53 protein-coding genes (2 of these 53 only partly in view) are annotated in these 55,967 nt (G+C 71.1%); 22 read left to right on the top strand and 31 right to left on the bottom strand.

The window, feature by feature from the left end:
• From ABD999_RS02995 to ABD999_RS02985, 3 genes are all read left to right on the top strand, one after another.
• Positions 1-49, top strand: partial view of an SDR family oxidoreductase gene (locus tag ABD999_RS02995; RefSeq protein WP_271278174.1) — the 3' end only. 794 nt of this gene lie to the left of the window's left edge; the window shows 49 of its 843 coding nt (coding positions 795-843); its start codon lies beyond the left edge, outside the window; its stop codon occupies positions 47-49.
• An 88-nt stretch (positions 50-137) separates the two neighbouring features.
• Positions 138-713, top strand: coding sequence for a helix-turn-helix domain-containing protein (locus tag ABD999_RS02990; protein ID WP_148030655.1), 576 nt, complete (start codon positions 138-140; stop codon positions 711-713).
• 77 nt (positions 714-790) lie between these two features.
• A complete protein-coding gene (locus tag ABD999_RS02985; protein WP_148030654.1) occupies positions 791-2,206 on the top strand; it encodes an NAD(P)/FAD-dependent oxidoreductase in 1,416 nt (471 codons plus the stop codon).
• On the opposite strand, the gene ligD is transcribed toward ABD999_RS02985, so the two are convergent.
• A complete protein-coding gene (ligD, locus tag ABD999_RS02980) occupies positions 2,203-3,384 on the bottom strand; it encodes a non-homologous end-joining DNA ligase (RefSeq protein WP_271278173.1) in 1,182 nt (393 codons plus the stop codon). The two genes, ABD999_RS02985 and ligD, sit on opposite strands and share 4 nt — an antisense overlap.
• A gap of 131 nt (positions 3,385-3,515) precedes the next feature.
• Entirely contained in the window at positions 3,516-7,004 is a 3,489-nt protein-coding gene (locus ABD999_RS02975; protein ID WP_345482545.1) for an ATP-binding protein, read from the bottom strand.
• Positions 7,005-7,059: 55 nt separating this feature from the next.
• Between ABD999_RS02975 and ABD999_RS02970 the strand changes: the two genes are divergently transcribed.
• Positions 7,060-8,337 carry an FAD-binding oxidoreductase gene (locus ABD999_RS02970; RefSeq protein ID WP_271278091.1) on the top strand — a complete coding sequence of 426 codons (1,278 nt, stop codon included), beginning with the start codon at positions 7,060-7,062 and terminating at the stop codon, positions 8,335-8,337.
• Positions 8,338-8,347: 10 nt separating this feature from the next.
• Here the strand turns inward: ABD999_RS02970 and ABD999_RS02965 are convergent, their stop codons facing one another.
• Positions 8,348-9,097, bottom strand: a complete 750-nt coding sequence (locus ABD999_RS02965) for a crotonase/enoyl-CoA hydratase family protein (protein ID WP_148030650.1) — start codon at positions 9,095-9,097, stop codon at positions 8,348-8,350.
• A 30-nt stretch (positions 9,098-9,127) separates the two neighbouring features.
• Positions 9,128-10,390 carry an amidohydrolase gene (locus ABD999_RS02960; RefSeq protein ID WP_271278090.1) on the bottom strand — a complete coding sequence of 421 codons (1,263 nt, stop codon included), beginning with the start codon at positions 10,388-10,390 and terminating at the stop codon, positions 9,128-9,130.
• Positions 10,391-10,525: 135 nt separating this feature from the next.
• On the opposite strand from ABD999_RS02960, the gene ABD999_RS02955 reads away from it, so the two are divergent.
• From ABD999_RS02955 to ABD999_RS02945, 3 genes are all read left to right on the top strand, one after another.
• On the top strand, positions 10,526-11,185 hold the full coding sequence (locus ABD999_RS02955) for a trimeric intracellular cation channel family protein (protein ID WP_148034449.1): 660 nt from the start codon (positions 10,526-10,528) through the stop codon (positions 11,183-11,185).
• Between the two features lie 84 nt (positions 11,186-11,269).
• A complete protein-coding gene (locus tag ABD999_RS02950) occupies positions 11,270-11,662 on the top strand; it encodes a hypothetical protein (protein WP_271278089.1) in 393 nt (130 codons plus the stop codon).
• 1 nt (position 11,663) lies between these two features.
• Positions 11,664-14,075, top strand: a complete 2,412-nt coding sequence (locus ABD999_RS02945; protein ID WP_271278088.1) for a DUF4132 domain-containing protein — start codon at positions 11,664-11,666, stop codon at positions 14,073-14,075.
• Here the strand turns inward: ABD999_RS02945 and ABD999_RS02940 are convergent.
• The gene (locus ABD999_RS02940) at positions 14,053-14,625 is read right to left on the bottom strand and encodes a DUF1707 SHOCT-like domain-containing protein (protein ID WP_148030646.1); all 573 of its coding nucleotides are present in this window, start codon (positions 14,623-14,625) and stop codon (positions 14,053-14,055) included. The genes ABD999_RS02945 and ABD999_RS02940 overlap by 23 nt on opposite strands.
• A gap of 42 nt (positions 14,626-14,667) precedes the next feature.
• A complete protein-coding gene (locus ABD999_RS02935) occupies positions 14,668-15,300 on the bottom strand; it encodes a TetR/AcrR family transcriptional regulator (protein ID WP_271278087.1) in 633 nt (210 codons plus the stop codon).
• Positions 15,301-15,312: 12 nt separating this feature from the next.
• Between ABD999_RS02935 and ABD999_RS02930 the strand changes: the two genes are divergently transcribed.
• Positions 15,313-15,657 carry a type II toxin-antitoxin system VapC family toxin gene (locus ABD999_RS02930; RefSeq protein WP_271278086.1) on the top strand — a complete coding sequence of 115 codons (345 nt, stop codon included), beginning with the start codon at positions 15,313-15,315 and terminating at the stop codon, positions 15,655-15,657.
• Between the two features lie 57 nt (positions 15,658-15,714).
• Here the strand turns inward: ABD999_RS02930 and ABD999_RS02925 are convergent, their stop codons facing one another.
• A complete protein-coding gene (locus ABD999_RS02925; protein ID WP_271278085.1) occupies positions 15,715-16,059 on the bottom strand; it encodes a hypothetical protein in 345 nt (114 codons plus the stop codon).
• 247 nt (positions 16,060-16,306) lie between these two features.
• Entirely contained in the window at positions 16,307-16,747 is a 441-nt protein-coding gene (locus ABD999_RS02920; protein ID WP_271278084.1) for a winged helix-turn-helix transcriptional regulator, read from the bottom strand.
• A 114-nt stretch (positions 16,748-16,861) separates the two neighbouring features.
• Here ABD999_RS02920 and ABD999_RS02915 point away from each other — a divergent pair, with 114 nt between their 5' ends.
• A complete protein-coding gene (locus tag ABD999_RS02915) occupies positions 16,862-17,785 on the top strand; it encodes an NADP-dependent oxidoreductase (RefSeq protein ID WP_271278083.1) in 924 nt (307 codons plus the stop codon).
• A 155-nt stretch (positions 17,786-17,940) separates the two neighbouring features.
• On the opposite strand, the gene ABD999_RS02910 is transcribed toward ABD999_RS02915, so the two are convergent.
• From ABD999_RS02910 to ABD999_RS43840, 3 genes are all read right to left on the bottom strand, one after another.
• Complete coding sequence (locus ABD999_RS02910) at positions 17,941-19,041, bottom strand: DUF6119 family protein (RefSeq protein ID WP_271278082.1); 1,101 nt, start codon at positions 19,039-19,041, stop codon at positions 17,941-17,943.
• A gap of 136 nt (positions 19,042-19,177) precedes the next feature.
• A complete protein-coding gene (locus tag ABD999_RS02905; protein ID WP_271278081.1) occupies positions 19,178-19,459 on the bottom strand; it encodes a hypothetical protein in 282 nt (93 codons plus the stop codon).
• A gap of 1 nt (position 19,460) precedes the next feature.
• Positions 19,461-20,003: an ATP-binding protein gene (locus ABD999_RS43840; protein WP_378525152.1), complete on the bottom strand. Its 543-nt coding sequence runs from the start codon at positions 20,001-20,003 to the stop codon at positions 19,461-19,463.
• A gap of 243 nt (positions 20,004-20,246) precedes the next feature.
• Here ABD999_RS43840 and ABD999_RS02900 point away from each other — a divergent pair, with 243 nt between their 5' ends.
• Together ABD999_RS02900 and ABD999_RS02895 are read left to right on the top strand one after the other, a co-directional pair.
• On the top strand, positions 20,247-21,068 hold the full coding sequence (locus tag ABD999_RS02900; RefSeq protein ID WP_271278080.1) for a helix-turn-helix domain-containing protein: 822 nt from the start codon (positions 20,247-20,249) through the stop codon (positions 21,066-21,068).
• Complete coding sequence (locus ABD999_RS02895) at positions 21,059-21,280, top strand: DUF397 domain-containing protein (RefSeq protein WP_271278079.1); 222 nt, start codon at positions 21,059-21,061, stop codon at positions 21,278-21,280. Before ABD999_RS02900 ends, ABD999_RS02895 begins: the two co-directional genes overlap by 10 nt.
• Positions 21,281-21,349: 69 nt before the next feature.
• Here ABD999_RS02895 and ABD999_RS02890 read toward each other — a convergent pair whose 3' ends face one another.
• Genes ABD999_RS02890 through ABD999_RS02880 form a run of 3 tightly spaced genes read right to left on the bottom strand, consistent with a single transcriptional unit; the run spans position 21,350 to position 24,295 of the window.
• Positions 21,350-21,652 (bottom strand): hypothetical protein, encoded by a 303-nt coding sequence (locus tag ABD999_RS02890; protein ID WP_271278078.1) that lies wholly within the window; start codon positions 21,650-21,652, stop codon positions 21,350-21,352.
• Positions 21,653-21,656: 4 nt separating this feature from the next.
• Positions 21,657-22,256, bottom strand: a complete 600-nt coding sequence (locus ABD999_RS02885) for a hypothetical protein (protein ID WP_271278077.1) — start codon at positions 22,254-22,256, stop codon at positions 21,657-21,659.
• Positions 22,253-24,295, bottom strand: coding sequence for a hypothetical protein (locus ABD999_RS02880; RefSeq protein ID WP_271278076.1), 2,043 nt, complete (start codon positions 24,293-24,295; stop codon positions 22,253-22,255). Before ABD999_RS02880 ends, ABD999_RS02885 begins: the two co-directional genes overlap by 4 nt.
• A gap of 225 nt (positions 24,296-24,520) precedes the next feature.
• On the opposite strand from ABD999_RS02880, the gene ABD999_RS02875 reads away from it, so the two are divergent.
• Both ABD999_RS02875 and ABD999_RS02870 read left to right on the top strand, forming a co-directional pair.
• Positions 24,521-24,787: a hypothetical protein gene (locus ABD999_RS02875; protein ID WP_271278075.1), complete on the top strand. Its 267-nt coding sequence runs from the start codon at positions 24,521-24,523 to the stop codon at positions 24,785-24,787.
• 76 nt (positions 24,788-24,863) lie between these two features.
• Positions 24,864-25,310 (top strand): hypothetical protein, encoded by a 447-nt coding sequence (locus ABD999_RS02870; protein ID WP_271278074.1) that lies wholly within the window; start codon positions 24,864-24,866, stop codon positions 25,308-25,310.
• Positions 25,311-25,315: 5 nt separating this feature from the next.
• On the opposite strand, the gene ABD999_RS02865 is transcribed toward ABD999_RS02870, so the two are convergent.
• The 8 genes from ABD999_RS02865 to ABD999_RS02830 form a co-directional block, all read right to left on the bottom strand.
• Complete coding sequence (locus ABD999_RS02865; protein ID WP_271278073.1) at positions 25,316-27,658, bottom strand: ATP-binding protein; 2,343 nt, start codon at positions 27,656-27,658, stop codon at positions 25,316-25,318.
• A gap of 84 nt (positions 27,659-27,742) precedes the next feature.
• On the bottom strand, positions 27,743-28,345 hold the full coding sequence (locus ABD999_RS02860) for a DUF6879 family protein (RefSeq protein ID WP_271278072.1): 603 nt from the start codon (positions 28,343-28,345) through the stop codon (positions 27,743-27,745).
• Complete coding sequence (locus tag ABD999_RS02855) at positions 28,342-28,584, bottom strand: hypothetical protein (RefSeq protein WP_271278071.1); 243 nt, start codon at positions 28,582-28,584, stop codon at positions 28,342-28,344. Before ABD999_RS02855 ends, ABD999_RS02860 begins: the two co-directional genes overlap by 4 nt.
• Positions 28,585-29,590: 1,006 nt before the next feature.
• A complete protein-coding gene (locus tag ABD999_RS02850) occupies positions 29,591-30,010 on the bottom strand; it encodes a DUF5980 family protein (RefSeq protein ID WP_271278093.1) in 420 nt (139 codons plus the stop codon).
• Between the two features lie 93 nt (positions 30,011-30,103).
• Positions 30,104-30,346 carry a Rossmann-fold NAD(P)-binding domain-containing protein gene (locus ABD999_RS02845; protein WP_271278069.1) on the bottom strand — a complete coding sequence of 81 codons (243 nt, stop codon included), beginning with the start codon at positions 30,344-30,346 and terminating at the stop codon, positions 30,104-30,106.
• A 268-nt stretch (positions 30,347-30,614) separates the two neighbouring features.
• A complete protein-coding gene (locus tag ABD999_RS02840) occupies positions 30,615-30,908 on the bottom strand; it encodes an antibiotic biosynthesis monooxygenase family protein (RefSeq protein WP_271278068.1) in 294 nt (97 codons plus the stop codon).
• A 258-nt stretch (positions 30,909-31,166) separates the two neighbouring features.
• Complete coding sequence (locus ABD999_RS02835) at positions 31,167-32,222, bottom strand: DUF6183 family protein (RefSeq protein ID WP_271278067.1); 1,056 nt, start codon at positions 32,220-32,222, stop codon at positions 31,167-31,169.
• 80 nt (positions 32,223-32,302) lie between these two features.
• Positions 32,303-32,674, bottom strand: a complete 372-nt coding sequence (locus ABD999_RS02830; protein ID WP_271278066.1) for a DUF5997 family protein — start codon at positions 32,672-32,674, stop codon at positions 32,303-32,305.
• 55 nt (positions 32,675-32,729) lie between these two features.
• On the opposite strand from ABD999_RS02830, the gene ABD999_RS02825 reads away from it, so the two are divergent.
• Positions 32,730-33,458 carry a LysR substrate-binding domain-containing protein gene (locus tag ABD999_RS02825; protein ID WP_271278065.1) on the top strand — a complete coding sequence of 243 codons (729 nt, stop codon included), beginning with the start codon at positions 32,730-32,732 and terminating at the stop codon, positions 33,456-33,458.
• Between the two features lie 51 nt (positions 33,459-33,509).
• Here the strand turns inward: ABD999_RS02825 and ABD999_RS02820 are convergent, their stop codons facing one another.
• Positions 33,510-35,195 carry an acyl-CoA dehydrogenase family protein gene (locus tag ABD999_RS02820; protein WP_271278064.1) on the bottom strand — a complete coding sequence of 562 codons (1,686 nt, stop codon included), beginning with the start codon at positions 35,193-35,195 and terminating at the stop codon, positions 33,510-33,512.
• Positions 35,196-35,226: 31 nt separating this feature from the next.
• On the opposite strand from ABD999_RS02820, the gene ABD999_RS02815 reads away from it, so the two are divergent.
• Complete coding sequence (locus ABD999_RS02815; protein WP_148030627.1) at positions 35,227-35,946, top strand: PaaX family transcriptional regulator C-terminal domain-containing protein; 720 nt, start codon at positions 35,227-35,229, stop codon at positions 35,944-35,946.
• On the opposite strand, the gene ABD999_RS02810 is transcribed toward ABD999_RS02815, so the two are convergent.
• Together ABD999_RS02810 and ABD999_RS02805 are read right to left on the bottom strand one after the other, a co-directional pair.
• Positions 35,936-36,958, bottom strand: coding sequence for a hypothetical protein (locus ABD999_RS02810; protein ID WP_271278063.1), 1,023 nt, complete (start codon positions 36,956-36,958; stop codon positions 35,936-35,938). The two genes, ABD999_RS02815 and ABD999_RS02810, sit on opposite strands and share 11 nt — an antisense overlap.
• 66 nt (positions 36,959-37,024) lie before the next feature.
• Positions 37,025-38,422: a glutamate-cysteine ligase family protein gene (locus ABD999_RS02805; RefSeq protein WP_271278062.1), complete on the bottom strand. Its 1,398-nt coding sequence runs from the start codon at positions 38,420-38,422 to the stop codon at positions 37,025-37,027.
• A gap of 124 nt (positions 38,423-38,546) precedes the next feature.
• Between ABD999_RS02805 and ABD999_RS02800 the strand changes: the two genes are divergently transcribed.
• Positions 38,547-39,584, top strand: a complete 1,038-nt coding sequence (locus ABD999_RS02800; RefSeq protein WP_271278061.1) for a zinc-dependent alcohol dehydrogenase family protein — start codon at positions 38,547-38,549, stop codon at positions 39,582-39,584.
• Between the two features lie 90 nt (positions 39,585-39,674).
• Positions 39,675-40,268 (top strand): response regulator transcription factor, encoded by a 594-nt coding sequence (locus tag ABD999_RS02795; protein WP_372452489.1) that lies wholly within the window; start codon positions 39,675-39,677, stop codon positions 40,266-40,268.
• Here ABD999_RS02795 and ABD999_RS02790 read toward each other — a convergent pair.
• The 6 genes from ABD999_RS02790 to ABD999_RS02765 form a co-directional block, all read right to left on the bottom strand.
• Positions 40,161-42,224, bottom strand: a complete 2,064-nt coding sequence (locus ABD999_RS02790) for a prolyl oligopeptidase family serine peptidase (RefSeq protein ID WP_271278060.1) — start codon at positions 42,222-42,224, stop codon at positions 40,161-40,163. The two genes, ABD999_RS02795 and ABD999_RS02790, sit on opposite strands and share 108 nt — an antisense overlap.
• 17 nt (positions 42,225-42,241) lie before the next feature.
• Positions 42,242-43,888, bottom strand: coding sequence for an ATP-binding cassette domain-containing protein (locus ABD999_RS02785; RefSeq protein WP_345482550.1), 1,647 nt, complete (start codon positions 43,886-43,888; stop codon positions 42,242-42,244).
• Positions 43,889-44,444: 556 nt separating this feature from the next.
• Entirely contained in the window at positions 44,445-46,556 is a 2,112-nt protein-coding gene (locus tag ABD999_RS02780; protein WP_271279585.1) for an ATP-binding cassette domain-containing protein, read from the bottom strand.
• A gap of 97 nt (positions 46,557-46,653) precedes the next feature.
• Complete coding sequence (locus ABD999_RS02775; RefSeq protein WP_148030620.1) at positions 46,654-46,785, bottom strand: SapB/AmfS family lanthipeptide; 132 nt, start codon at positions 46,783-46,785, stop codon at positions 46,654-46,656.
• Between the two features lie 4 nt (positions 46,786-46,789).
• The gene (gene lanKC, locus ABD999_RS02770; RefSeq protein ID WP_271279586.1) at positions 46,790-49,330 is read right to left on the bottom strand and encodes a class III lanthionine synthetase LanKC; all 2,541 of its coding nucleotides are present in this window, start codon (positions 49,328-49,330) and stop codon (positions 46,790-46,792) included.
• 120 nt (positions 49,331-49,450) lie between these two features.
• On the bottom strand, positions 49,451-50,560 hold the full coding sequence (locus tag ABD999_RS02765; protein WP_187281068.1) for a sensor histidine kinase: 1,110 nt from the start codon (positions 50,558-50,560) through the stop codon (positions 49,451-49,453).
• 170 nt (positions 50,561-50,730) lie between these two features.
• Here ABD999_RS02765 and ABD999_RS02760 point away from each other — a divergent pair, with 170 nt between their 5' ends.
• The 5 genes from ABD999_RS02760 to ABD999_RS02740 form a co-directional block, all read left to right on the top strand.
• Positions 50,731-51,699 (top strand): aldo/keto reductase, encoded by a 969-nt coding sequence (locus ABD999_RS02760; protein ID WP_148030617.1) that lies wholly within the window; start codon positions 50,731-50,733, stop codon positions 51,697-51,699.
• A 52-nt stretch (positions 51,700-51,751) separates the two neighbouring features.
• Positions 51,752-52,636, top strand: a complete 885-nt coding sequence (locus ABD999_RS02755; RefSeq protein WP_271279587.1) for a hypothetical protein — start codon at positions 51,752-51,754, stop codon at positions 52,634-52,636.
• A gap of 31 nt (positions 52,637-52,667) precedes the next feature.
• Positions 52,668-54,350 carry a DNA polymerase/3'-5' exonuclease PolX gene (gene polX / locus ABD999_RS02750; protein WP_148030615.1) on the top strand — a complete coding sequence of 561 codons (1,683 nt, stop codon included), beginning with the start codon at positions 52,668-52,670 and terminating at the stop codon, positions 54,348-54,350.
• A 226-nt stretch (positions 54,351-54,576) separates the two neighbouring features.
• Complete coding sequence (locus ABD999_RS02745; RefSeq protein WP_246640623.1) at positions 54,577-55,686, top strand: sulfite oxidase; 1,110 nt, start codon at positions 54,577-54,579, stop codon at positions 55,684-55,686.
• A 144-nt stretch (positions 55,687-55,830) separates the two neighbouring features.
• Positions 55,831-55,967, top strand: partial view of a WS/DGAT/MGAT family O-acyltransferase gene (locus tag ABD999_RS02740; protein WP_271279588.1) — the 5' end (the start) only. Its footprint extends 1,423 nt past the window's final position; 137 of the gene's 1,560 nt are visible here — the first part of the coding sequence; the start codon lies at positions 55,831-55,833; the stop codon falls past the right edge of the window.

Raw genomic sequence — 55,967 nt, 5'->3', positions numbered from 1 at the left:
GCGGGTGTACGGCGGCGACGAGGGTTACCAGCGGCAGACCCGGGCGTAGTATGCCGTTTTGCTGGGGTTTCTCCTAACCTGTACGGTCCCTTCCGTTACACTGAACACCTTGTTCAGTGCCGCCGACCGAGGGTTCGATGACGGAGCCAGAGACCGCCCGCCTGGGTGCGCGCATCCGGACGTACCGGAACATGCGCCGCATGACCGTGCGCGGACTGGCCGTCGAGGCGAAAGCGAGCCCGAGCTTCATCAGCCAGCTTGAGCGCGGCCGGACCAGCGCCAGCATCGGCATGCTCAGGCGGATCGCCACGGCGCTCGGCCTGACCGTGGCCGACCTGTTCAGCGAGGAGGACGAGATCGGGCACCGCGTGGTGCGCCGCCCGTCGCGTCCCGAGTTACGCACCGCCCCCGGCACCCGCAAGTACCTGATCTCCCAGCGCCCCCTCCAGAACGTGGAGGTGTACGCGGGCGAGTTCGACCCCGGTGCCTCCACCGGGGACGAGCCGTACTCCCACGGCGAGTCGCAGGAGATCCTCCTCGTGCTCCACGGCCGGATCACCGTGTGGCTCGGCCCGTCGGGCTCTGCCTCCCCGCACGTGCTCGGGCCGGGTGACAGCGTGGAGTACCGGACCTCGGTGCCGCACCGCGTGGCCAACGAGGGCGACCAGCCGGCCGAGGTCATCTGGGTGATCAGCCCGCCCACCCCGGCCTGAGCACCCGGATCACCGACGGGGCGCCCGGCTCCGTTCCTCTCTTCCCCACTAGCCTGACATGGAAGGCGGTTTCAGACGTGAATGGGATCCCGCTGACGGGGGACTTCGCCAACGGCGGGGTCTCGTTCTGGTACCGGCAGGCCGGACTGCCGGCGCGCCGGGCGCCGCTGCCCGGCCCGCGCGTGTACGACGTGGCGATCGTGGGCGGCGGTTACACCGGCCTGTGGACGGCCTACTACCTGAAGAAGGCCCAGCCTGACCTGCGGATCGCCGTGCTGGAGAAGGAGTTCGCCGGATTCGGCGCGTCCGGCCGCAACGGGGGCTGGCTGTCGGCGGAGTTCGCCGGGTCGCGCAAGCGGCACGCCAGGGCGCGGGGCCGCCAGGCCATGATCGACCTGCAGCACGCCATGTTCCGCGCGGTGGACGAGGTCATCGACGTGGCCCGCGAGGAGGGCATCGACGCCGACGTCCACAAGGGCGGGCTGGTGCACGCCGCCACGAACCCGGCGCAGCGCCGCCGCCTCCGCGCCGAGGTCGCCGACCTGCGCACGTGGGGGTACGGCGAGGACGACATGCGCCTGATGGACCGCGACGAGATGGGCGAGCGGCTGCACGTGGCCGGCGCCATCGAGGGCGCCTACTCGCCGCACTGCGCCCGCATCCAGCCGGCCAAGCTGGCGATCGGGCTGGCCCGCGCCGCCGAGGCGCTGGGCGTGGACATCTTCGAGAGCACCACGGTGACCGAGATCCGCCCGCGCGAGGCGGGCCGGGCGTCGGCCGTCACCACGCGCGGCACGGTCACGGCCGAGTACGTGATCCGCGCGACGGAGGGCTTCACCGCCAGCCTGACGGGCCAGCACCGGCAGTGGCTGCCGATGAACAGCTCGATGATCGTCACCGAGCCGCTGCCCGCCGAGATGTGGAAGCACATCGGCTGGTCGGGCAACGAACTGCTCGGCGACCAGGCGCACGGCTACATCTACGCGCAGCGCACGGCCGACGACCGGATCGCCATCGGCGGGCGGGGCGTGCCCTACCGGTACGGGTCGCGTACCGACGTCTGGGGGGCCACGCAGGCGCAGACGGTCGCGTCGCTCTGGCGGATGCTCGTCAAGTTGTTCCCCGCCACCGCCGACGCGCGGGTGCAGCACGCGTGGTGCGGCGTGCTCGGGGTGCCGCGCGACTGGTGCTCGACGGTGCACCTGGACCACGAGACGGGGCTCGGCTGGGCGGGCGGCTACGTCGGCAGCGGCGTGACCACCACCAACCTGGCCGGGCGCACGCTGCGCGACCTGGTGCTGCGGCGCGACACCGAGCTGACGTCGCTGCCGTGGGTGGGCCGCCAGGTGCGGCAGTGGGAGCCGGAGCCGCTGCGCTGGATCGGCGTGCAGCTGATCTACGCCCTCTACAGGGCCGCCGACCGGAGCGAGAACGACCACGGCACCACCACCTCGCCCTACGCCCGCATCGCCGACCTGATCTCCGGCCGCTAACTCCAGGGGTCGTAGTCGACCTCCAGCGGCTCCTGCGGCGGGCGCTCCGCCTCGGGGACGTGCTGGAGGTTGACGCGAATCCGGTACCACACACTGCTGCGCCCGCGCATGCCGTCGACCAGCACGTCGGCGGGCTCCAGCCGGGCGGCGACGCCGGGGTGGCGGGCCTTCCAGCGTTCGAGGCCGGCCAGCGCCTCGTCCTTGTGCTGGGCCTTGGCGATCTCGATGACGGGTCTGGTCTGCCGCCTGCGGCCGGTGCCCTTGGGCGGCTTGGCCGGCGGGCCCAGCTCCTCGGCCAGCGCGAGCAGGCCGTCGAGGGAGCCGGGGTGCAGGTCCATGTCCTCCCACGGGTCGCCCGACTCGGCCAGCCGGGCGGGAACGGTGTCGACGGTGAACGCCTCCGGCCGGCAGCCCGGCACCTCGTCCCAGGTGAGCGGGGTGGAGACGCGGGCGTCGGGGACGGCGCGCACCGAGTAGGCGGAGGCGACGGTGCGGTCGTAGGCGTTCTGGTTGAAGTCGACGAACACGCCGTGGCGCTCCTCCTTCCACCACCGGCTGGTGGCCAGGTCGGGGGCGCGCCGCTCGACCTCGCGGGCCACGGTCTCGGCCGCCTTGCGCACCTGGGCGAACGGCCAGCGCCGGTCGATGCGGGCGTAGACGTGGAACCCGCGCGAGCCGGACGTCTTGGGCCAGGCGGTCAGGCCGTGGTCGGCGAGCACCTCGCGGGCCACCTGGGCGGTGCGCAGCACGTCGTCCCACTCGACGCCGGGCACCGGGTCGAGGTCGATGCGCAACTCGTCGGGGTGGGCCAGGTCGTCGGCGCGCACGGGGTGCGGGTTGAGGTCGACGCACCCGAGGTTGACCACCCAGGCGAGCTGGGCCAGATCGGTGCAGACGACCTCCTCCGCGCTGAGCCCTGACCGGTATCTCAGCTCGGCCACCTCGATCCAGCCGGGCCGCTTGGCGGGGGCGCGCTTCTGGAAGAACGGCTCCTCCTCCACGCCGCGCACGAACCGCTTGAGCACCATCGGCCGCCCGTGGACGCCGCGCAGCGCCGCCTCGCCCACGGCCTGGTAGTAACGCACCAGGTCGAGCTTGGTGTGGCCGGTGCGGGGAAAGATCACCTTGTCGGGGCTGGTGATGCGGACTTCGCGGCCGGCGACCTCGATGTCAGACATGTGGTCACGATACGCGCACCCCCCGACATCCCCACGGCACCGGCACGACGCGCTTCCGGACAGGGAGACGCTGTCCCGGCCCGATCGGCGCGGGCTGGACGGGGTGCGTGCCGTTCCGGCTGGGGCAGGTTTTATGACCGGAGGTTCGCTCGTTCGGTGGCGGACTGCCACTGGTCGTGGCTGTGCTGTTCCCAGTACGGCAGGCCCAGCCGCTGGTGCGCGGCGATCGCGGCCCGCGCGTGCTCCGCCGCCTCCTCCGTACGGCCGAGCCGGAGCGCGAGCTGGGCCAGCGCGTCGCGGACCGAGCCGAAGACGGCGCTGCCCGAGCCCATCACCACGAGCTGGTCGGCGATGGGCAGCAGCCGGGCGTAGAGGTCGCCGGGCGAGGGGGTGCCGAGCCTGGCGGCGACCAGGCCCCACACCGGCCACAGGAAGTCGGCGGACCAGTCTTCCCGCAGGGTGCCGCCCCATCGGGCGAGCAGCTCGCGGGCCAGGACCTCGCGGCCGTTCTCCAGGGCGGCCAGGATCGCGACGGGGCGTACCGGCGCCATCAGCGCGGGCTCGGCGGCGGCGACCAGTTCGTCCACCAGCCCGGCGGCCTCGCCCCGCGCGCGCCCGCACAGGTAGCGGGCGATCAGGCGGCGCGCGTCCAGGCCCCACAGGCTGGCGCCGTAGCGGGGCGCGGGGAAGCGTTCCAGCAGCGACTCGGCCTCCGCCCAGCGGGCGCGCAGCATGAGCCCGCCCGTCTGCGCCACCCGGACCATCGCCTCCAGCTCGGGCCTGCGCAGCTCGCGCAGGAGCTGCTCGCAGCGGGACAGCTCGTGCTCCCACTCGGCGAGGTCGCCGGCGCGCAGCAGGCACGACATGCGGATGGCGCGGGCGACCAGCCTCTCCTCGCGGCGCAGGCACCCGCTGGCGAGCAGCTCGTCGATGGCGCGCAGCCGCTCCTGGTTGCGTCCCGGTACGAACGCGGCCAGGAGGTAGTTGTTCAGCGTCCTGGCCAGCAGGGCGGGGTCGCCGGTGGCGCGGGCCAGCTCGACCGCCTCGGCGGCCCGGCGCTCCCCTTCCGCGCGGCGCGGCCCGTAGTGCAGCTCGACGCCGAGCGTGCCGAGCAGGGCCGCCCTGTCGTGGTCGCCGAGCGGGCCGGCGAGCAGGTTCTCCAGCACGTCGGCCAGGTCGTCGTCGACGAACCCGTACGGCCGCCAGTTCCACACGGCGGGTGCGCCGAACGCCGTCACCGCCGGCACCAGCGCCGCCCGGTCGCCGATCCGCTGCGCCTGCGCGATGGCCTCGGCCAGGTCGCGGAACGCGCCCTCGGCGTCGCCGACCGCACGCCTGGCCTGGCCCAGGCCGGTGAGCGTGCGGCAGCGGGCGGCCGAGTCGCCGGGCGGCAGGTGGGCCAGCGCCAGCTCCCACAGCGCGACGGCCTCCTGGTAACCGTGCCGCCCGGCTGCCTGGCGCGCGGCCTCGGTGGCGTACGCGACAGCCTTCCCGGCGGGAGCCAGCGGAGCGGCGGCGGCGAAGTGCGCCGCGAGCACCGCGGGATCAGGACCCGCGTTCCGCCCACCGAGATCCCCACCCCACGCACGCTCCGCCGACCGGCCCCCGGCATCGGCGCCCGACGCCCGCTCAAGGCGCCGTCCAACGGCGCCGTCGGGGCGGCGTTCCAGGTGGTCGAAGAGGCCGGTAGCCGACGCTCCTTCCAGGTGGTCGGCGGGCTCGGTAGCCGACGCTCCTTCCAGGTGGTCGGCGGGGCCGGGAGCTGACGCGCCTTCCAGGTGGTCGGCGGGGCCGGGAGCCGACACGCCTTCCAGGCGGTCGGCGGGGCCGATAGCCGACGCGCGTTCGAGGTGTTCGGCGGCGCGGAGGTGGAGGCGGGCGCGGTCGAGGCGGGTGAGGCCGGTGTCGAGGGCCTCGCGGACCAGGGCGTGGGAGAAGCGGTAGCCGGTGGCCGACTCGGTGATCAGGCCGGTGGCGAGGGCGGGCTCCAGGGTGGTCATGACGTCCTCGACCGGACGGCCGGCGAGGGCGGACAGCAGGTCCACGTCCGCCTCGCGGCCCGCCACGGCGGCGGCTTTGAGCAGGTCCTGGGTGGGGCCGGGCAGCCTGGCCAGGCGGCGGCCGATGACGTCGCGGGCGCCGGGCGGCACCCGGTCGCGCTCGCTCTCCGGCAGCCGGAGCAGCTCCTCCAGGTAGAACGGGTTCCCGCCGGACCGGTCGAGCAGCGCCACCGGGTCGGCGCGCACGTCCCGCTGCCGCAGGTAGGCGCGTACCTCGTCGGCGCCGAAGGGAACGAGAGGCAGCCGCAGCCCCTCTCTCGACAGCGCGCCCAGCGTCTCGCCGAGCCGCTCCCGCTGCTCGTCCGGCCGGAGTGTGACGATCGCCAGCGTGGCGGTACGCGGCAGCTCGGCGGAGACGTACTCCAGGAGCTTCAGCGACGAGGCGTCGGCCCAGTGGAGATCCTCCAGCACCAGCAGGGTCGGTTCCTCGCGCAGGTATGCCAGGACGTCGTCGTACAGGTCGAACAGCTCGGCGTGCGGCCGCGCGGGCAGCACCCCCGCCTGGCGCCAGGGCCAGAACGCGGGCGCGCCGCCCTCGTCGGGGCACCGTCCCCAGACGACCCGGAACCCTCGGGACCCGGCGACGTCGGCGGCGGCGCGGGCCAGGCTCGTCTTCCCGATGCCCGCCTCGCCGCTCACGATGACCAGCCCGCCACGCCCTCCCCTGGCCTCGGCGAGCCGCTCCTCCAGCGCCCGCACCTCTCTCTCCCGCCCGACCAGCCTTTCGCGTCCGCCCTCCCGATGCCGCGCCACCCCGGCCGCCGCACCCGGCTGCGGCCCCGCCTCGGTCGCCGAAGGGGTCTCCAGCTCGGGCGACTGGGTGAGGACAGCCTGTTCCAGGCGCCTGAGCGCCGGTCCCGGCTCGATGCCGAGCTCGTCCGACAGCAGCGCGCGCACCCGGCGCAGGGCGGACAGCGCCTCGGCCTGCCGCCCCGCCCGGTAGAGGGCCAGCACCAGCAGCGACCAGGCCCGCTCCCGGTACGGGCCGGCCGAGACCAGCTCCTCCAGCTCGGGCACGCTCGCCTCGCCGAGCTCCAGCCGGGCGGCGAGCCGGTCCTCGACCACGCCCGAGCGCAGCTCCGACAGCCGCGCCGCCTCCGCCCCGGCGAACCCCAGCCCGGGGAACTCCGCCAGCGGCTCCCCGCGCCACAGCCCGAGCGCGCGGTCCAGCACGCCCGCCGCCTCGGCGGGCCGCCCCGCCGCCAGCAGCCGGCGTCCGTCGGCCGCCCACGCGGCGAACCGGCCCGCGTCGGTATGGGCAGGGGTGATGTCCAGCAGGTAGCCGGGTTCGCGGGTGAGCAGCAGGCGCGGCGGGGTGCGCGGCCGGCGGCCGGGCTCCAGCACCCGCCGCAGATGGGAGACGTACGCCTGGAGGGTGGCCGTCGCCTTGGCCGGAGCCTCGCCCGCCCACAGCTCCTCGACGAGCCGGTCCAGCGAGACCGGGCGGCCGGGGCTGAGCGCGAGCATGGCGAGCACGGCCCGCTGCTTGCGGGTGCCGGGGTCCAGCCGCGCCCCCGAGGCGTCGGCCACCTCCAGGGGGCCGAGCAGTCGCACGTCCACGAACCCCAAGTCAACCCCAAGTCAGCCGCAAACAGGAAAACGCATGCTTGTCCCCATGAACGAGCTGAAGAACATGATCAAGGGCAGGCTGTGGCTCCCGTGTGACGCGGGGTTCGACGAGGCTCGTACGCCGTGGAACCTGTCGGTGGACCAGCCGGTCGCGGCGGTCGTGGAAGCGGCGGGCGCCGACGACGTCGCGGCGACGGTCGGCCACGCCGCGCTGCACGGGCTCACCGTGACCACCCAGGCGAGCGGGCACGGCGCGGTGACGGCCGAGGGCGTGATCCTGCTGCGCACCCACCTGATGGACACCGTCGAGATCGCGGACGGCGTCGCGCGGGTCGGCGCGGGCGCGAAGTGGGGCCAGGTGCTGTCGGCGGCCGGGCCGCTCGGGCTGACCGGCGTCGCGGGCAGCTCCCCGGTGGTGAGCGTGACCGGGTACACGCTGGGCGGCGGGCTGGGCTGGTTCAGCAGGAAGTACGGGTTCGCGTCCGCGAGCGTGCTGGCCGCCGACGTGGTGGACGCCACCGGGGCGCGGGTGCGGGTGACCGCCGAGTCGGACCCGGAGCTGTTCTGGGCGCTGCGCGGGGGCGGCGGCGACTTCGCGGTGGTGACCGGGCTGGAGTTCGCGCTGAGCCCGGCGCCCGTCCTGTACGGCGGGCGGATGATGTGGCCGGCCGAGCGGGCGCCCGAGGTGCTGGCGGCCTTCCGCGAGGTCACGGCCGGCGCGCCCGAGGAGCTGACGGTCTGGTTCGACCTGCTGAAGTTCCCCGGCGCCCCGGGGCTCGTCGCGGTGGACTGCACGTACCTGGGCGAGGACCCCGGTGAGCTGCTGCGCCCGTTCGACGCGATCGGCGGCGCAATCGGCGACACCAGGGCGGTGCTGCCCGTCGCCGACCTCGGCTCGATCTGCGCCGAGCCGACCGACCCGACCCCGTCGGCCGGGCGGGTGGAGCTGCTGACCGGGCTGGACGACGCGGTGGCGGCCGCGCTGCTCGCGGACCCGATCGATCCGCTCTTCAACGTCCAGGTGCGGCACCTGGGCGGCGCCCTGACCCGCCCCTCGGGCGGCGCGGCCGGCGAGCTGACCGAGCCGTACCTGCTGTACATGGTGGGCCCGGCCATGCCCGGCACCGCCGAGCGGATGGACGTGCTGTCGAAGGCCCTGGTGCCGCACACGAGCGGGCGCAAGCCGTACACGATGCTGCACAGCGGGGAGCAGGCCGCGTCCGCCTTCGACGCCGGGACCCTCGCCCGGCTGCGTGACCTCAAGCGGGCCCGCGACCCGCACGGCGTCCTCAGGGCCAACTACCCGGTCCTGGGCACCGCGTAGGAGCCCGGGGTCAGATCGCTCCGAAGTCCCCGTGCCGGCCCGCGCCCCCGGCGAAACGCGCGGCACCGGAGGCGGCGTCCGGCAGGGAGACCAGGCCGTGCCGGAGCTCGTTGCGCATGGCCTCCCGCTCCCCCAGCCCTTCCTGCTCCAGGACGGACATCCGATCCCCCCGCAGGCACGCCTGCGGGAATCGGGCGATCTCCAGGGCCAGCGCCTCCGCCTCCCGGCGGGCCGTCCCGTCGGCCACCACCCGGTTGGCCAGGCCCATCTCGTACGCCTCGCGCGCGCCGACCGGGCGGCCGGTGAGGATCAGGTCCATCGCCCTGCTCCGGCCGATGAGGCGCGGCAGCCTGACCGTGCCGCCGTCGATGAGCGGCACCCCCCACCGCCTGCAGAACACCCCGAACACCGCGCTCTCCTCCGCCACCCGCAGGTCGCACCAGAGCGCCAGCTCCAGCCCGCCCGCGACCGCGTGGCCCGAGACGGCGGCGACGACCGGCTTGGACAGCCGCAGCCTGGTCGGCCCCATCGGCCCGTCGCCCTCCTCGCCGACGTGGTTGTCCAGCTTCTTGAGGTCGGCTCCGGCGCAGAACGTGCCGCCCTCGCCCCACAGCACGGCCACGTCGGCGTCGGACGCGTCGAACTCGCGGAAGGCGGCGGCCAGCGCGCCGGCGGTCTCGCGGTCGACCGCGTTGCGCGCCTCGGGCCTGCTGATCACCACTGTGGTGACCTGGCCCCGGCGTTCCACGCGTACGGTCATGCTGCCTCCTCGGGGGAACCCGTGCCGAGCCTACGACGCCGATGTCACGAGCCATGAGGCGGCGGCGGCCACGATCGCCCGCACCCCGGTGTCGAGAGTGGGCTGGAGCACCGGGGCGAAGCGGGCGTTGTGGTTGACCGGGATGTCGCTGTCCAGGGTGCCCTGCTCCGCCGCGCGGGCGTACCGGCCGGGGTCGGTGCCGCCGATTCCCCAGTAGGTGTACGGGACGCCGAAGGCGTCGGGGATCCTGCTGAAGTCCTCGCTGGCGGTCTGCGGGTCGAGTGTGCCGGCCCGGTCGCCGAAGTGCCGGGCGAACGCGTCGGCGACCCGGCGGGTGGCCGCCTCGTCGTTGACGGTCGGCGGGAAGCTCCCGAAGCGCTCGATGTCCGGTGGTTCGGGGGCGCCGGCCGCGGCGCACTCGGCCCTGGCGATGCGCTCGACGGCCGCGCGCACCTTCGCCCGGGTGTCTTCGTCGTAGGTGCGGACGTTGATCTCCATCCGGGCCGACTCGGGGATGTTGTTGGGATTGGTACCGGTGTGCAGGCTGCCCACGGTCACCACGGCGGGGGTGAGCATGCCGATCTCACGGGAGACGATGGTCTGCAGCCGCACCACGATCATGGACGCGATCACCACCGGGTCGATCCCCGACTCGGGCCGCGAGCCGTGCGCGCCGCGCCCGTGCACGGTGATCCGGTAGTTGTCGGCCGACGAGAGCACCGGGCCTGGGCGGGTGCCCACCCGACCCGACGGGAACGGCAGGACGTGCTGGGCCAGGCACACGCCGGGCCGGGGGACGCGGTCGGCCAGGCCGTCGGAGAGCATGGCGTCGGCGCCGTCGCCGGGCTCCTCAGCGCACTGGAAGAGCGCCACCAGGGTGCCGTTCCAGGCGTCGCGGGCTTCGGCCATGAGCCGGGCGGCGCCGAGCAGGCAGGTGACGTGGACGTCATGCCCGCAGGCGTGCATCACCGGCCGCGGCTCGCCGCCGTCGCCCGGGGCGGTGACGGTGCTGGCATAGGGCAGGCCGGTCCGCTCCCGGATCGGGAGCGCGTCCATGTCCGCGCGGACCAGCACCACCGGCCCGTCGCCGTTCTCCAGCACGCCGGCCACTCCGGTGCCGCCGATCCCGGCGCGCACGTCGTAGCCGCAGCCGGTCAGCCGCCTGGCGGCTTCGGCGGACGTGCGGTGCTCGGCGTGGCCGAGTTCGGGGTGGGCGTGCAGGTCCTTGTAGAGCGATTCCAGGCCGGGCCTGATCCGGTCCAGGCCGGCGAGGATCTCTGTGCCGCCCGGCATGCCGTGCCCCTCTCATGAGTACGGACATACCTGGTCATCCCCGACGGGACGGTTCGTATACGCCAACCTGCGGCAACATCCTTACCAACACCCGCGACCCCGGACACGGTGATCATTACCCTCGGGAGGGTGCGGATGGACACGGCCACCACGGTCCTCGACCTGGTCGGGGTGTTCCTCAACGCCCTGCTCGGCGGGACGGTGGCGCGGCGCGACCGGCTGGACCTGTTCGGCTTCCTCGTGATCGGGATCGCCTCCGGGCTCGGCGGCGGGCTGATCCGCGACGTGCTGCTGCAGCACGGCCCTCCGGCCGCACTCACCGACCCTGCCTACATACCCACCGCGCTCGCCGGCACCGGGGTCGCCTTCCTGCTCGACATCTCACCGCCCGACTGGAGCCCGGCGTTCAAGTTCCTGGACGCGGCGGCGCTCAGCGTGTGGGCGTCCGTCGGGGCGCAGAAGACCATGGGGGTCGGCCTGGGCTGGCTCCCGGCGATCCTGCTCGGCACGATCACCGCGGTCGGCGGCGGCGCGATCCGGGACCTGCTCCTGCAGCGCGTCCCCGCGGTGCTGCAGGACACCCGCTGGTACGCCTCCGTGGCCGTCCTCGTCGCCGCCGTGGAGGTGCTGGGCATCGCCACCGGATTCCCGGTCGCGGGCACCGTCGCCGCCATCACGCTCGGCGTTCTGCTGCGGATCGTCGCCGAGTGGCGCGGCTGGACCGTGCCGCGCGGGCTGGAGGTGCGTCCGTCGGCGGTGCTGCGCCGCAGGCGACGGCGCGACGGCGACCCGTGAGCCTCTCCGACCCCACCGTGATTTGTCACCCGCCGCTGCTATGAAGAACGTGATCATCCAACCCCCCACGGAACGGGTGCGTTCATGACGACGGTGACCTTTCGCGATGAGACCGCGACAGGCCGGGCTCTGGAGGAGTTCTCCCTGCCCGGGCTGCCGGAGCGGATCTCCGCCAGAGAGCTGGTACGGCTCCGCGTACGCGAGGAGGTGGCCCGGCACAACGCCGCCCCCAGCCACCACTTCCGAGGCCTGGTCAAGCCCACCGACGCCGAGACGGAGCTGAACGGCTACCGGATGCGCACCGCACGCAGGCTCGACTGGGAGAGGCAGGCCGACGCGGCCGAGGCCGCGTTCGCCCGCAACGGGTTCCTGCTGCTGGTGGGCGACCGGCAGATCGAGGACCTGGACGAGGAGATCGCGCTCACGACCGACCCGGTGGTGTCGTTCGTCAAGCTCGTCCCGCTGGTCGGAGGCTGACGTGGACTATCAGATCCTCAAGGACTCGCCGCTCAACAACGACTACACCTCCGTGTACTTCGCCAACGACCACCGCGACTTGTTCGACCGCCTCGACGCCGCCTTCGCGGCGAGAGAGGAGCTGGTCTGCGGGGAGGACGAACGCGTCCCGTTCGCCGTCTGGGCGCAGATGCGGCTCAGCCTCGGCTGGGACGGCGGCCACGAGCACGACGAGCGCCGCTTGGCGGTGATCCGCGACGTGATCGACCGGATGCCGGACCTGCCCATGGAGACCGTCAAGCAGTTGTGGGGCGTGGCCGACAGGCTCATGACCTGGGCGCACACCAACTTCCACGAGCTCTACAGGCTGCCGCTGGACGCCACCGCCCGGCTGCCGTACCACGAACGGCGTGACGTGCTGAACCACCGGCCCAGATGGCTGGCCCAATACTGGAAACCCGCCTGGGAGGTGCTGCGCGAGCCGATCGGGACGTTGCTCACCGAGCCCGAGACCGGTGACCCCGCCGCGACCGTCCGCAACATCATGTGGGAGGACGACGCCTTCGCCCGGCGCATGATCGAAGCGCACGCCGCCCGGCTGGCCGCGCCCGAGGTGCTGCCGCTGCTGCGCCACTGGAACACGGCGACCGCGTCGAAGCCGAGCGCCCGGTGGCTGAAGCGGGCCGCCGCGCTGCTGACCCCGGAGGCGGACGAGGTCGTCCGGGACGTGCTCCGGATGGTCGTCGCGCACCGGGAGGTCACCCACCGCCACCAGTACCGCGGCGGCGGCGAATGGACCGAGACCGTCTTCCTGCGCGAGCGCACCGCAGTGCCGCTGCGCGGCATGGTCTGGACGTGTGAGCTCGTCGACCAGCCGTGGGTGACCTCGCTGCTGGGTGACGTCGCCGTGACCACGGGCACCGGCATCGGCGGCACGGGCGCCAACGCCCGCAGCGAGAAGCTGGCCAACGCCGCGGTCGGCGTGCTGGGCCGGCGCGGCGGCCTGGAGGTGGTCGCCCAGCTCGCCCGCGTCCAGGCCAAGGTGCGCAAGAAGACCATTCTCGCCGGAGTGGCCAGGACGATCGGCGCGGTGGCCGCGCAAGCGGGGCTCTCCCCGGAGCAGCTCCTGGAGCGCACCGTGCCCGGCTTCGGGCTGGGGCCCGACGGCGTCCGCACCGAGCAGGGCCTGCGACTGGCCGCCGACGGCACCGTGACCTTCACCGATCCATCCGGCAAGATCCGCAAGACCATCCCCAGGAGCGTCGATCGGGAGCTTCTGGCCGAGTTCAGGGCCGCCGCCAAGGAGCTGAGGAAGACCCTGCCGGCCGAACGGTTCCGGATCGAGCGGGCCCTGGCAACCGAGCGCGTCTGGCGCTGGCGCGACGTGTGTGCGTTCTATCTGGACCATCCGGTCACCGGCACGCTCGCCCGTACGCTCATCTGGGAGATCCTCCAGGGCCCCGCCGGGATTCCGGTGCGGCGCGAGGACGGCTGGGAGCTGACCGGCCCGGACGGGCGCCGCGTCCAGCCCGGCCCTGACACCCCGGTCCATCTGTGGCATCCCATCACGCACGGCGTGGAGGAGGTCCGAGCCTGGCGCGACCATCTCATGGACGCCGGCCTGCGCCAGCCGTTCAAACAAGCCTTCCGCGAGGTCTACCTGCTCACCCCGGCCGAGGAGGCGAGTCACGACCACTCACGCCGCTTCGCCGGTCACCTCCTGCGGTACGGCACGGCCAAGGCGCTGCTGACCGAGCGCGGCTGGACCGGCATGTCGCTGGGCCACTGGGGCTGGGAGTACGGCTCCGACCAGGCCGAAGCCACCCGCGAACTGCCCGGCGGGCTGGCCGCGCACTGGGACTTCCACCTCGACGAGCACTCCTTCGACCGCGACGGCGTCGGCACGGTCTCCATCTGCGTCAGCGGAAACCTCCGCTTCACCGGCGCGGACGGCCGGACCATCCCCCTGGAGCGGGTCCCTCCCCTGGTGCTCTCCGAGACGCTGCGCGACGCGGACCTGGCCGTCGGCGTCACCTCCACCGGCCTCGACCTCCAGGGCGACGGCGACTACTGGCAGTCCTACAGCTTCGGCGCGCTGTCGGAGACCGCCCGGATCCGCCGCGACGCCCTGACCCGGCTGCTGCCCCGCCTCTCCATCGCGAGCCGCTGCGAGCTCACCGAACGTTTCCTCCGGGTCCGCGGCGACCTGCGCACCTACAAGATCCACCTCGGCTCGGGAAACATCCTCATGGAGCCCGACGACGCCTACCTGTGCATCGTCCCCGGCGGCGTCGGCGACCAGGTCTTCCTGCCCTTCGAGGAGGACGGCGGCATGCTGTCGGTCGTGCTGTCCAAGGCGTTCCTCCTGGCCGCCGACACAGCCATCGCCGACCCGTCGATCACCCGGCAGCTCACGAACCGGAGGCCTTCTTGACCTTCGTGCCGACGCCGCCGAACAGGGCGAGGCCGCTGACGACGATCCGCGGCGCCCCCCGCTCACGGCGCACGGCGCTCCTGTCGAACGCGCCGAACAGGCCGAAGCCCTTGACCTCGACCTCCACGTCGTCGGGCACGATCACCTCGGTGTAGCCCCACAGGGCGAAGGCGCGCACCCGGATCTCCCGGCTCGCGAAGCGGGCGTCGCGCAGGTCGATCTCCCCGCCGCCGAACACCGCCAGCGAGGTGAACGCGGGCGGCGCGACCCAGCGGCCCCTGCGGCTGAACCAGCCGAACACGCTCAGCGCGAACCGGGAACTCGGCTCGTCCCGTACCACCAGCGTCTCCGCGCGGGCGGGCTCGGGGAGGCCGCGGCCCGCGTACGCGAGCTCGTCCTGGGTCCTCGCCTCGTAGATCTCGCTCAGCCGCTGGTCCAGCTCGCCCAGCTGGATCCTGCCGGTGGCGGCGGCCGACTGGAGCCGCTGGGCGGCCTGGTCACGCTCCTCGTCGGAGGGGCGTACCTGCCGGCTCGGGGGGTGCTCGACCATGCTTCGGAGTCCTGTCTGTGCGGTCAGCGTGACCACACCATCTTATTCTCCAACTGGAGAACAAGCCTCCTCCACCATGTGCGCCCCCATCATCCGGGCGAGCTGAACGCGGAACTCCGCTTCGTACGCCGGGTCGTCGGGATCGTGACCCAGGCCCGCCAGCCACGACCGGCCGCCGATGGCGAACCCGTACGCGGCCGACAGCCCGACCAGCACGACCGCCTCGATGCGCGCCCGGCTCGGCACCGGCCCTCCCGCGAGCGCCGCGCGGATGCCGGCCTCCATCGTGTCGACCAGCTCCACCAGCTCCGGCCGCGCGGCGCCGCGGTACTCCGCGTGCATCTCGGCCCAGACGAACAGCCGCAGGTAGCTCTCGTCCGCCAGGGTGTCGAACAGCACCCCCATGATCCCCGCGGCGGTGGGCACGCCGTCCTCGGCCTGGATGCGCTCGCGCACCCGCGCCTCGATGCGATCGTTCTCGGCCCGCAGCACCTCCCGGACCAGGGTGGCATAGGTGCCGAAATAGTGGGAGGCGAGCCCGTGCGCGACCCCGGCGGCCTCCGCGATCTGCCGCAGGCTGACGTTGTCCGGCCCTCGCTCCCTGATCAGTCCGGCCGCCGCCGCCAGCAGCTCGGCGCGCGATTCAGCGGGACTGCGCCTGCGTCTGGGTGCCATGACCAGCAGTTTATGGTCCGCCGGACGATCAAGACCGGGACCCGCGTCGCCGAGAACCGGCTCCACATTCCTCACCTGCTCGACTACGAGTTCCGTAACGCCCTGCGCGGCCTGCTCCTCGGCGGGAAGATCAGTGAGGCCCGCGCCGAAGGTGCCCGGATGGTCAAGGCGGGCCTGCCCTTCACCCGTCACGCCGACGACCTCACCGCCGATCGCTCCTGGGACCTGAGGGCCGACTTCAGCGGCTACGACGCCGCTTACGTGGCCCTGGCCGAAGCACTGGACTGCACTCTGGTCACCACCGACGAGAAGATCCACAAGGTGGCCCGCAAGTACGTCAACGTCGACTTCTGCTGATCTGTCGTCGTCGGCGCGTCACTCTCAAGCAGGGTGACGGCCCGCGGCCTTTCCGCCTCAGAGACAGGCCGGCGCGGTGCCGGGCTGCATGCGGACGAGTGACGGGCGGCTGAACTCCGGCGGTACGAACCCGCGCCCCACGCACAGCACCAGGCCGGCGCCGGACTGGTTGACGAGGACGGCCTGGCAGCCGGGAGGCGGCTGGTTGCGGAACGACTGGAGCTGAGAGAGCTGCGGCTGGAGCTGTCTCGGAGGCTGACAGCTCTCGTAGACGATCGTGCGGCTGCCGGTCTCGCTGATCAAGGTCAGCTGCCCGTCCGCCGCATGGGCTGTGCCCGTGCCCGCCAGGGTAAGAGCGGCCAGGGCCGCCCCGGCGATGAATGTCACCTTCGGAAATCCCATGCGCCCAAGCCTGAGTCACCGGAAGAGGAGTCTCCAGGACGACAGCCGGACTTCAGCCGGTCATTTCCACTGCCTTCACCTGCGCGGCTCCTGAACGGTTCGGCGGGCGCCGCGATCTGACGCGCCGGAACCGTCGTCCTCGACCGCCGGGGACTCTCCGCCCGGGTCGCGGCGGCGTGACCCGGCCGCGCGGGCGCCGGAGAGCCGCTCCGAGGGCGTCGCGCTCGTGCCAATCTGCAACCCCTGGTCACGCGGTACGGGTGTCGTACTGCTCCCGGTTGGCGAGGACCTCGTCCATGTGCGTCTCCGCCCACGCCTTGATGCCGTGCATGAGGTCGCGGAGCGAGAGGCCGAGGTCGGTCAGCTCGTAGGTGACCGTGACGGGCACGGTCGGCGTCACCGTGCGGGTGATCAGGCCGTCGCGTTCGAGGCTGCGCAGGGTCTGGGTGAGCATCTTCTGGCTGACTCCGGCCAGGCGGCGGGACAGCTCGGAGTAGCGCATCGGTCTCGGCTCACCGGCGCAGTCCCCGCCGGGGCGCGGGCCGTCGCTCCCGAGCGCGGCCAGGATCAGGGACACCCACTTGTCGGAGATCCGGTCCAGGAGCCGGCGGCTGGGGCAGCCGGCCAGGAACGCGTCGTACTCCATCTTCGCCTGCGCCCGCTGCTGGGCCGCCGTCGTCGTCGGCATCGGCCGCTCCTTCCTACCGCCGGGTGAGATACGCACTCCGGAGTGCGTACTTCCCGTCAGAGAGTAACCCCTCCATGGTGGTGCAAAAGCTCCCGTTTCTCCATAGGAGGCGACATGTCCACCACCTTCCGCACCGCCGTCGTCCGCACTCCGGGCGGCCCCGACTCCATCGAGATCATCGACGTGCCCCTCGTCGAGCCCGGACCGGGTCAGGTCCGGGTCGAGATCGCCGGGGCCGCGGTCAACCCCGTCGACCTGGCGGTCGCCGCCGGGGTGTTCCACGGGCGAGGCCTGGTCGACCAGCCCCACCACACCGGTCTGGGCTGGGACTTCTCCGGTACGGTCGCCGCCGCCGGACCGGGCGTCGGCTGGGCGGTCGGCACCCGGGTCGCGGGACTGATCGACGGGTTCGACCGCGACTTCGGCACGTACGCCGAGCAGTTGATCGTGTCGGCCGACGACATCGCGCCCGTGCCCGCCGGCCTCGACCTGGTCGCGGCGGCCGCCGTCCCGCTCAACAGCCTGGCCGCGGCCCAGCTCGTCGACCTGCTCGGCGACGGTGACGGCCGGAGCCTGCTGGTGACCGGCGCGGCGGGCGCTGTCGGCGGTTACGTGCTCTCGCTGGCCCAGGATCGCGGGTGGCGGGTCACCGGACTGGCCCGTACGCAGGACGAGGAGTTCGTGCGCGGCCTCGGCGCCGGCTTCACCACGCGGGCCACGCCAGGCTGGGACGCGGTGGCCGACGGCGCCGCGATGCAGGAGCAGGGCATGCCCCTGGTCCGCGACGGCGGCCTGTTCGTCGGCGTGCAGCCGGGGGCGGCGCCGGCGGAGGTGCGGGGCATCACCGTCCGCGTGGTGGTGGCGCGGCCGGACGGCGCCCGGCTCGCGCAGCTCCTGGAGGCCACCGCCGATGGCCGCCTTCCGGTTCGGGTGCACGCCGTCGTGCCTCTCGACGAGGTCGCCTCCGCCCACCGCGCGGTCGCCAAGGGCGGCGTACGCGGAAGGTACGTTCTCACGCCGGGCACAGCGGCGGGCTGACAATATGTGACCGCACTCATCACCGGTCGGGAAAATCACCACCGGCGGGCATGGGAACAATCGACGTACTGATGATCTTCGACCGGCGCCCCGAGCCTCGCTATGGAAGGAACGAGGCGCCATCGAGCAGGCGACCACGCCGTACGGCCGCCACATCACCCTTCTGCTCGGATAGTCCCGCCCGCACTATCCGAGGAGTCGCTGGGTATCCCGACGACCTCGACGATCACCCCGTGGTCACGCCGGAGCGTATCGGCGAGCGCGACAAGGGCGACCTGGGCGAACGGGTAAAGCGAGTCGGGCGTCAGTTCCTTGCCCTTGAGGAGGATGGCCAGCACGATCTTGCCCGGCACGAAGTTCTCCGGCACGGTGAGCTGGCCGCCGCTCAGCTCGGCCACCTTCGCGCTGAACTTCGCGCGGGCGTCCGGCTCGTTGTACAAGGTCCGGGTCGAGATCAACGCCTGGGCGAACTGGTGGCTGAGAGGCTCCGAGCTCTCCGCCGCCTTGACGTGCACCAGCGTGTGCCGGTCGGTCAGCCCGTCGCACGCCTCGTAACCCTTGCCCCTGCTCTGTTGCCGGGTCCGATTGAACTTGCGGTCGAGGCACAGGTACCGGCCTCGACCGAGCGTGTCCTGCATGCGGATGTTGTAGTCCTCCTCGGACTCTCCGACCTTCCAGGGCAGCATGTCCACCTCCGGCTCGGGCACGATGAGTTCCTGCATACGACGCTTCATCGACTCCACGTAGGTGGCACCGCACTCGTACCACTCCCCGTCGCTGAGCTGGTAAACGTGCGATCCGATCGCCACTGCAGCCTCGATCCACTGGATGGCACGGGCCTTGCCGATCGACTCCTTGCCTTCGCGATCGGCGTACATCTCGACGGTCCCGCCACGAAGCGCAGCAGAGGGACTGACGCAGTACTGCACCTTGCACCGTCGGCGGAGATCGTCGAGATCAAGCTCCTCCCGGACGAGGGGGACGCTACCGACCTTGATCCGGTACGAGCGAGCCTCGTGACGCCGGTTGACCAGGGTGGACGGGACCACCATGTGCAGCATGAGGTCGCCCTCGCCTCGGAGCCCTTCATCCAGCAGCGCGCGCCGAACTCGGCCACGCCACCAGCGCACTCCAGCAGTACCACGACGTACTGGATCTGGTCCGTACGAAGGAGAGCGACATTTCTCAAACCGCCGTCGAGGTCCGGCGCAGCATCGGAATGCTCCTGGCCAGCGAGGGCAATGACACTGCAGCATGCGAGGTGCTGAGACCATTGTTCGACGACCTCCAGGTCCTCCACGGACCAGACCACGAGGAGACACAGGAGATAGCGGAGATGCTCGAATATCTCTCGTGCGGCTGACGACTTGTTCTCCGCATCTCCAACTGTGATCAGCTCGCTTCTCCGCGCAGGATCTGCGCGAAGAGCCGTACGGTGGTCGCGGTCAGCGTCCACGAGGTTTCGCGGACGGTCTGCTCCTTGCGGTCTGTACGGCGGACGAAGGCTTGGCCGCCGGCGGCGCACAGTTCGTACGTCGTTTCGCGACATTCACAGGTATGCAAGATCACCCGGATGCGTGGCGTCCGAGGGGTCGGTTCGTACCAGGTGAGCTTGACGTGGTCGACTATCGGCGGCTCGACGTGCGGGCCGTGAAAATCGTGGATTATCTGCACGTCACGCACTCCTTTCGGTGATCTCGACGTGGTTCTGAGGGACGATGTCGACACGCGCCGCAGCAGGATCGTGGATGTGGCCCGCATCAGGAGGGGCTGGTCCCGTACATGTCCGGTACGGCGAGTCCAGGGTGGCCGTGTGCGCGACTACCGGGAGCGGGACGGGAAGCTCGAACCACACGGCCCGGCCAAGCCAGCGCCTCTTCACTCCCCATTTCTTCGCCACGGCCCCCAGGATGTGCAGCCCTCGCCCACCAGAGCCCTCCGGGTCATCGCGGAGACGCGGCCCGGACCACCACCCCTGGTCTGTCACCTCGACACGGACCCACCCGGCGCCGAGCCGCATGCGAACCCGAAATGAGCCTTTGCTCCATCTACCGGAGATCGTGTGTTTTATCGCGTTACCGGCAAGCTCGGTCGCGAGGAGGCGCACGTTGTCTAGCATCTCTCCGTCGTCCGCCGCTTCGGGTAGTGCGACTACAAGCCATCGAGCTACATAAATGCGGACATCACTTAGAATTTCTGACCGGCCTGGGAACCGCATCTCACCGATAACTTTCATCCTGACCGCTGTCATATTCTATGCCCCATTCGCGTAGATAGCATGCCAGCGACGATCTCGCTAATGCCTGTCACCCAAGAGTTGGCCGAACGAGTTGTCTTATGGCACTCCACACACTGCCTGCAGCGCGCTAGATTGTCTGCGGAAACGCTCCCAGAGCGATCCCAGACTTTTTCTGTCACGAAGCCAGGCGAGCTGGAACAGGCCTGGTAGCGGGGAGAGACGATGCCAGCACCCAAAGAGCTCGATCCAACCGCCGGTCCAACAGCGCGTTTCGGTGCGGAACTCCGCAAATATCGTTATTCCGCTAAATTGACGCAAGCGCAGCTCGCCGAGCGCATCGGTTACAGCAAAAGCCGCATCGGCAACGTGGAACGCGGCGACGAGAACCCGACCCGCGAGTTGATCGAGCTCTGCGAAAAAGCGCTGGGCCTGGACGGTGCTCTCCTCACCCACTGGCCCGCCATCAGCGGCCACAGGATGCCCGACTGGTTTCGGCAATGGCCACCGATCGAACGGAAGGCGGATCAGCTCATCACGTGGGCACCGCTTATCGTTCCCGGGCTGGTGCAGACGGAAGAGTACGCCCGCGCGATCTTCGAGGGCGAACCCCACAAATCCCCACAACAGGTCGAAGAACTTGTCAATGCACGAATCGAGCGACAAGCCATCTTCGACCGCCCGACACCCCCTCAATTCCTAGCTGTCATGGACGAAGGCATCCTGTATCGTCCGGTTGGAGACGACTCTGTGACCCGCCATCAGCTGGAACACCTGATCAACCTGGCCGAGAACAAGTGGTTCACCGTCCAGCTCCTCCCGTACGCAGCCCGGTGTACGGCGGTCCTGGTGGGTTCGGCTCTCTTGGCCCAGGAAAATGGAGTGCCGATCGCCGCCTACGTCGAGTCAGCCGTCCACGGCCGCGTCGTGGACTCCCCCGGCGACATCAAGCGCCTCGTGGATCGACTCGAACTCATCCGCAGTGCGGCACTCCCCGCGTACCTGTCAGTACAGCGCATCAAGGAGAGAGTGGCAGCGTGGAGTTGAGCAAGGAAGTAGCGGAAGAAATCTCGAACCCGGCCGGATGGATCACCGCGTCGAGCGGTCAAGGCGGCGACTGTCTGGAAGCCAAGCACCTGTCCGATGGCCGAGTCGCCTTGCGTGACACCGAGCAACCGGATGCCGAGCCCTGGGTGCTCCGTCGGCCCGTCTGGGACAAGTTCATAGCAGGCGCGAAGAACGGCATCTTCGACTTCTAGCGTCAGCGGTCAAGCGGCCTCCGGCGATCCGCTGGGGGCCGGCACCCACGTTCACGAGCTGACTGAGACTCAGGTGAGCCGGTACTTCCGCCTGATCGAGGCGGCCTCCTCCTCGGTCACCTCACTGGGCGTACGGCTGAGGACCTGACGCAGCTCGTCCACGATCGCCTGCCCCGAAGTACGGGCTCGGGAGCTGAACTGGGCGAGCTGGGCGTCGAACTGCTTGGCGGTCGGCCCGGTCCAGACCTTGCCCGAGTGGAACATCCGGCAGGGACGGTCGACGTCCGCGTTGATCTGCTCGATCATCGGGCCGATGGTGCTGACGGCCTGCTGGAGCGCCTCGTACAGCGGATTGCGCACCATCTCGGCCATCGGCTCAGTCCTCGGTCTTCTCGGGAGCGAGGGTCGCGTCGAGGATCAGCTTCGGCGCCACCAGCTTCATCATGGCCACCACGTCGGCGGCGTTGTCCCGCCCCTTGACGCCCTGGATCAGGTCCACGATGACCCGGTCGAACCCGTGCACCAGTATCGCCGCCGCCTGGGTGTTGTCAGCGCTGCCGTTCTGCCCGTAATAGCCGACCGCACCAGGAACGATCTCCGGGAGCCGCTGGGACCCTTGGCTGATCTCCCACTCGACCGCCTGTTCTCCTCCCGCTGGAGAAAGACTTATCTGCAGCACTTTCAGCTTGTCCCCGGTCGGCTGATAGACACGGCACGAGCCCGTCCCGTACTTGACCCCGTCAAGCTTTTCCCCCACAGTCATGTCGAAGCCGCCCGAGACTATCGGGTCACGTATACCTGTCATCAGCCGCACCGCATCGAGTGGTACGAAGTCGCACACATATGGCGAAGCGGCCACCGCCGGAAGCGGCGCCTTGTCGACCGGCGGCGGGCTTTCTTGCTGCTGACAGGAAGTGAGTAGGATCATCACGCCGGACAACAGGACACCGATGATGCGGAAACGCTTCCTTGTCATGGATATTCTGGCCTGCCTTCCCGGAATCCTGAACGCGACTCGTCGCGGGCTTCGTTCCATGCGCCGCCGGCGAGACCATCGTAGAGCCATCTCTTGTATGCATCTAGCCGAGGCAGAACATCTCCCGCATATGGGGCCATCTCCTGCTGCGTCATGAGAGAGTTTCCGTCATCCTTCAGGAAATTGTTCGGCGACTTACGGGGATCTTCTCCTTTACCTAGCTCTTGCAGAGACCCCCACGGATGCGTGGGAGCAGGAGGATCGCTCTTGCCGAACAACCCATGCCTGAGCATGGCGTCGGCAATCAGCTGATCGTGCAGATACAGGGCCTCGCTGTCACCGACGTTGGCCTCGTGTGCGGCCCGATCCTTATTCATATCGGTCTTGGCCACCGCACTCTCGATCAAGCCAGTCCAGGAGCCCAAGGCGGTTGACGTGATCGCCCATGCAGCAGTCTGGGGGATGGCCAGCGCCGTGTTGACCGCCGCCATGAACAGCTTTACTTTACGCTCCTGAATCTCATCCAGTTTGGCACCTCGCTCGATTTTAGCGAGCCCGCTTGCGTCGACTATCAGTCCGAGGCCTGCTCCAGTCTCCCGGATATTAGCCAGGAACGCTGACGTGGTTTTACCGGCGGCCGCTTGCGCAGCACCGTAGTCGAGCATGCTCCTCGACCATGCGATCTGGGCCGCCGTGATTATCGCCACCGTCTCCGGATCATGCGTGAAAAGGTTCTGCATCACTTTGAGAAGGCCACTTCTGTCGAACTGTGCACCCCAAACTTGATCAGCTGAAGTCAGATGATCACGAAGGCCGCCGTAAACACTGGATGTGGCCTGGGACTTCGGCGTCTCTGCGACCCGATTGACATCACTGATGTAGGCGCTGATGATGCGTGCCGCGGCGCCAGTGGTGGCGAAGGAAGGCTCGTCGGGGTTATCCAGAACGCGCTCGGCCTCCCAGCGGATGAATTCCGAGGCGATCTTTGCCGAGATGAACCCCGGCGACGGTTCCCGGGGGGAGCCGTCGCGGTCGCGGTAGGTCATCGTCGCCGCTTCCAGTGCCGCTCCGAACGCCGCCCCGTCGTCATGCATCCGCCGTTCGGTGACGTAGCGCTTCATGATGCCGGGGTCGCCGACGAAGACGTCCTGGGCCGCCTTGGGGTGGTTGGCGAGCGCCTTCATGACCCCGATCATCGGATCGTGCGGAATGCCGGTCGCAGGCCTCTCGTTCCAGGTCTTCCGGTCCAGGCCCTCAAGCGTTTTGGCGGCGGCCACCAGGAAGTCCCGGTTGAACTTCCCGTACGGGAGCACCGCCGCGAGCGCGTGCTGATCCACCGGCACCCGCAGATGGTCGAGCAGTTCCTTCCGCCATGACGTGCTCAGCCGCGGGCTGGCCGCGCCGAGCGTCTTGCCCAGCGCCGCCTGTAATCGTTGCTTCCGCTCGTCCTTCTGGTACACCAGCGCCGCCGTGAGGTGACGGAACTTCTCCGTCCCGAGCGCGTACATCAGCGAGGTGGCGAATCCCGCGTCGCCCGCCCGTTTCTCCAGCTCGGCGACGGTCTTCTCGTCCACCTCGCCGTTACGGTCGACCTCACGCAGCTTGAGGGCCGCCGCGTACACGTCGGGCTGGCTGGAGGCGGCGCTGTACAGGCGCTCGTCGAACGGCGCCATCCCCGCGCCCCACTCCGGTTTCGCCGCCTGGATCGTCTCGTTGCGGCGGCGCAGCTCCGGCCGCTTGGCGCCGATCCAGTTGCCCAGTTCCCGCAGCGCGTTCAGCCGGGAGGTGTCCAGGTCGAGGTCTTCCAGGGTGCGGCGGATCCGTGGTTCGTGCCTGCCGAGCGTGGTCTCCGCCTGGCCGAGGTCGCGCTCGAACGCGTGCATGAGCTTCGGGTCGATCCCCGAATACTCCCAATCGGGCGGCTGCGCGACCGCGGGAGGGGTCCGGGAAGGTTCCGCCGGGCCTTTCTCGGCGCGGGCCGGGGGCTTGTCCGGCGGCCGCTCAGGCGACGGCTGGGGATTCGGCGACGGGGTCGTCATCAAGGGTCTCCGGCACGGTCGAGAACATCCGGATTATCCCCGGGTGGGGCTCCTCATCAGCGGTGCATAGCGGAAAAGCATGGTCATTCCCGGCTTCGAGACGCGCAGGCGCCAGGATGTACGTGGCCGGCGGTCTCCAAGGTTCGCGGTTTCTTCAGCAGTTCCAACGCAGTGAGGCTGATACCCCGGCATGCTTGCCGTATGGCGAGTACCACACGTCTCACTGTGACCTTGCCGAGTGACCAGGTGGCCGAGCTCAAAAAGCTCACCGACAACGTCTCCGGCTTCGTCGCCGAGGCGGTGGCACGCCAGTTGCGGCACCAACTCCTCGACGACGATCCGCGGCCGTACCAGGAGGAGCACGGGGAGTTCGTCTCCGCCAGTCCAGCCCCGGACACGATCAGGGAACGGCTGGAGGCCCTCCGGTCGCTCAGCGGCGGCGCGAGCCACGACGACGTCATCGCCGAGACGCGGTGGATCCGCGAATCGTGATTGTCATCGACAGTCCCACAAGTACATCAACATCGACCTCTGCTGATCTCGCTCCCTCAGCGTCAGACTTGCCCATATGAGTGAACGACATCGTTCCACCTGGCTGATCTTCGCATCGACAGGCGTCGCGCTGGGCGTCTTGAGCGTCTTCTTCCTCGCGATCGGCACCGCTCGGGCCGGCGAATGGGCGCAGATCATCGGCACGCTCGTGGGAATCGCCGCCCTCGGCGTGACCGTCTACAGCGTGGTGCTCATGCGCCGCCCGGCACCCGCACCGTCGAAGAAGACACCTGGATCCGTGCGGAACACTGTGAGCGGCGACGTGCACGGCGGCATCGTCCAAGCCCGAGACATCGGCGCCTCACCGGACGAGGATGGCGACCGTACCGCGTCTGGAGGAGGAACGACCGAGAACGAGATCAAGGGTGGCGCTGTCACCGGATTCGTCATACAGGCCCGCGACATCAAGGATCCCGGCGTCATGAGGGCGGATCCGTCCGAGGCTGCGGAACAGCCTGAATAGGACGATCACGGACGACGCCGCAACACCTCGTCGATGCGGACACGGGCGGCCGCCGCATCCATGTCCTCGAACCCGGACAGCAACTCTCGCGCTCGCAGTGCGTTCTGCTGGGCCTCGGCGTCATCGCCCATCCCCCGCCGCGCGAAGGCGAGATGGCAGAGCGACATGCCCGTCAACCAGCGGAGACCCGCGCCGTCGAAGACCTTGACCGCGCCGCGGTGGAAGTCGGCCGCCTCGTGGAAGCGGCCCAGCGCCTGATACGCCTCGCCGGCGACATCCCATGCCTGCGCCTCGCGTACCCGGTCGGCGATCCGGCGATGGAGATTCGCCGAGCGCTGCGATGAGACGAGCGCGAAGTCCGGCCGGTTCATCAGCAACTGCACCTTGCCCAGTTCGATGAGCCAGTACGCCTCCCATACGTGGTTCCTGGCCTCGTGTGCGATCCTCAGCGCGCCCTCGATGAAGTCCAGTGCGTCGGCGGCCTGTCCGGTGCGACGTCTGATGTTGCTCAGGACTCGAAGCGCGTTTCCCTCGCCGCCGCGTTCGCCTGTCGACCTGAAGATCTGCAGGGCTCGGTGCACCAGCATCTCGGCCTCGCGAAGGTGTCCCAGCTCGGCTCGGGCCTCGGCGAGGTTCGTGGCGGCCACGGCCTCCCAGTGATCATGCCCTTGGTCGCCGAAGATGGCGCGGCCGCGTTCGAACATGTCTGCCGCCTCGCTCAGTCGGCGGCCTCTGAAGCGCACGATCCCGATGTCGTTGAGGGACAGTCCCACGTCGATTCGCGTGCCCGACTCCTGCCGTATCGCCAGCGCGGCTCGGTGGAACTCCTCGCCACGCTCGAAGTCGTGACGCTGGGTGAAGGCCATTCCGAGACCTTCGAGAAGGCTGGCCTCGGTCTGCCGGTCGGTCAGGTCACGGGCGGCCTGCAGACCGACCTGACTGGTTTCAACCCAGTCTTCGAACGCGTTGAAACGCATGTAGATGTTACGAAGAATGACGGCGAGCTTCGCCGTGAGCTCGTGCAGGTCCAGTTCGGCGGCACGCTTGACCGTCGCCCGCAGATTGAGTTTCTCCAGCTCGTACCAGTCGACTGCCTCCTCGTAGCTGGAAAAGCCGCGTGCTTCCACGCCGGTGTCCAGCGCCGGGAGAACGGCTGCCTCTTCCATGGGGTTGATCCAGCTTGTAGCCGCCTGGGCCGCGTGCGAGTACCAGAGGAGCACGCGGTTCACCAGCGTCATCGACATCTCACGGCTGTCTTCGGTCGACAACTGGTCGGCGGCGTAGCTGCGGAGCAGATCGTGGAGTTGGAACCGATCTGCTCCTGACTGCTCGACCAGGTGCGCCCCCACCAGAACGTCCAGCAGGTGTCGTACCCGTGCCCTGCCTTCGCCCATGAGGGCCGCGACCACACCGCTGGAGAACTCCGCCCCTGGATGGGCGGAAAGTTTCCGGAACAGTTCTGCCGCGTCTTGTGGAAGTGCTCTGTAGGACCAGGCGAACACGCTTCGCACAGCGTCGTCCTCATCGTCCGTGCTGAGAGCGCTCCAGAGGGTGGATTCGCTCCGCAGTTCGTCGACGAGTTCGGACAGCTCCATCCACGGCCTGCTCACCGCGCGTTCCGCGGCGATTCTCAGCGCCAGTGGCAGGCGAGCACAGAGACGAGCCAGGTCGGCCAGCCGGGCGTCTTCGTCATGTGGCCGGTACTTTTTCATGGCATTTCTGAGCAGCCGTACCGAATCTTGTTCCGAGAGCAGCCCCAGCGTGATCCGAAGTGCGCCGTCCCGAACCATCAAGCTCGACAATCTGCTCCGGCTGGTCACGATCACCAGGGACTCCCGCGTACCTGGGATCAGCGGCCTGACCTGGCCGACCGAGACCGCGTTGTCCAGGACGACGAGCATGCGCCGGCCCGCCAGCAGGGAACGGTACAAGCCCGCGCGATCGTCGAGCTCGGAGGGAATCGATTCGCGAGGCACACCCAACGCCGAGAGAAACCTTTCGAGGGCATGCTGCGGCGTCACGGGCAGGCCCGGATCATAGCCACGAAGATTGATGTACAGGTTGCCATCGGCGAAAGTTCTGCGCATCGTGTGCGCCCAGCGCAGAGCAAGAGCGGTTTTCCCGACTCCTGCTGTACCCGCAATGATGATCAGTGGTATTCCGGGGGACCCGTCAGCGCTTGGCACGATCTCGGTCTCGAGGCGCTGGAGTTCCACCTCCCGGTTGACGAACCCGGAGACGTCACTTGGCAACTGCTGGGGCCTGGGCATCCCGTCACTGGATCGGTGGAAGTGGATTCCGCCACTGATGTCACGCGCCTGAACGATGTCGGCTGCGGAGCCCGACATCTCGGAGTGGGTGCTTCCTTCGGGCGGGTCAGTAGTCACTTGACATCACTTCACATGCGCGATCGCCATAGCCGAGAACGACATTTACTCGGAGAACGAGAGATCCACCGGGTAGTCCTCGAATCGAATCGATCGGGCCAGAACCTCTTCGGATAGTGCCACCAATTCAGACATGACCGCCGGATCGGAAACCATGTCCGCATGCAGGAACAGGCCGTCGTCAGAGTAGTTGAGAAAGAACGCGAGAGACCGGTCGAATATCGTGTAGTCGTCCAGACGATAGCGGAGATCGAGGTCCGCTATCATCGCCTGGTTGACGATGAATATCTTCTCTCCTTCCTCCGCGTTGAGCCTGAAGTGCGCAAGCTCCCACTTCAAATAGCTGCTGAGCGGGTCCTCGATGACGCGAAGCCGATAGAAATGCGCGTCCCTGTCGTCGAATATCTTCTTGAAGTCCCGCTGGGTTGCCCGGTCTTCCTCGATGAGCTCGAGCGCTCTCCTCATGTCACCGGCGGCGAACGCCTCCCAGCTCGGATTTCCCGGCTCCTGAAAGGTCTGGCGCCGCTCCAGCTTGTAGACGCGCCCGGTCACACTCCGGCTGGCGTTACGAAACTCCCGTCGAAAGCCGTCGGGGGAAAGCCGAGCCGTCACCAGGTCAGGACGAGGCGGAAACTTGAGACGGCTCATGCGTCCGGCAGATCTCTCTTAGCGGCGATCATGGTGCGGCGTGTGACGATGACCACTCGCTCGTAGGATGCGCAGTGCACGTCTTCGGGGAGGCGGTCCCTTACCTGGTCTGTGACGTCTGTCCCGATGACGGCGAAAGCTCCGTTGTCCAACTCCCAGATGTCCGGGCAGGTGTCTCTGCCCGAGGTTTCTCCTCGTTGTCTCGGGCTCAGCCCCACCCGGCGAGCGAAATCGAACATGAGGCCCCTCCCCCTGTCGAATCCGGCTTGATCATAGGCTATCAATGGCCCTCGGAATACTAGCTGGCCATGGAGAGTTCCCTGCCCGTTTATTGCGGCCGGGGCATATAACAAAATATGGTTTCGCATGAAAGCTGGATTTTGTGGACGCCTGATACGGGAAATCAGGAAGGTGCCATTGGGATACCAGCCAGCATTTCGTCACGATACTCGGATACCCTGGTGATCCCCTGCTCACCCCCGGGAGGTCTCCTCGTGCCGCGGCTCGCCTCCGGCAGCACCTTCTGGGAGAGCTATGACGCCCTGGAGAAGGACGAAGGGTGATGCGGCGGTTCTAGGAGCGCACCGTCGACCGAACCTGTTCCCGGAGGACCAGTTCGAGGTGCTGCGGTATCTCGCCGAGGGCTTCACGCCCGAGGAGGTCTACCGGGACGTGGTCGCCGAACGACGGCCCGCCGGCGATCAGGCCGGCGAGCCGAGACTGAGCACGTGTCGTGGAGCGGGACGCCGAGTCCGTTCCTGCCGATCAGCGCCGCGCCGAAGGACGCAGCGCGCCGCTGGTGAGACCGTCGCGGGCCAGCGAGACCGCTCGATCACCCGGTTCGGCACCTGGCGTTCGAACTCTTCGTGGGTTCTCCGCCGGGCCGTCTGGACCAAGTTCGTGGCAGGCGCGAAGAACGGCATCTTCGACTTCTGACGTTACGACCATGCGACTCCCGGCGATTCGCCATCAGGGTCGAAGCGTTCTCAGGTGGTGCACCGAAAAGGGAGAACGGTGCTTCCGCCGAGCCGCAGGAGCTTGTAGCGAAGCGATCCGCTGTCCGCGGCCAATGGGGGAGCCGCGGACAGTTGATCTGCTCAACTTCGCAGGGGAACGCATCCGCAGGTACGTGGCCTACGTTGCCGAGCATTCCTGCCGGGCTTTTCGCCATGCGAGGGCTGGTGCACACCGGCGGATAGAGCAAACCTTTTGCCCTGTTCCGAGCAGGCGTTTCGAATACGCGCTTTAGTAGCAGCGCTCCTTGACGGTGATGGTGACGGGGTCGGACAGGGTTTGCGTCCCGTCCGAAGCCGTCATCTGCGCCGTGTAGACGCCGATCGGGAGCGGGTCGAACTCTGCGAAGACCCAGCCGTTGACCGTTGTCGAACCGTTCGAGTTGGTGTGATTCGAGCCGGGTGGGATTGCGTCGGCCTGGGTGACGACCGCCCCGGCGGGCAGGTTCTCCACCGTGACATGGACGGTCGACGACCATGTGCCGACGACAGCGGCCAGGAAGTATGTCCAGTGAGAGTGTCCGTGTTTGATGCAGATTTGATTTTCCCCCATGAGGTCCCACGTCGCCGCCGAGGTGGGTGTGCTGCCGGCTAATGCGATGGCCAGTCCTGCCGTCACGCCGAGCGCCGCTCTGGCGGCGCGGTGACTCATTTTCACGGCTGCCTCCCTTGGTTCTCACAGAAACCTCTGACCCAGCAATCATTGATGCTTAAAGAACCCTCTGACAAGAAAGTTTCAGTGTTCTTATGAAATTTTCATAGAAGGGGACCGGCCGGGCGAGGCGGCGGGCGGCCACGACAGGCTCGCATCACCCGCCACTCTGCGGCGACTCGTCCCGGTTGAGATTCCCGCATTGTTGATGACGACCTTGACGTCGAGTGCTGCTGCCGCCGCGGCGGCGACCGATTCCGGATCGGTGATGTCCAGCCGCAGCGGGACGACTTCCGGCACGTCGATGAGGCCGGGGCGGCGGGCGGTGGCGTACACCTTGCCGGCGCCGCGGTCGAGGAGGGACAGGACGAATTGCCGGCGTCAAGACATGGGTTGAGCTTCCGACCTGAATCGCGAGCGCCTCCTGGTCGCCTGGTGGCAACACCCTCCTGGCCACCGGCTACGGCCGGGTTCGTCGATGACAACACCCGTTACAGGGCCAAGGGTCCGAGCCCGCGCACCGGGTTCCTTCTCGTGGATGCAGCTCGCCCGTGCGAGCTGAAGAGCAACTGGCACGGCGGCCCCGGCGCCCGGTGGGCCGGCGTCAGCTCTCGATCGTCCCGATCTCCTCGTACTGCTCGATGGCGGAGGGGGTGTCCATGCCGGGCGCCTCACGGTCGGAGTGGGCGGCCTTGAACGAGTCGGAGCGCAGCCAGGCGATGAAGTCCGCACGGGAGTCGAACTCCATCGTGGACACGTAGGGCTGCCCCTCCTCCGTGGGGCGCAGGAGGGAGCTGCGCCGCAGGCCGGGGACGCCGGCGAGGGTGGCGCGCATGCTCTCCATGAAGGTGGCCTCGAACGCCTTGGCGTCCTCGGCGGGAACGTCGATGCGGTTCATGATCATGTGCATGGGGGATGCCCTTCTCCGTAGCGCCACGCTCTTTTTCCCGACGCCCTGTCGGGATGATACCAACGCGACGTCGATAAGTGGTCGCCGAACCCTGCGACTGGGCACGCCTGTGTGATGATGCGGACACCAACTCAGTGCGAGGCCGCCGACGGTGGCGCCGGCTACGGCGGAGGTCGGGGTGGGGGCGGCTTCGGTGGAGATGGCGGCGACGGCGGCGACTGACCGGGAGACCGGCTCGGCCGCGTCTCAGTCGGTGTCGGTGGCGGCGAGGACGTGGACCAGGAGGCGGTCGGGGTCGAGGGCGGCGATGCCGACGTCCCAGGCGACCTGGTAGAACCAGGCGGTCGAGGCGTCGAACAGGACCCAGGTGCGGTCGGCGGCGTCCTCGACGCGGGTGCCGCCCGCCAGGGCGGTCATCGACTGCCAGGCCAGCAGCCTGCCGTAGGCGCCGCCCCGGCCGCTGCCGTAGGCGGAGCCGGTGGCCGCCGCCGCGAACAGGACCCGCATCACCTCCGACAGCGTGGCGGCGCGCACGGTCACCTCGCCCTCGCCGGCGAGGCAGGTCAGCCCGAGCCCTTCCAGCAGCTCCGCGTCCAGCTCGGCCGGCATCGCGAGCCGGAACGCCCGCGCCTCGATCCGGCCGTTGGAGTCCTCCACCCAGTTCTCCACGGCTGCCGTGAGCAGGCCGGGCGCGAGCAGCTCCACCGCCGGCATCTGGTGGCCGGGCCGCCGCGGGAAGCCGGACCGCTCGACGGGACCGAACGGGATCGCGTACGACGCCCCGCGCAGGCTGTACGAGGGCAGGTCCAAGGCGTCCTCGAAAGGCAGCAGGGCCGGCGGGAGGATGGCCAGAGGGTGGTTCGCGTCCGCCAGATGGGCGGTCACCCGGCGGACGGCGCCGTGCTGGCCGATGTCCGGGTGACGCAGCACCAGCTCCTGCGTCAGGCACGCGAACAGCTCCGGCGCCTGCTCGTACTCCTCGTACAGCGGCAGCAGGTTGTCCACCGGCTGGGCGGAGGCGAGCTGGGCGGCGGCCAGGCGGACCCGGGAGTCGAGCTGCTCGGTCGCGGCCAGGCGCACGGCGCAGGCCGCGTTGCCGGGGCCGGGGGTCAGCCCCAGGGCCTGCTGGATGTGGAGCAGGACGGCGTCGCGCTGCCAGCCAGGCTCGGCGGCGCGCAGGGTCAGGGCCAGCTCGTACAGCTCTCCGGCCCGTCCCTCGGCGGCGGCCCGCTCCACCAGGTCGTAGTGGCGAGTGACGTCCTCGGCCTCGTGAAGTCCGGCCGGCAGCTCATCCAGCGACATGGGCGTCCTCGTGTAGGTCGGGCCACGCAGCATACAAGCGGACGTGATCTACGGCGAGCCCCGCGACCGGACTGGACGGGCTAGCGCTGCTTGAGGCGCTGCGCCTCTTTGCGGACCTCGGCCTGGGTGGAGCGCTCCTGCTCCAGCCACGCGGGGTTCTCCGCCTTGAGCGCGTCGATCTCGGCGGTGGTGAGCGGGTCGGTGATGCCGTTTCTCATCAGGCCGGAGATGGACACCCCGAGCTTCGCGGCGACGACCTGCTTGGGGTGGGGGCCGTTGCGGCGCAGGTCGGTGAGCCAGGCGGGAGGTGAGGTCTGCAGCGCGTTCAGCTCGCTCCGGGAGACCACGCCCTCCTGGAACTCGGCGGGGGTGGCCGAGAGGAGGATGCCCAGCTTCTTGGCCGCCGTCGCGGGCTTCATCGTCTGGGTGGTCTTGGGCTTGGGCGTGGTCATGGAGTCCAGCGTAGTCAGGCGGAACCGGTCCTTCTCACATCGGTACGCTGACGGGGTGACTCTTGAGGAGACCGGCGGGGTGTTCCGGCTGGCGTACCCGCCCGGCGTGACACCGGCGAAATGGGTCGGCGTCTGGGCCGAGAGGGTGCCCGACGTGCCGCTCACCCTGGTCCCGGCTGCCGCCGCCGACGTGGTGGGCCTGTTGCGTGGCGGGGGCGCCGACGCGGGGTTCGTGCGGTTGCCGGTCGACCGTGACGGGCTCAGCGTGATTCCCCTGTACGTGGAGACCACGGTGGTCGTGGTGCCGAAGGATCACGTGGTGACCGCGGCCGACGAGGTGACCGTCGCCGATCTGGCCGACGAGGAGGTCTTCCACCCGCTGGACGACTCCATCGAGTGGACGGTCCGCCCCGGGCGGCCCGCGTTCGAGCGGCCGGCCACGACGGCGGACGCGGTCCGGCTGGTGGCGGCCGGGGCGGGGCTGCTGGTCGTCCCGCAGTCGCTGGCGCGGCTGCACCATCGCAGGGACCTCACGTACCGGCCGGTGTCCGGCGCGCCGCAGTCGCAGGTGGGGCTGGCCTGGCTCACGGACGCGACGACCGACCTGGTGGAGGACTTCATCGGGATCGTCCGCGGGCGCACGGCGAACAGCTCGCGGGGCCGTGCGCCTCAGGCTCCGGCGGAGAAGCCGGCGCGGCGGGAGGCGGCGAAGCCGGTCCAGCGCGGCTCCGGACGCCGGGGAACGTCGACCGGCGGCCGGAAGAAGGGCCGCCGGCCCCGCTGACCGCCGGAAGCTCGAACACCCGGGTTGAAGACCACGGGGAAGTGCGGGTGGTCAGAAGGTGAAGGCTCCTCGGGTGAGGGTGTCGAAGTGGTCCAGGTCGTCGGCGGGGCGGTCGAGGCCGCGGAGAGGGCCGTGGTCGGCGAGGTGGGCGTCGGCGTAGAGGCGGGCGACCAGGGCCTTGCGGGAGCCGTGGCCCGCGCGCTCCTCCCAGCCCGCCTGCTCCACCAGCAGCGCGGCGGCGTACACGTCGGCCATGAACTGGGCCAGCGGGTAGAGCCGGGCCTCGGCCACGGCCGGGTCGAGCGAGGACCAGGCGGTGATCGCCTTGCCCAGGTCGTCGACGCGGCCGCGTACCAGGGACCAGTCGCCCGAGGGAGCCTGGTCCACGGCGGCGGCCAGGCGGTCGAGGAACGGCTCGTGGGCGTTCTCGCGCAGCATGGCCCGGCGGACGTCGAGGCAGAGGATGTGGTCGCCGCCCTCCCAGATGGGGTTGACCTGGGCGTCGCGGAGCAGCCTGGCGACCGGCCACTGCTCGATGTAGCCGTTGCCGCCGTGCACCTCGACGGCGTCGCTGGAGGCGGTGAGGCCGAGGCGGGCGGCGCGCAGCTTGATCAGGGCGGGGGCCAGGCGCAGGCGCGGCCCGACGTGGCCGTCGAAGACGAGCGCCTGGACGGCCTCGACCTCGACGATGAGCTCGGCCAGCTTGCGGCGCATGAGGGGCTGGTCGGCGAGCGGCCGGCCGAACGCCTCGCGGGCGCGGGCGTAGCAGAGCGACTCGGTCAGGGCGCGCCGGGCGATGCCCGCGCCCATCATGGCGACGCCGAGCCTGGAGGCGTTGGTGAGCTTCATCATCGTGCCGAGGCCGGAGCCGGAGCCGGGCCCGGCCAGCAGGAACGCCTCGGCGCCGGCGAACTCGACCTCGGCCGAGGCGACCGAGCGGGTGCCGAGCTTGTCCTTCAGCCGTCTGATGCGCACGCCGTTGCGGGTGCCGTCGCGGCGCTCCCACAGCACCAGGAACGGCGCCACGGAGCCTTCGTGCCTGGCCAGCACCACGAACGCGGACCCGTTGGCGTTGGAGGCGAACCATTTCAGTCCGGTCAGCGACCAGGCGTCGCCGGACGGCTCGGCGGTGGTCTCCAGGGCGGCCAGGTCGGAGCCGCCGGTCCGCTCGGTGAACATCTGGGCGGCTTCGCCGGAGTAGTCGCCGTTGGCGAAGATCTCCCGTACCCGTTGCTTGACGTCGTCGGGCGCGTGGCGTTCGGCGAGCGAGACGACCATGTCGCCGCCGGTGCCGAGCGCGCAGCCCATGCCGATGTCGGCCTGGTCGAGCAGGTAGGTCCAGGCGGCGGCGAGCGCGGCCGGGTCGGCGCCGTGGGCCCGGGCCTGCTCGGCGAAGGCCGGGGAGGTGAAGTTGTCGGCCATGAGCGCGTCGCGGGCGGCGTGGAACGAGGGCGGCATGACGACCTCGCTGATGTCACGCCCCCATTTGTCGTACTTCTCCAGCCGGGGCGGGTTGCGGTCGGTCTCCTCCGCGTGCGCGGCGATCGGGCCGCCCATGAGCGCGCCGAGGCGGTCGAGGTGCGGCTCGGCCCAGGCGTAGCAGTCGCCGAGGTGGCGGCGCATGAGCAGCTGGAGCGACGGGTCGCAGCGCCACCAGTTGCGCCCCGCGGCTCCCTGGTAGCGCTCGGTGGCGTAGCGGTCGCTGGAGTCGAAGGGTTCGACGAGATACCTGCCCATACCACCGAGCATTACATATCATCGACACGCGATGGAAGAGCGTAATACACTCAGCGCCCGCTCGGCCGTGCTCAGCGCGCTGCTGGGCAGCCATCCGCCGAGCCTGCCCGCCCGCCGCCTGGTGCGCGTCGGCGCGCTGTTCGGCATCGCCGAGGGCACCGTACGGGTCGCGCTGTCGCGCATGGTGGCCGCCGGCGACCTGGTCCAGTCCGGCGGCCGCTACGCGCTGACCGAGCGGCTGGCCGAGCGCCAGGCCAGGCAGGACGAGAGCCGCGCCCCGCACACCCGGCCGTGGGACGGCACGTGGGAGATCGCCGTGGTCACCGCCGAGCGGCGCGCGCCCGCCGACCGGGCCGCGCTGCGGCACGCGATGACCACGCTGCGCCTCGCCGAGCTGCGCGAGGGCACCTGGATGCGGCCCGCCAACCTGCTGCGGGAAGAGTGGCCGGCGGTCGTGACCGCCCAGTGCACGCTGATCGACGGCCGCCCGCACGCCGACCCCACTCCCCTGCTGTGGGATCTCGACGGCTGGGCGGCCGAGGCGCGCGGGCTGCGGCGCTCGCTCGACCGGGCCGAGGGACTGGCCGAGGGGTTCCTGGTGTCGGCGGCGGTGCTGCGCCACCTGCTGGCCGACCCGCTCCTGCCGCCCGAGCTGCTGCCGGACGACTGGCCGGGCGCCGGGTTGCGGGCCCGCTACGACGACTTCGACCGCCGCTTCCGCGAGCTGCTGGACCGGCATCTCAGAGATTGACGCCGAACACCACCCGTTTGCGCCGGAACTCGGCCAGGCTCCACACCTTGCCGCCCCGGGCGGTCAGGTCCTCCGGGCCGATCGGGAACGGCCGCCGGGCGAGCTTCCCGTTCTCGTACACGAGCAGCCTGCCGTTGGCGCCGGAGCCGGCGGACTGGCTCAGGTACCACCGGCCGTCGCGGGAGATCGCGCCCTGGATCTTCTCGTGCCCCATGACGAACGCGTCCGCGGGCTCGCCGTCCAGCTCCAGGTTCCAGCGCACGACCCGGCCTTCGCGGTGGTCCTCGGCGTACTCGCCGGAGATCAGCGTGTGCGGGGTGGTGCTGCGGTCCAGGCCGACGAACGAGAACCTGGCGCCCTTGACCGCGACCCTCCAGAAGTCGGTCTGCGGGATGACGTAGCGGTAGCCGAAGGCGTGCAGCCGGCCTCCGTGCCGGCCCACCCGCTCCCCGTCGCCCACGCCGGCCTGCGCGCTGGTCAGGTCGAGCACGTTGTTCAGGTCGAAGACCCGCAGGCCCCTGGTGGTGTCGGCGACGTAGAGCAGGTCGCCGTAGCAGGCGACGCCGCCCGCGTGGATGTCGATGGGCTTGTACGACCCGTCGGGGGCGGCCTCGACCAGCAGCGCGTGCCGGTATTTCAGCGTCGAGGGGCTTAAGAACGTCACCCTGATCCCCCGCTCGCCCTCCTCCGGCCGGTAGTACCACGTGGCGACGAACACCGAGACCGGGATCGTCCCGGAGTCCGCCCCGCAGGTCAGCCCTTGCGGGTACCAGTCGGCGGTCTCCTGGTCGCCCTGGTCGAACGCGTACCACACCGACGGCTTGGGCATCGACCCGAACGCCTCGGGCGCGCCCTTGCGCACGGCCTTCCTGTTGGCCTGGGCCAGCACATCCTTGATCGGGGCGGCGCGGATCTCGCCGGCCAGCTTCGCCGCCCCCTCCGCCAGGGTCCCGGTGTCACGCACCAACCGGAAGGGGGTCCCGTCGGTGGGTTTCATCCCCGTGTCAGCCATGCATCCCTCGCTTTTCCCGTCTGTACGCAAGAGTCTGACGGAAGGGGTGACGAGAAGGTTGCGTCACTAAGACCACAGGTGTACCGGCAGTCCCGAGAGTGCCAGTTCCCGGTAGCGGCGCACCAGCCGGGCCCGGTCGCCGCCGAACTCGGCCAGCTTCTCCCGCTGCCAGGCCGCGCCGGTGCGGCGCAGCCGGGTGCGCTGCTCGATGATGCCGAGCGCGTCGTCGGCGTCCTTCACCGACACGCCGTTGGCCAGCAGCGCGGCGCGCGCCTCGGGCAGCAGGCTCAGCACCAGGTCGGCGGCCTCGAACTCGCCGTCGCGGCCCGGCCACGACAGCTTGGCGTCCAGCCCGTGCATGGCCGCGCGGTAGAAGTTCTGGTACGCCTCCGCGAACCGGTAGCCGGTCAGGTCGCGCTCGGCCTGCGCCAGCGTCAGCCCGAGCAGGAACGCGGTGTTGGCGGTCATGTCGGCGCACGACGGGCCGGCGGGCAGGGCGCGCATCTCGATGCGCAGGTGGCCGCCGTCGGCGGGGTCGTAGACGGGCCGGTTCCACTGCCAGATGGTGCCCTGGTGCAGCCGCAGCTCGGGCACGTCCGTACGGTCGCCGTCCTCGACGAGGTTGGGCACGACGGGGTCGTAGTCGTTGACGTACCGTTCGAAGAGCTCGTACGCGCCCTCGCGCACCCAGTCGGAGCCGAAGGTCACCCGCCCGTCCTTGCGGTAGAGCCGCTCCACGTCGCGGTCGTCGGCCGCCTCCTCGAACAGCGCGATCCTGGTCTCCTCCCACAGCGTCCGGCCGAGGAACGCCGGCGAGTTCCCGCAGGCCGCCAGCACCGGGCCGATCGCCAGCTGGGCGGCGTTGAACAGCCGGGCGAACCGGTTCGGCGGCACCCGCAGGTGCACCTGCCAGGAGGTGTTGGCGCTCTCCAGGATGACGTTCTCCACGCGCAGTTCCAGGTCCTCGACCTTGACCAGGAACGGTTCCAGCCGCAGCCGCCGCAGGCCCCTGCGCAACGCCTCGTAGCGGTTCTCCTCGCTCATCGCGTCGGCGGTGAAGTCGCCCACGTCGAGCGTCGGCAGGATGCCGATGGGCAGCGCCCCGCCTCCCTCGACGGCCTCGTCAACCTTGCACATCGTCTCCTGGATCTCCGCCCCGAGCCGCTCGAACGGCCGCCCGGCCAGCGGGATGGGGGTGAGGTTCACCTCGATGTTGTAGCGGCCCAGCTCCAGCACCACGCGGGGATCGCCGAGGCGGTCGCGCACCTCGCTGTTGCGCGGCAGCGGCCTGCCCTGCTCGTCGACGAGGAAGAGCTCCAGCTCCGCGCCGATCGTGACCGGCCCCTCGCCGAAGCCGGGGCGGTCGAGCAGCTCGCGCAGCACCGTGAGCTGCTCGTGGAGCCGCTCGCCGAACCGCAGGAATTCGTCCTCGGTAAACCGTGCTTTATCCAGATCCTGTCCCATGCCCCTCATCTGTCCTGGGAAGGGGGGTTGACACCCGTCACCAGGTCACAGTGCGCTGTCCTGCGGAACGGGACCGTGACGCGAGGCCTGTGCGAGCTGCGGCGGCTCACTCTAAGCTCATGAGATGCGTGCTGTTGCCTACGACGAATTCGGTGGCGAGCTCGACCTGCGCGAGCTGCCCGACCCGGCGCCCGCCCCGCACGGGGCGGTGATCCGCGTCGAGGCCACCGGCCTGTGCCGCAGCGACTGGCACGGCTGGCAGGGGCACGACCCCGACATCCGGGTGCTGCCGCACGTGCCCGGCCACGAGCTGGCCGGGGTCGTGGAGGCGGTCGGGGCCGAGGTGCGCGGCTGGCGGCCGGGGGCGCGGGTGACGGTCCCGTTCGTCTGCGCGTGCGGGTCCTGCGCGGCGTGCCAGGCCGGCGAGCAGCAGGTGTGCGAGCGGCAGACGCAGCCGGGGTTCACCCACTGGGGCTCCTTCGCCGAGCTGGTGTCGATCGACCACGCCGACGTCAACCTGGTCGCGCTGCCGGAAGAGATGTCGTACGCGACCGCGGCCTCGCTCGGCTGCCGGTTCGCCACCTCCTTCCGCGCGGTCGACCAGGTCGCCGAGGTGCGGCCGGGCGAGTGGGTCGCGGTGCACGGCTGCGGCGGCGTCGGCCTGTCCGCCATCATGATCGCCACCGCGGTGGGGGCCAGGGTGGTGGCCGTCGACATCAGCGGCGACGCCCTCCATCTGGCCGAGCTGGCGGGCGCCACCCACTTCGTCGACGGCTCCGCGGGCGACTCCGCCACCCAGGTGCGCGAGCTGACCAGGGGCGGCGCGCACGTGTCGATCGACGCGCTGGGCAGCCCGCGGACCTGCGCCGCGTCCGTCGAGAGCCTGCGCCGCCGGGGCCGCCACGTCCAGGTCGGGCTGCTGCCCGGCGCGGCGACGCCGGTGCCGATGGGCCGGGTGATCGCCCAGGAGCTGCGGCTGCTGGGCAGCCACGGGATGGCCGCGCACGCCTACCCGCGCATGCTGGAGCTGATCAGGGCGGGCGTGCTCCACCCCGACCAGCTCGTCACCCGGACGATCGGGCTGGCCGACGCCGGCAAGGCGCTCGCCTCGATCGGCTCGGTGGCGGGCGTCACCATGATCATGCCCCGCGGCCCGTTCTGAATCGCGCTTTTCCGGCCTACATGGCTGGGTATGTAGCCCCGCAGTGACCAGGACCCCACAGACCGCGAGGAATCCGCGATGATCCGCACCATGCTGGCTGAGGATATGCATCTGGTCCGCGGGGCGCTCGTCGCCCTGCTCGCCTACGAGGAGGACATCGAGATCGTCGCCGAGGTCGACAGGGGCGACAAGATCCTGCCCTCCGCGCTGGAGCACCGGCCTGACGTGGCCGTGCTCGACATCGCGCTGCCCGGCAAGGACGGGCTGGTCGCGGCGGGCGAGCTGCACGACGAGCTGCCGGAGTGCGGCGTGCTGATCCTCACCGGGGTCGGCACGCCCGGGCTGCTCAAGCGGGCGCTGGACGTGCACGTGAGGGGTTTCATGGCCAAGGACGCGCCGCCCGGCCACCTGGCGGACGCCATCCGGCGGGTGGCCGACGGGGAACGGGTGATCGACTCGGAGCTGGCGATCGCCGCCATGCGGCCGCCGGACGCGCCGCTGACCCGGCGGGAGCTGGACGTGATCGGCGCGGCCGCGGAGGGCGCGTCGGTGCCGGAGATCGCCGCGTCACTCTTCTTAGGGGAGGGAACCGTCCGCAACTACCTGCACCGGACCACCGCCAAGCTGGGCGCCCGCAGCCGCATCGACGCCATCCGCATCGCCCGCGAGGCCGGCTGGATCTGAGGTGTGCCGCGCGATGAACGCCAGCGCGTCGGCCGCCAGCGCGATCGAGCGGCTCGCCGCCCGGGCGCCGTGCCCGACGTCCGGCTCGTGCCGCAGCAGGATCGGCCGGTCCCCCGAGGTGGCGTGCTGCATCGCCGCGCACATCTTGCGGGCGTGCATCGGATCCACCCGCGTGTCGGCGGCCGACACCGTGAACAGCGTCGCCGGGTAGTCCACCCCCTCCCTGACCCGGTGGTAGGGCGAGTACGCGAGCAGCCACGGGAGCTCCTCCGGGTCGTCGGCGCACCCGTACTCGGCCACCCAGGACGGCCCGAGGCCGGAGTGGTGGTAGCGGACCATGTCGAGCAGGCCCGCCGAGCAGACCGCGGCCGCGAACAGGTCGGGCCGCTGGGTGATGGCGGCGCCGACGAGCAGGCCGCCGTTCGACTCTCCCCAGACGGCCAGCCGGTCCGGGGTGGTCCAGCCGTCGGCGATCAGCTTCTCGGCGGCGGCGACGAAGTCGTCGAACACGTTCTGCTTGCGCTCCAGCATGCCGTCGCGGTGCCAGGCCTCACCCTCCTCGCCGCCGCCGCGCAGGTTGGCGATGGCGAGCACGCCGCCGGCCGCCACCCAGGCCAGGGAGTCCGCGGCGTAGCCGGGCAGCAGGGGGACGCCGAACCCGCCGTAGCCGTTCAGGATCGCCGGGCGCGGCCCGCCCCCGGTGTCCGGGCGGGCGATGACGATCATGCGGATGCGGGTGCCGTCGGCGGATTCGTACTCGACGTGCCGGCTCTCCACGTCGGGCGCGGGCGCCTGGCCGGGCGGCGCCGCCCACAGCTCCGCCGTGCCGCCGCGCGCGTCGTACCGCCACACCTGGGGCGGGGTGACCGCGTCGGTGTAGCTGAACCAGGCCTCGTGCCCGCGGCCCGGCCGGGACGTGAACGCGCCGACAGAGCCGTTGCCCGGCAGCGGCACCGGCCCGGCGGGCTCTCCGGTCTCCGCGTCGTACACGTTGATCTCCGCGACGGCGTGGCGGACGGCCGAGACCAGGAGCCTGCCGCCCTCCAGGACGGTGAAGGCGCCGAGCACGGCGTCCGGGTCCTCGGGGACCAGCTCGCGCCAGCGGTCCGGCTCGGCCGGGTCGGCCACGCACAGCCTGCGCCGCGGCGCGTCCCGGTCGGTCAGCAGGTAGAGCCGGCCGTCCGGGCCGATCCCCGCCGCGGTGCGCGCCCGCACGCCCCGCTGGGCGGCGCGCAGCGACGGCTCCTCCGGGCCGCCGCGCGCCAGGTCGGCGACCCACACGTCCTGGTACGCGGACCCGCCCGCGGAGACGAGCAGCCACCGGCCGTCGGGGCTGATCGAGATCCCGTACCCCACGGCGCCCGCGCCGCACACCGGAACGTCCTCGGCGACGCCGAGCCGGTGCAGGAACACGCCCTCGTGGAAGCGCACGTAGTAGAACGCGTCGCCGCCGGGCAGCCACGCGACCGGGGAGTAGCGGCAGCCGCCGATCGGGCCGTCGAGCACCAGGCCCGTGTCGAGGTCGCGCACGTAGAGGTCCGCCCGCTCGTCGCCGCTGCGGGAGAGCTGGTACGCCAGCAGTCTGCCGTCCGGGCCCGGGTGCCAGTCGTCGAGGGTGGTCAGGCCGGCGGGGTCGAGCTCCATCGGGTCCAGCACCGGCACGCCGTCGCGGTACAGCACCGGGTGCTCCTGGCCGGCGGACTGGCTCTGGTGGAAGCAGCGCTCGCCCCGCCACACGGGCGGCGTGACCATGCCGACGGCGCCGAGCTCGGTCAGCCGCGCGTGGAACGCCTCGCGCAGGGGCGGGGCGGCGCCGCGCCACAGCTCGTCCTGCTCGGCCAGCCACGCCTTGGTCTCGGGGCTGCCGGGGTCCTCCAGCCAGCGGTACGGGTCGGCGACGCGGTGGCCGTGGAGGTCTTCCACGAGCGGCAGGCGCACGGTTTCTGGATATCTCATGGCACATCCCGGGTCTCTCAGGGGACGGTCTCCGGTTGCCAGTGACCGGCCAGGTCGGCGTAGAGCGGCGATCGGCTGATCAGCTCCTCGTGGCTGCCCACGGTCGTACGTGAGCCGTCCATGAGCAGGATGCGGCGGGCGCGCAGGGCCGAGGTGAGCCGGTGCGCGACGACCACCAGCGTGCCGCCGCGCCGCGTGAACGCATCCTCCACGCGGGCCTCGGCGGCGGGGTCGAGGTGGCAGCTCGCCTCGTCCAGGATGATCAGGCGGGCGGGCGACAGGTAGGCCCGCACCAGCGCGACGAGCTGCCGTTCCCCGGCGGACAGCGCCTTCGGCTCGACGAGCGCGCCGTACCCGCCGATCCGCTCGACGAGCCACTCCGCGCCCAGCGCGGCCACCGCCGGCCCGGGGTCCGCGCCGTCGCTCAGGTAGGTGAGGTTCTCCCGCAACGTGCCGCGGAAGACGTACGCCTCCTGCGGGATGAGCACCCGCGCGGAGTGGTCGGCCGCGTGCGCGGGGACGCCGCCGATCGTCACCTCCCCCGCGCCGGGCCGCAGCACCCCGGCCATGAGCGCGGCGAGCGTGGACTTGCCCGCCCCGCTCGGTCCCACCACGGCGAGGTGGTCGCCTTCCGGCACCCGCAGGTCCAGGCGGTCCACGACGGGCTCCGAGTGCGGCCCGTACGCGAACGTCACGCCGCGCAGCGTCACCTCCGCGCCCGCGGGCCGCGCGCGCGGGGCGGCGGGCGGCTCCGGCGGCGCCCCGGCGACGATCCGCGACAGCGTCGCCACCAGCCGCACCCCGCTCACGCCGAGCCCGTGGACCAGGCCGTTCAGCGCGGGGACCAGCGACTGGGTGAGGTAGGCGAGCATGCCGACGATGACGCCCGCGCCCGCTCCCCCGGAGGCCAGCCACGAGGTCCCGGCCAGCACCAGCACGACCGGCAGCCACCCGCCGACCCCGAGCGCGGCGGTGCGGACGGCGGTCACGCGGGCGAGGGCCCGGGCGGCGGCGGCCTGCGCCTCCACCCGGCCTGCCAGCCGGTCGGCCACCCGGTCCTCGTCCCCGCACGCGACGATGTCCCGCAGGCCGCCGGCGGTGACGGCCATGGCCGCGGCCAGTTCCTCGTCGGCGATCAGGAAGGCCCGCTGCCGCCGCGCCAGCAGCGGCAGCGACATCAGGAACAGCCCGAGCCCGGCGGCGAACGGCGGCAGCACCAGCACCAGCGCCCCCGGGGCCAGGGTCAGCATGCCGAGCAGCACGCCGCCGGCGGTGAACGCGAACCCGCGCACGGTGGTGACGACGGCGGCGAAGGCGTCCCTGGCCAGCTCGACCTGCATCCCCGCCCTGGCGACCGCCGAACTGTCCTGGCCTTCCCGTACGGCGCCCTCCACCACACGGGTCAGCAGGTCGTCGCGGAACGGCTCCGCGACGGCCGCCACCGCGAGCACCACCTGGCGCGCGGCCAGCGCCGCCACCACCCACGCGCCTCCCAGCGCCGCCAGCCAGCCGAGCCCCGTCCCCACGCTGCCGGCGGCGAACCCGTCCTCGATGGCCCGCGCCACGGCGTGCCCGATCAGGAACGCGGGCAGCGCCTCCAGCACGGACCACGCGCCGATCCTGGCGACCTGCCCCGGCCGCCGCCACACCGCCCGCCACACCATCCCCGTCACCCGGCACCTCCCCGCGTCCAGGGAGTGCCCGGACGCCGAGCGGCGGCCATCGGCGTGGCGCAAGCGACCGAGATACGGCGGACAACGCGAGGCCGAGACTTGGGCCCCCGCGTCCCCTTCCGCGGAGTGACCGGGTGCCGGGCCGCGCGAACGGCGGTGATCGGGGTGGCGCGCGCGGCCGAGGTCCGGCGGACGACGCCCGGCCTGGACGCGGGCCTCCGCGTCCCCTTCCACGGAGTGACCGGGTGGTGGGCGGCGCGAACGGCCGCGAACGGGGTGGCGCGGGCGACCGAGGTCCAGCGGACAACGCGCGGCCGGGACTTGGGCCTCCGCGTCCCCTTCCACGGAGTGACCGGGTGCCGGGCCGCGCGAACGGCGGTGATCGGGGTGGCGCCGGCGGCCGAGGTCCGGCGGACGACGCCCGGCCTGGACGCGGGCCTCCTCGTTCCCTTGCGAGGAGTGACCGGGTGGTGGGCGGCGCGAACGGGGGTGATTTGGGAGGACGGTCTGACCGGAGGGCGGCCGGGGTGCTGGGTGGGGTGGAGGGTCATGGGGTGGCTCCCTGGAAGACCGCGCGGTAGTCGGGGTCGGGCCACAGGTCGTGGTGCGGGGCGACGGCGCGGACGGCGCCGTCGTGCAGCCAGACGACCTGGTCGGCGCGGGCGGCGGTGGCGAGGCGGTGGGCGACGACGATCCGGGTGCGGCCGCGGGGGTCCGCGGTGAGCGCCAGGGAGACCTGGCGTTCGGTGACGGTGTCCAGGCTGGAGGTGGCGTCGTCGAGCACCAGCAGCCGCTCGCCGCGGGCGAAGGCACGGGCCAGGCCGAGCCGTTGCCGCTCACCGCCGGACATGGGCGCGGCGTCCAACGGAGTGTCGTAGCCGGAAGGCAGCCGGCGTACGAAGTCGTCGGCACGGGCCGCCCGTGCCGCCGCCTGTACGGGCCCGGGGCCGATGGCCTCGCCGACGGTCTCGCCGACCAGGACGGGCCGTTCGAAGGCGTACCCGACGGCGCGGCGCAGCCCGGCGCGCGTCAGCTCGGGCAGCGGGACCCCGTCGAGCAGTACGGTGCCGCGCGCCGGGTCGGCCAGCCGGGCGGCGAGCGCGGCGAGCAACGACTTCCCGGACCCCGAACGACCGACGACGGCGGTGACGGACCCGCCGGGGATCACCAGCCGCGGCACGGCGAGCCCGTCGACGACGACGTCCCGGAACTCCACCGTCCCCCGCCCGCTGCACACCGGAGGAATACGAGGTGAACCGGCCGCCTGCCCCCCGCACGGGCCAGGCACCCCTGCCGTGGACGAAGAGGAGACAACGCCACCCTCCGGAGAGAGCTCTCCCTCCGGGGATGCCCGGACCTCGGCGGAGGCAGCGACCTCCGGGGACGCCGGAGCTTCGGCGTGCGCGCAAGAGGCGGCGACCTGCGGAGAGGAGGTCCCGTCCGAGGACGCCGGAACCTCGACGGGCGCGCAGGAGCCAGCTCCCTGCGAAGAAAAGCCTCCGTCCAGGGAGGTCGGAACCTCGGCGGGGGCAAAGGAGACGGCGACCTCCGGGGAAGGGGTTCCGTCCCGGGATGCCGGGACCTCGGCGGGTGAGGTGGCGGTCTGCGGAGAGGGGGTCCCGTTCGACGACGCCGGAACCTCGGCGGGTGAGTTAACGGTCTGTGGAGAGGGGGGTCCGTTGGGGAACTCGGGGAGGGTTCGGGTGCCGTAGGAGGGGGTGGGGGTGGTGAGGATGTCGTTGACGCGGGATGCCGCCGATCGTGCCCGGGCGAGGCCGCCGAAGTAGCCGAGGGCAGAGCTGAGGGAGGCGCCCAGCACCGCGTACCGGGCGGCCGCGTACAGCTCGCCGACGGTGAGGTCGCCGGCCGCGAGCAGGAGGCCGCCGGCGGCGAGGACCGCCACCTCGACCAGGGGCACGACGAGACCGGCCCGCACGCCGGAGGAGGCGTTGGCCCGCCACAGGTCCATGCCGTGCGCGCGGAGCCGGGGCAGCGGCGCGAGGACGCGGCGCGCCTCGGTGGCGGCGGTGCCGGCGGCGGCGATGGTGCGGGCGCCGTCGAGCGCGTCGACCAGCCGGCCCGCGATCTCGCCCTGCGCCTCCTGGTAGCCGCCCGCGATGGCGGTGCTGGCGCGCAGGAAGGCGCGGAGCACGACCAGGATGACCGCCACCCCGCCGACGAGGGCGAGCGCGAGCCGCGGGTCGATGAGGACGAGCGCGACCAGCGCCCCCACGGTGGGCACCATGAGCGACAGCGCGCCGGTCACCGCCTCGGGCGCGCGGCCGACCTCCTCGGCGTTCAGGCCGGCGCGCGTGACCAGCTCCCCTTCGGGGAACCGGCGGGTCATCAGGGGTCCGGCGCCGAGCACGTGCCGGAGCACGCGCAGCCGCAGCCGGGACGCGGCGTGCGCGACGCTGGCGCCGCGCGCCCACACGCCGAGGCTCTCGCACAGCGTCGCGGCGGCGACCAGTGCCACGCACAGCCCGAGCCAGAAGACCCGGTCGGGCCCGGTGGCGAGGAGGGCGTCGACGGCGCGGCCGATCGCGTACGGCAGGGCCAGCTCGGCGGCGGCGCCGCCGATCGCGGTGCCGGCCAGGACGGCCGGCCACGGGCCGCCGCGCCGCACCGCGTCCAGCACCAGCCGGTCTTGGGCCCGCACCGGGAGCCTCCTTGGGGGTACCTTGGTACTACGGGGCTGAGTTGGGAAGGGCCCCCGTGCCGGTATCAGCGGTACGGGGACCCTAGGCCACACAGGATCAGTGGCAGATGGCGACGCTCAGGTTGCTGGGCTTGCCGGAGTGGCACGTGAGGACAGTCAGCGAGCTGCCGCCGCTGGCCACGTCGGTCGACGCCGGAGCCTCCAGACCCTGCAGGTCGAGAAGAACCATGTGATTACACCTCCTTCGGGGACTCGGTGCCGAGAGGCCGCTCGGGTGCGGCCTCGAGGAACGGCAGACGGCACGGACGTTCGCCCTGGGCCGTGCCGATGGCGAACAGCACGCCCGCCGTTCCGGTCGAGAAATCCATGGACAGCCGCAGGAGCTGGTCACCGGGGAAGGCGAGCCCTTCCCCGTACGGGAGCGCGTGCCAGCTCAGGGACTTGATGTGCGGTTCGATCACGGGGTCGCCGGCCAGTGCGGCGATGATGCCGGCGCGGCCGGTGAACATGCCGGGCTGGACGAAGAACCCGGACCGGGCCACCAGCTTGAGCTCGGCCAGGGCGGCCGCCAGCTCGTCGTCGTGGCGGTGGGCCAGGTAGCGGGCCAGGACGGCGGCGATGCCGACGGATCCCTCGTCGAGGTACGGCAGCAGCCGCCAGCCCTGGTTGACCTGGAGCGAGCCGTCCACGGCGTGGGCGCAGCGGCGCAGGTCCTGCCGGAGGGCGCGCTCGGCCAGGTCGAGCAGCGCCGTGTCGCCGGTGTGCTCGTAGGCGTGCAGGAAGAGCAGGGCGGGCCCGGACGAGCCGTACAGGAGCCCGGCGCGCGGGTGCTCGCCGCCGCTGGTCTCGGGCACGTCGCCGACGTCGCCGAGCCGGTCGGCGCAGATGCCGGCGGCGCGCAGCGCCTCGTCGGTGCGGCCCAGGCGCAGCAGGTTCAGCCCGATGCCGGACAGTCCGGAGTGCAGGGCGGACTCCAGGCGCTCCCAGTTCTCGCGCATGGCGATCTCGACCAGGTCGTGCGCGTCCTGCCGGTGCCCGAGCAGGTCGAGCACGTACGCGATGCCGTGCAGCCCGTCGTACAGTCCGAGGCCTGAGCCGGGGACGGGGTGCGGCGCCCGCTTGCGCAGCCACTCCTCGTGTTCGGGGAAGCGGCCCGCGCCGGTGGCGTGCAGCGCGTAGAGGACGCCGGCGGCGCCGGTGGCCATGTTGAGCCCGCCGCCCGGCCGGAACTGGGTGACGTCTCCGGGGAAGAGCCTGTCGTCCCGCTGCGGCGTGGCCGACGCCAGGATGGCCCGGCACATCGCGTCGCGCAGTTCCGGCCAGGGGGCGGAGCCCGGCAGCGGCATCGGCGCCGGCTCACCGGCGTCGCCCGCGATGATCCCGACGGTCTCGTCCAGGTACGCGGGCGGGACCGGGAACGTCTCGGCGACGAGCCGCCCGAGCTGGACGACCTTGGGGCGGTGCAGCGGCAGCATGATCGTGCACTGGGGGGCGAACAGCCCCAGCCGCAGGCAGGCGAGCGCGTACTCGTCGACGCCGGCGCCGCGCCGGTCCTCGGGGGCCGCGAAGGCCGGGTGCCCGAGCGCGGGGCGGGTGTCGTCGGCGAGCAGGGTGGCGACCTCGTAGTCGATGAGCACCACCCGCCCGCTCTCGGTGAGCAGGATGTTGTCGGGGTGCAGGTCGCCGAAGACCACGCCGCGCTCGTGCAGCGCGGCGACGGCACGCCCGACCTGCTCCAGGGTCTCCAGCGCCCAGTCCGTGTACTCGGCGAGGTCCCGCTCGGTGCAGGTGGCGCGGGTCAGGGGGAAGCGGTGGACGAGCCGCCGCTGCAGCGCCACGCCGTCGACGAACTCCTGCACGAGGAAGTGGTGCTCGCCGAGGACGAAGTGGCCGCGGAGCGCGGGGACGGCCGCCAGCCCGTCCAGCCGTTCGAGGATGGCCCGCTCGTGCTCCAACCGGGCCACGGCGTCGCGGCCGGCCGCGTCCAGTCCCGCGTACGGGCGCGCTTCCTTGAGCACGACCTGTTCCTGGGTGCGTAAGTCGCGGCCCAGGTAGACGCCGCCGCCGTTGGAGAAGTGGAGCACGCTCTCGATCCGGTACGGGAGCTCCGAGGTGGTGACGGCGTTGCGCGCGGCCAGGTGGGGCTGGAGGAACTCGGGCAGCGTCGTCCAGGGCGGCACCGTGAACGTCGAGCCGCGCACGTCGGGCACCAGCCGGCCGCCGCCGTCCTCGACGGCGAGCACCCGCTCGCCGGAGCCGGACAGGGTGTGCCGCTCGGCGAACCCGCCGTAGCGGACGTACAGCGGGCCCTCGCCGTAGCGCAGGTCACTCAGGATGTACGGGCCGCGCACGTCCTGCAGCAGCTCGCGCAGCTCCTTCAGGACGAGCTCCAGCTGGGCCTCGTCGCGGGGGTAGATGGTGACGAGCTTGCCGCTGGAGGCGCGGGAGGCGGCCTTGGAGTTCGTCATGACCAGCACGGCGAGGCCGCGCAGGAACTTGAACGCGATCCCGCGGGGCACGCAGTAGTCCCAGACCGTCTCGATCGCCTTCTCGGCGTCCTCGACCCGGGCGGAGACGTGGATCTTCCAGCCTTGGGCGGGCAGGGGCGGGGCGCCAGTGGGAGCAAAATAACACCATGTGTCGGTCTTCTCGTGAAACCAATTCGCGGGAAGGGTCCGGCCGAGAATGGCGAATTCGGCATCCGCGGCGTCAGTGTGCTCAAGGTTGTCGTAGAAGACGGGATCGGCCAGGCAGTACAGCTCGTGCTGGTCCATCAGGTGCGACCTCCGGTGCGTTCTCGTATGAGATTGCTCCAGAAGCCCGCTTGACGTCTAGTAGCACATTACATGACTCATATCTGTTAAAATAATTCTCTATTGTGTGTTTTTCATCAATCAACGGTTGTGCGGCAGATAAACCGTGAAGGTGAACGACCCCTCGGGCGCCGGCGTCGCCTCCAGCCAGCCCCCGAGCATGGCCATCCTCTCGGCCACGTTGAACAGCCCCTGACCGGCGCTCTCGGTCTTGCGCCGCGGGCTCGCCCCGTCGTTGCGGATGGTGAGCCGGACCAGATTGTGACGTTCCATAAGATGGATCGAGCACTCCTTGGCCTCCGTGTGACGCAGCACGTTCGTCACGCCCTCGCGCAGCGCGTGGGTGAGCGCCTCGGCCTCACCCGGGGAGAGCTCCCGGCAGGACACCTGCACCTGGCAGCGCACGCCGACGGACTCCAGCAGGGCGGAGGCCGAGCTCAGTTCGGCCTCCAGCGACAGGCCGCGGGTGCCGTGCGCCACCGCCCGCACGTCGGCGGCGAGGCCGCGTACCAGGGAGATCGTCACCTCCAGCTCGGCGCCCGCCTTCTCGTCGTCCTCCTCCACCAGCCGCTGGAGGAGCTGGAGCTTGAGCACCAGGGCGGTGAGCCGGTGCCCGAGCAGGTCGTGCAGGTCCCTGGTGAAGCGGCGGCGCTCCAGCGAGACGGCCTTGCCGATGGCCTCGGCATGGGCGTCCGACAGCCTGTCACCGCGCAGGACCAGGTGGACGATCACGTACTCCAGCAACCCGACCGCCGGCGCGGCGACGGCCCAGCCCCGGTCGGCCACGTCCGGGAACGCGAGCAGCACCGGGCCGCACGCCAGCGCGAGCGCCACCAGGACCGGCGACCTGATCCGGCCGGTCAGCAGCAGCAGCCCGCCGGCCAGCAGCCCGCACACGGGCGTCCAGGCCGCTCCGAACAGCGGTAACGGCAGGTACGTCAGCCAGACCTGCGCCCCGAAGATCCACCAGCGCCCGTCGCCGCCCAGCAGCACGCCCAGCACGAACGAGGCGTGCACCGCCAGCAGGGCGAGCAGCGTGAGCGACCCTGCCACGGCGTCGCCGGAGCCCGCCAGGCCGGAGAACACCGCCGCGGAGAGCCCCAGCGCGCCGGCCGCCAGCCCGATGCCGCCGATGACGAGCGGTGAGTACGCCGACGAGCGCAGACGGTGAACGATGTCGGCTACGTTCACCCGTCTCCCCGTTGAGTGGCCCGATCCCGCCCTGGCGGGAAAAGGCCCGCCCCCATCCCAATCGACCCGATCCGAGCGGATCTGTAAAGGGTTCTTTCCGCTTTTGGACACTCCGTTGTACAGAACCTCCCGGCGCATCGCAACGCCGCAGGCTGCCCTAAAGTTGCCCCATGGAATACACACGGCTCGGTGACACCGGCTTGAAAGTTTCTCGTATTTGCCTGGGCATGATGAGCTATGGCGATCCGGGCAAGCAGGAATGGGCGCTGACGGAGGACGCGGCGGAGCCGATCGTCCGCCGGGCGGCCGACGCGGGCGTGACGTTCTTCGACACCGCCGACATCTACTCGCGCGGCGTCAGCGAGGTCGTCACCGGCAACCTGCTGCGCAAGATCTTCCGCAGCCGCGACGACTACGTGCTGGCGACCAAGGTGTTCTTCCCGATGGGCCGGGGCGCCAACGACGGGGGCCTGTCACGCAAGCACGTGCACGCCTCGATCGACGCCTCGCTGCGCCGGCTCGGCACCGACCACGTGGACCTCTACCAGATCCACCGGTGGGACCCCGAGACGCCGATCGAGGAGACCATGGAGGCGCTGCACGAGGTGGTCAAGGCGGGCAAGGCCCGCTACATCGGGGCGTCGACCATGTGGGCGTGGCAGTTCGCCAAGGCGCAGCACGTGGCGGAGCTGCACGGCTGGACCCGGTTCGTGTCGATGCAGAACCACTACAACCTGCTCTACCGCGAGGAGGAGCGCGAGATGCTGCCGCTCTGCCTCGACCAGGGGGTGGGCGTGATCCCGTGGAGCCCGCTGGCGCGCGGCGTGCTGGCCCGCGCGGGCGCGCCCGCCGAGACGGCGAGGACGGGCTCCGACGCGCGCATCGAGGCCCTGTACGCGCCGGAGGCCGACCGCCAGGTGCTCGACCGGGTGGCGGAGCTGTCGCGCGAGCGCGGGCTGCCCGCCGCGCAGGTCGCGCTGGCCTGGCTGCTGCACCAGCCGGCGGTCGACGCGCCGATCGTGGGCGCCACCAAGGACCGCCACGTGGACGACGCGGTGGCGGCCGTGGGGGTGTCGCTGTCGGACAAGGAGCTGGCCTTCCTGGCGGAGCCGTACCGGCCGCGCGAGGTCCGTTTCTGACACGTCCGATCGGTACAAGACGCGGAGGCGGCGGACGGCGGAGCATGGACGCATGAGTCACGACCGTCCGTCCGCCGCCTCCTTCATGGCGGGGCATGCCAGGGTTCTCGACCGCCGCCGCTTCGAGCTGATGGAGGGCGGCGGCGACGTGGCCGGCGTGCTGGCCGCGCTAGACGCCTACCGCAATCCCGACGGCGGCTACGGGTGGGGCCTGGAGCCCGACCTGCGCTCGCCGGAGAGCCAGCCGGGCGCGGCGCTGCACGCGTTCGAGGTGCTGGAGGAGATCGCTCCGGCGACGTCGCCGCGGGCGGCGGAGCTGTGCGGGTGGCTGGAGTCGGTGACGCGCGACGACGGCGGGCTGCCGTTCGCGCTGCCGCTCGGCCTGCCCGCCGCGACCGCGCCCTGGTGGGCGGGCGCCGACCCGTCGGTCTCGTCGCTGCAGATCACCAGCGTGTCGGCGGCGGCGGCGCACCGCGTGGCCGCGCACGACCCGGCCGTCGCCGCCCACCCGTGGCTGCGCCGGGCCACCGACCACTGCCTGGAGGCGATCGGCGCGCTGCGGGAGCCGCCCGGTGCTTACGTGCTGGCGTTCGCGGTGCGTTTCCTGGACGCCGTGTACGAGTCGCGCCCGGAGGCCGCCGGGCTGCTGGGGCGGCTGGCGAAGCTGGTGCCCGCGGACGGGCGGGTGCCGGTGGCGGGCGGCACGGCGGACGAGGCGCTGCGGCCGCTCGACCTCGCCCCGTACCCCGGCCGCCCGGCGCGTGAGCTGTTCGCGCCCGGCGTGGTCGAGGCGGACCTGGACCGGCTGGCCGGCGAGCAGCGCGACGACGGCGGCTGGAGCGTCGAGTACGCCCGCATCTCGCCCGCCGGGGCGCTCGACTGGCGGGGCGCGATCACCGTGTGGGCGCTGGGCGTGCTGCGCCGCAACGGCCGCTGAATTGTCGGAGCGGCCCCCTAAGCTGGGGCGCATGGCACGGGCAAACGACGAGGCGGCCGCCGCTCTCCAGGAATACGCGGAGCTGTTCGCGCTCACCGGCGGCGACGCCTTCCGGGTGCGGAGCTACCAGAAGGCCGCGAAGGCGATCGCCGGCTACCCCGACGACATCGCGGCGGTCGACGTGCGCGGCGTGCCCGGCGTGGGCGAGGCGATCGCCAAGAAGATGGAGGAGTTCCTCCGGCGTGGCAGCTTCCGCCAGCTCGACGACCTGCGCGGCCGGGTGCCCGAGGGGGTCAGGCGGCTGACGCGCGTGCCGACGCTGGGCCCGAAGACCGCGATCATGCTCTACGAGGAGTTCGGCGTCGACTCGCCCGCCGCGCTCGCCGAGGCGATCAGCGGTGGCCGGCTCGACGGGGTCAAGGGTCTCGGCCCGAAGACGCTGGCCAACCTGCTCAAGGGCGTCGAGCAGCTGGAGCAGTCCGGCCTCCGGGTCCACATCGGGGTCGCCATGGCCCTGGCCGAGCAGGTGATGGCCTCGCTGTCCGCCGAGCGCGTCGCTTACGCCGGGTCGCTGCGCCGGATGCGCGACACGATCGGCGACATCGACATCCTGGCCGTCGCGCCAGAGTCGATCATGGAGGAGTTCCGCGCCCAGCCCTACGTCGCCGAGGTGATCGCGGCGGGCGCGAAGAAGACGTCCGTCCGCACCACCTCCGGCATGCAGGTCGACCTGCGCGTGGTGCCCGCGGAGTCGTGGGGCGCGGCGATGCAGTACTTCACCGGGTCCAAGGAGCACAACGTCGCGGTCCGGGAGATCGCGGTCAAGAAGGGCTGGAAGCTCTCGGAGTACGGGCTGTTCGAGGGCGAGCGGGTGATCGCCTCGGAGTCGGAGGAGGAGATCTACGCGGCGCTCGGCATGCGGTTCGTGCCGCCGCCCATGCGCGAGGACGGCGGCGAGGTGAAGGCGGCGCTGGCCGGCGAGCTGCCCGTCCTGGTGGAGCTGTCCGACCTGCGCGGCGACCTGCACACCCACACCGACCTGACCGACGGCATCGCGTCGCTCGACGACATGGTGGCGGCCGGGGCCGCCCTGGGATACTCCTACTACGCGGTCACCGACCACGCCCCCGACCTGGCGATGCAGCGGATGACCCTCGACAAGGCGCTGGAGCAGCGCGAGCGGGTGGCCGCGCTGCAGGCGCGCCACCCCGGCATGCGGCTGCTCCATGGCACCGAGCTCAACATCGCGCCCGACGGCTCGGTCGACTGGCCCGGCGAGATCCTGCGCGGCTTCGACGTGTGCGTGGCCTCGGTCCACTCCCATTTCACGATGGGCCGCGACGAGATGACCCGCCGGTTCATCGCCGCCTGCGAAAACCCGTACGTCGACATCATCGGCCACCCGACCACCCGCAAGATCGGCAAGCGCGGCATGGTCGACGCCGACTGGGACGCCGTCTTCCGCGCCGCCGCCCGCACGGGCACCGCCATGGAGATCGACTCCTACCCCGACCGCTCAGACCTGCCGGCCGACCTGGTGCGGCTGGCCAAGCACCACGGGGTCAAGTTCTCGATCGACAGCGACTCCCACGCCATCCCGCACCTCGCCCACCAGCGGTTCGGCATCGGCATCGCGCAGCGGGCGTGGCTGACGACCGACGACGTCATCAACACCTGGCCGCTCGATCGGCTGCTGAAGTTCCTGGGGCGCTGACCCGCCCGCAAGAAATCTCCGTTGATGTCACCTATGTCGGCAGTTCCCATGGGGTTGCCGATGATGGGCTTCGGTAGGAAGCAACAAACAGGACGTCCCGCCGTCGCAGAGGCCGTTCGCCTGCCGGTGATTTGGGTATGTCCCGGTCGTATCCGGCTGGAGCGATCCACTGCGGCCGGTTTTCCCCTCGTACGCCCACAGTGACATGGCCAGGAGGTGAAAGGCGTTGAGGGGGACTCTGGGCGCGGTCGTCAAGCCGCTGCCCGACCAGCTGTTCATCCGGCACGCCGCGGACGCCGACAGCGTCGGCGAAGACGGCGGTCCCTCTTCGCGTGCCCTGGCTCTGGGCAGCGGGAACGCCGAGATGCGGTGGGAGAGCATGGCGGGGCAGGGCTACCACACGCCCACCGACCGCTTCTTCGTGCGCCACCACACCTTCACCCCGCGGCTCGACGCGGCGACGTGGCGGCTGCGGGTGCACGGCCGGGGGGTGCGGCGGCAGGTCGAGTTCGGCTACGACGACCTGCTGCGCATGCCGGCCCGCACCCTCGACGCGGCCATCGAGTGCGCGGGCAACGGCCGGCGCTTCTACGCGACCCAGCAGGGCACGGCCGCCCCCGGCGCGCAGTGGGGGCTCGGCGCCATCGGGGTGGCCAGGTGGCGCGGCGTGCCGCTGAGCGAGGTGCTGCGTGAGGCGGGAGTGCGTGACGAGGCGGTCGACGTGGTGGCCTGCGGGCTGGACGCGCCGTTCGAGAGGTACGGGCGCGTCCGCCGGCCGCTGCCCGTGTGGAAAGCCATGGACGATGTGCTCGTGGCCTATGAAATGAATGGCGAGCCGCTGCCGCCGGACCATGGATTTCCGGCCCGGCTGGTCGTCCCCGGCTGGGCCGGAATCGCGTCGATCAAATGGCTCGGCGATATTGAAGTCTGTACGACCACGGTTCTCACGCCGTGGAACACGGTCTTTTACCGGGGGGTCGCGCGGCAGCCGGTGAAAAGCGCTTTCGAGCTCGCCTGGGACGCCCGGGTGCAACTGGGCGAGCCGCTGGTGCTGCGCGGCCGTTCGTGGTCGGGCCGGGGGCGGATCGTGCGCGTGGAGGTCAGCTTCGACGGCGGCTGGAGCTGGCGCGACGCCGATCATCGCGGACATCACCTGGTCGGCGCCTGGTTGCCGTGGCATGTCATGTGGGTGCCCGACCATCCGGGCCCGCACGTGCTCATGGCCAGGGCCACCGACGCGTCGGGCGTCACGCAGCCGCTGGTCACCCCCTGGCATCCGGCCGGCTATCACTTCGACGCCGTCGTGCAACATCCCATTTACGTGGTGCGTGGTTAGGAAAATGTCACGCATCTCGGTTGAGCTGGGTATTCGGGCACGGCGTGCACAGCCCCCGGCAATTCATCTGAAAGACTCGCGCAGAAACGTTATGGAAATCCCTTCATGTGATGCTGACCACACCCTAGGGAAATGGGAGATCAGATGCGCCAGCTGACCGCGCTCGACGCGCAGTTCCTCAACGTCGAGACGGCGACCACCGCCGCGCACGTGGCCGGACTGGCGATCCTCGACGCCGCCGACGGCCGCCTGAACCGTCAGGCGCTCGCCGACCTCCTGCT

Source organism: Nonomuraea ferruginea (genome assembly GCF_039540635.1).
Taxonomy (GTDB): Bacteria; Actinomycetota; Actinomycetes; order Streptosporangiales; family Streptosporangiaceae; genus Nonomuraea; species Nonomuraea ferruginea.
This window is presented reverse-complemented; position numbering and strand designations above follow the sequence as displayed.

Coding starts and splice junctions, on each gene's coding strand:
- ABD999_RS02790 (WP_271278060.1), bottom strand. CDS start 42,224: ATGAGATATCCAGAAACCGTGCGCCTGCCGCTCGTGGAAGACCTCCAC.
- lanKC (WP_271279586.1), bottom strand. CDS start 49,330: ATGGACCAGCACGAGCTGTACTGCCTGGCCGATCCCGTCTTCTACGAC.
- ABD999_RS02860 (WP_271278072.1), bottom strand. CDS start 28,345: ATGAGCCGTCTCAAGTTTCCGCCTCGTCCTGACCTGGTGACGGCTCGG.
- ABD999_RS02880 (WP_271278076.1), bottom strand. CDS start 24,295: ATGACGACCCCGTCGCCGAATCCCCAGCCGTCGCCTGAGCGGCCGCCG.
- ABD999_RS02910 (WP_271278082.1), bottom strand. CDS start 19,041: ATGCTGCAGTGTCATTGCCCTCGCTGGCCAGGAGCATTCCGATGCTGC.
- ABD999_RS02835 (WP_271278067.1), bottom strand. CDS start 32,222: ATGTCGCTGGATGAGCTGCCGGCCGGACTTCACGAGGCCGAGGACGTC.
- ABD999_RS02930 (WP_271278086.1), top strand. CDS start 15,313: ATGGTCCGCCGGACGATCAAGACCGGGACCCGCGTCGCCGAGAACCGG.
- ABD999_RS02950 (WP_271278089.1), top strand. CDS start 11,270: ATGACGACGGTGACCTTTCGCGATGAGACCGCGACAGGCCGGGCTCTG.
- ABD999_RS02870 (WP_271278074.1), top strand. CDS start 24,864: ATGAGTGAACGACATCGTTCCACCTGGCTGATCTTCGCATCGACAGGC.
- ligD (WP_271278173.1), bottom strand. CDS start 3,384: ATGTCTGACATCGAGGTCGCCGGCCGCGAAGTCCGCATCACCAGCCCC.
- ABD999_RS02865 (WP_271278073.1), bottom strand. CDS start 27,658: ATGTCGGGCTCCGCAGCCGACATCGTTCAGGCGCGTGACATCAGTGGC.
- ABD999_RS02775 (WP_148030620.1), bottom strand. CDS start 46,785: ATGGTTCTTCTCGACCTGCAGGGTCTGGAGGCTCCGGCGTCGACCGAC.
- ABD999_RS02940 (WP_148030646.1), bottom strand. CDS start 14,625: ATGGTCGAGCACCCCCCGAGCCGGCAGGTACGCCCCTCCGACGAGGAG.
- ABD999_RS02840 (WP_271278068.1), bottom strand. CDS start 30,908: ATGAACCGCATCGACGTTCCCGCCGAGGACGCCAAGGCGTTCGAGGCC.
- ABD999_RS02900 (WP_271278080.1), top strand. CDS start 20,247: ATGCCAGCACCCAAAGAGCTCGATCCAACCGCCGGTCCAACAGCGCGT.
- ABD999_RS02800 (WP_271278061.1), top strand. CDS start 38,547: ATGCGTGCTGTTGCCTACGACGAATTCGGTGGCGAGCTCGACCTGCGC.
- ABD999_RS02760 (WP_148030617.1), top strand. CDS start 50,731: ATGGAATACACACGGCTCGGTGACACCGGCTTGAAAGTTTCTCGTATT.
- ABD999_RS02785 (WP_345482550.1), bottom strand. CDS start 43,888: ATGGTGTGGCGGGCGGTGTGGCGGCGGCCGGGGCAGGTCGCCAGGATC.
- ABD999_RS02795 (WP_372452489.1), top strand. CDS start 39,675: ATGCTGGCTGAGGATATGCATCTGGTCCGCGGGGCGCTCGTCGCCCTG.
- ABD999_RS02810 (WP_271278063.1), bottom strand. CDS start 36,958: ATGGCTGACACGGGGATGAAACCCACCGACGGGACCCCCTTCCGGTTG.
- ABD999_RS02925 (WP_271278085.1), bottom strand. CDS start 16,059: ATGGGATTTCCGAAGGTGACATTCATCGCCGGGGCGGCCCTGGCCGCT.
- ABD999_RS02820 (WP_271278064.1), bottom strand. CDS start 35,195: ATGGGCAGGTATCTCGTCGAACCCTTCGACTCCAGCGACCGCTACGCC.
- ABD999_RS43840 (WP_378525152.1), bottom strand. CDS start 20,003: ATGCGGTTCCCAGGCCGGTCAGAAATTCTAAGTGATGTCCGCATTTAT.
- ABD999_RS02960 (WP_271278090.1), bottom strand. CDS start 10,390: ATGCCGGGCGGCACAGAGATCCTCGCCGGCCTGGACCGGATCAGGCCC.
- ABD999_RS02935 (WP_271278087.1), bottom strand. CDS start 15,300: ATGGCACCCAGACGCAGGCGCAGTCCCGCTGAATCGCGCGCCGAGCTG.
- ABD999_RS02755 (WP_271279587.1), top strand. CDS start 51,752: ATGAGTCACGACCGTCCGTCCGCCGCCTCCTTCATGGCGGGGCATGCC.
- ABD999_RS02990 (WP_148030655.1), top strand. CDS start 138: ATGACGGAGCCAGAGACCGCCCGCCTGGGTGCGCGCATCCGGACGTAC.
- ABD999_RS02830 (WP_271278066.1), bottom strand. CDS start 32,674: ATGACCACGCCCAAGCCCAAGACCACCCAGACGATGAAGCCCGCGACG.
- ABD999_RS02955 (WP_148034449.1), top strand. CDS start 10,526: ATGGACACGGCCACCACGGTCCTCGACCTGGTCGGGGTGTTCCTCAAC.
- ABD999_RS02965 (WP_148030650.1), bottom strand. CDS start 9,097: ATGACCGTACGCGTGGAACGCCGGGGCCAGGTCACCACAGTGGTGATC.
- ABD999_RS02890 (WP_271278078.1), bottom strand. CDS start 21,652: ATGGCCGAGATGGTGCGCAATCCGCTGTACGAGGCGCTCCAGCAGGCC.
- ABD999_RS02885 (WP_271278077.1), bottom strand. CDS start 22,256: ATGACAAGGAAGCGTTTCCGCATCATCGGTGTCCTGTTGTCCGGCGTG.
- ABD999_RS02970 (WP_271278091.1), top strand. CDS start 7,060: ATGAACGAGCTGAAGAACATGATCAAGGGCAGGCTGTGGCTCCCGTGT.
- ABD999_RS02915 (WP_271278083.1), top strand. CDS start 16,862: ATGTCCACCACCTTCCGCACCGCCGTCGTCCGCACTCCGGGCGGCCCC.
- polX (WP_148030615.1), top strand. CDS start 52,668: ATGGCACGGGCAAACGACGAGGCGGCCGCCGCTCTCCAGGAATACGCG.
- ABD999_RS02815 (WP_148030627.1), top strand. CDS start 35,227: ATGGAAGAGCGTAATACACTCAGCGCCCGCTCGGCCGTGCTCAGCGCG.
- ABD999_RS02855 (WP_271278071.1), bottom strand. CDS start 28,584: ATGTTCGATTTCGCTCGCCGGGTGGGGCTGAGCCCGAGACAACGAGGA.
- ABD999_RS02805 (WP_271278062.1), bottom strand. CDS start 38,422: ATGGGACAGGATCTGGATAAAGCACGGTTTACCGAGGACGAATTCCTG.
- ABD999_RS02920 (WP_271278084.1), bottom strand. CDS start 16,747: ATGCCGACGACGACGGCGGCCCAGCAGCGGGCGCAGGCGAAGATGGAG.
- ABD999_RS02850 (WP_271278093.1), bottom strand. CDS start 30,010: ATGAGTCACCGCGCCGCCAGAGCGGCGCTCGGCGTGACGGCAGGACTG.